Raw genomic sequence first — 57,671 nt, 5'->3', positions numbered from 1 at the left:
GGATCGCCAATAAATTAACGATTACATTAATAATTATGTTAATAACTATAAATATTGGTTGCTTCATCGCTAAAAAAAGGTTTCTGCATGATATAATTTTTAGAACAAGAATGGTACGAAGGTAAAGATAGATGACCAAGAAGCCAGTTATAGCCATCACTCTTGATTCAGCTACTCATTCTGATAAATATATATATTCTGCTTTTCCTTGGTATGCTCTGCGACAAAATTATGCCGAAAGCGTATTAAAAGCTGGAGGAATCCCCTTAATGCTACCCTATCAATATGATACAATTGATAGTGTGCTATCAATTATTGATGGGTTAATTATACCAGGGGGCGATGAAGATATTCACCCTAAATATTATGGGCAAGAGTTTACATCTAGCAGAACCGACACTAATACCGAGCGCGATAATTTTGAAATTTTGTTGGCTCGCAAGGCATTAGAAATAAATATACCATTCCTAGGAATATGCCGTGGAATGCAGCTTCTTAATGTTATATGTGGTGGGACTTTAATACAACATATACCAGATTATATCAAGGATTCTACTATAAATCATGAACAACCCCACCCTAAGGATATTGTATCGCATCCAATCATAATCTACCCACAAACATGGCTAGCTAAATTAGCAGATCCTCTAGACTCCTATATGGTAAATTCAACCCACCACCAAGCAGTAGACCAATTAGGTAAAGGATTACAGGTCTCTGCAACAGCGCCCGATGGCATTATTGAAGCGATTGAATCTACTGGCCATAAATTTGTGCTGGGAATCGAGTGGCACCCTGAATATTTAAACCCCAACGGCCTGGATCTTAATATATTTAAAGGTTTAATTGCCGCATCAAGGGAATATCAACAGTTAAAATTGGTAGTAAAATAAAGCAATTTATTCTAAATATCTTATATTAGACTTCTATTAGAGCTCGCTTCTGTAGGGAATTTGAAGAAGGCTCGGAGCGTAGGGCCGCAGTTAAATGTACGCCAGGATTTGCGCCTAGATTCATTGTCCAAATTACCATCTCACAAGTAGAGTTGCGAAAGAAGTCTATTGTCTTATAACATATCCCTAAGATATAAGAACCCACTAGTTAGAAAATTGCCAATATTTTTTCTTCTCTATAAAGCTGGAGCGTTACCTTTCCTTGGGGTCACTTTAGTAAGCACAGGAGCCGCGCTCTGCGATTCTGAAGACCTACGCAACAATTTCTTAATCTGACCCTTTAACTTCCCTTGATGCTGGAATAGTTCTCCTGCGTCTTTATTAGGGCCTTTTTGTATCAGTTGAGGATTTGGCGGTGTACTGAGTATTGTGCCCGAATCCTTATCTATTACACTAGCTTCTATTTTCTTTTCTTCTGTGTTCTTGGCCATATCTTGGATTTGGTTTGGTTGCAACTGCTCTATCTTCGTTACTATATTTACTATACTCTTGATAAAATCGTTAGTTAAATTGGGTTTCCAAAGGTGTCGTTTGCTAAATTCGTCCATATTCAGTTCATCTTTAACACGCTTACGAAAATTTGCCTGAAATAATGCTCCTGTGGTTGGATCTTCGCTGGCTTCCTTAATTTTCTGTATATCAGGGTTTTTTAAAAGTTCTCCTACTTCGGGAGATAGCACTAATATTTTTTGAATGTCAGAAGGAATCTTACTACTAACCCCTTGGTCAGCAATTACTCGCTCTAAACCTTCCTGGCCATTGCCTCCATACTGAATATGCAACTTTATTACCTCAATCATGTCTTCTAGGTTAGAATCACGGCTTAAACCAATACTTGAATCAGGGCGCAAATTTATAATTAACTTCTCATCATAAATTCCTAATTCAACAAACAGTTCATTGATTTTCGATCTGAAAGGTGAGACGGACCTATTGCTAGAGCCCATATTAGGATCTGCACCTTTTGCAAGCAATATCTCTACCATATGAGGATCATTTGCATAGTGCAAAGCAGCATACCCCTTAGCATTCCTTGTGTCTACGTCAGCTTTGTTCTTAATTAATTCCTGTACTGCATCTGGTTTATTATTGTACACAGCCCATGTTAAAGGTGAAAAGCCAGATCCATTGTCGTGACTATGGCTAATATTGTTATCTTGTGTAAGCAAGTCATGTAGTAATTTAATATCATTCTCAGAAATTGCCTCATACATCTTGTTTACGAACTCACGATGCTTTGTCATTATTCCTCCAGATCTTTAGCATTTTTACATCCCGTAATAAATCTCACTTAACTTAAAGTGTACTACGCTATAAATCGCTATATGATAAATTTTGATAATATACACCTCAAAAAAACAAACAATATAAGTATAAATTGTGACACAAAAACTAATAAAACAATATGGTAATAAACCTCTTGCGTAATTCTACTTCTACGAGAGGTCTATTTTTATCGCGCCTATTTACTCCTCTTTTGAGCAAATTGCTTCTTATTTTTAGTAGAGGGAGAAATAGTAGATGCATTTGGGTTCAAAATTATTTTAGTTGTATAAATAAACTCTTTAAATTTTTCCTTAAGCTTTTTAAGTTTCCCTTGGGATTTTACCCCCATTTTGTTGATAGTGTCATCTATTTGATGTTTTCTCTCTCCTTCCCTTATTTCATATTTTTTACCTCCTTCACTTATTACTTTTCCCTCCCTAATAGCTTTTTTAACATCTTTAAGGGTAAGTGGTGCAGAGGACAATTCATCTACGGTAGGGTGGGGATTGTTATCTTTAACTTCTTGGTTTTGATTAGTTTTCCCAATATGCTGAGCAGGTTTCTTTATTTTAGTATCCAATGAATAATTTTTCTCATCTTCCTCCTCTATACAGCGATAGTGTTGCTCATATTGCTCGGTACTCAGTTTACCCACTCGCTGTTTATATGCCTCAGTTCTTAAGGACATGATGTCTAAGTTAAAATGTAAGTCGTGCATTTGATTCTGTGTAGCAAAAAATTTTAACAGCTGACCATCAGGCTTACCATCAGACCGACTATCAGGCATAATAATTTGTTGTAATATTGCTATTCTCTCATGCGCTCTTTCTAATTTTGGATTAGGGTCCTGGAGGGGGGAAATCTTCTCGATCACTTTTAACATTGCTGCTAATAATAATGAGGGATCTTCTTGATATTTTTTTATTATTAAGTCGTCTATCAGCTGTGCCTCGTTGGGGGATCTCTTCTCATCAAAATTCTCATTAATTTGATTGACAAAGATTTGGTGTGCTACATCTATTTCTGGAATGGCTTCTCTCTCTTTTGCACTTAATAAATTGCTCATATCAACATGATAGAGGGCCATTACTATATCATCAAAAGCTTCTTTCTTCAATCGCTCAAGTGGTTCCTTAAGAAAAGGAAAATTTTTACTTATATTGTTCTGATACTCTACAAGTGAGTCAGCCCATACTCCTCCTTTATTGCTAATATCCTCAATGACATGCTGTACTATCTTTTGTTGGTGTTCTTGCGGAATTGCTACACCTTGACTAGGATGTAGTCGTATAAATTCTGCAAACTGTTCGGGTGAAATGAATTTTGCCTCTAGAGCCAATATAAAGTTATTTGACGTTTTAGAATCAAGGCGACATGCTTGCAGTAATTTGTTGCTATCCAACCCATCTTGCTCATCTTGAGCACGCTTAAGAAAATTTGCTTGAAATAATGCCCCTGTGTTAGGATCTTCACTGGCTTCCTTAATTTCCTTGATATCAAGATTGGTATCAAGTTTTTTTAAACAGTTGTTTACTTTTAAAGGGATCTCCAATATTTTTTTAAACTCATTAAAACCAGTCCCAGTCTCATCTAAGTACGTGGGCATCCCAAAGCTCTTGAGCATATCACTATACTGTGATCCATGCTCAATCAAAAATTTTATTACCTCAATCATAGTACCCCACACTTATTGTTGAAGTTGAAAGGCATGCATAATGTGTTTTCGTAGTAATGAAAACAACATAGCAGGGGTATCACTTAACGAGTTATAAAAATAATCTTTTATCCAATCAAATCCGTAAGTAAATAATGAGTATAATTTACGACCATGTTTTTTGATCTTTATAGGATAAATTTTGTTCTTAATGTCACCAGCAAGCACGCAAATAGCTAAGGATAAAGATACTATTGCAAATAGTTTTTCCAGCTTTTTTTGATCTGTAATGTGGGTATCTTCAATATTAAATCCAGATGACTTGAGAGACAGAAAAGGTCGCTCAATGCTCCACCTCTGCTTATATGCTAGCAAAGCACATTCACCAATAAGCACATTACTAGCAATAAATAGTTGCTCTCTTTCTAATTGCAAACAAGTTATTTTAATTGCCATACCATTGTAAATTTTGCTTTCTATAGTTTTAGTGTCACCCATTTGCATATCGGCAAAACATTTATTCAACTTCATCTTGCCACCGTTGAAATGCTTGACCTTCTCACTTTTTCTTAGCCTGATAGCAAAAGGTAATTTTTGGATTCCACCCATATATTGCAACCATTCCTCACCAACAAATTCCCGATCGGCAAGGATAAGCTCTATCATTTCCTTAGGTATAATTGTTAAAATTTGCTCAATCAATTTCTTTCTTTCATTAGTAGAAGAGTTGCCTTTTTTATCAAGTAACAACCATGCTATAGGAATTGAAATATTACCATAAACGATAGTTGCAACAAAAAAATTCAAATTTTTAATACCAAATTGCCAGCTGGTTCTATCTATGGCAAGGCTAATTTTACCTGTTAGACAGAGCAATTTAACAATAATTTTCCCTAAACTTATAAAGCACATATTTTGTTCTAAAAGCAAACGCTCAACTTTAACAATCTTGGCATGCAAATTGCCTTTAGAAGCGACATACAGTGCTAATTCTTTGATTCTCACAGTTTTAGCTTTTACTACTGCACAAATTAATTCTGCAAATGTTTTAATTCGTGCTGGGTGCCAATCTAAAAATATGTATAATATTTGGTATAGTGATTGAGAGTCCATTAATACCTCCTGTTGCTTGTTTCTCAGCGGAGATTAGTGACTCTCAGTCACTTATTCAATTTATTATTTTAACCCTCCTGTAAAATCTGTGGGGTACTATGACCTCAATTGCTTTCACAACTTGTGGCGCTTCCTTCACACGGCTCACCCCCCCTGCTCGGCCTGATCTATTGCACTCGCCAATCGTATATATGCCGAATCTATAGGGAGACCAGCCTGTGCATTCTTAAAACGCTGGTTAATTTTCGCACCAGCCTCTAACAAAATGCTTGCAACTTCAACACTCTTTACATGATGCAAAGCAGTACGTTTCCCCGGATCATAGTCATTTACCTTAAAGCCTCTACCAATTAATTCTTTGACTATAATAGGATTATCTCTGTCGACCGCCAGCGTCAGAGGGCTAAATTGAGTGTTAGTGGGCAAAGAGTTAGCACCTTGGTTCAACAATGTGCTTACTACTTCAGCCTTTCCATTGCTAATTGCATCAAATAACTCTTGATTTAAATTTGGCATCACACACTCCCTATACTTTGATAATTAATATAAATTGTACCAGTATAGAAGTTGCTGTGTAGTAATTTCTATGATTTAAGGAATGTAATAGCAAAAATATAGATTATATTGTGACAAAAAAATTAATAAAAATAAACCTTTCTCTAGTCTTGCCTTACAATATGTACTTGAATTCTGGACGCCCGATTATCCAGAATTCACCTAAATTATTATACTACTCCCTCCTCAGCTTCTCCAATAATTGCTAATTGATCGTTTGCCTTTGGCAGGAACAATATTATATTATTTAAGTCACTGGCAATACTATGATTTGCAGTATCACTGCGCGAGGAATTAGCATTTGCTTTCTCTATATATTTATTTATCAAGTATGCAATACTTGTCATTCCCACTGCTAATGTTAAGAACCCCAATACGAATGCAGGCACAGGTATATTCGTTGGAGCTTGCTGATGCAAAGGCAAATGAGAGGGTAAATTATTAGTAATGCCAGTAATGTTATTAGAAATGATACAGCTATCATTCTTTACTTTTTCATTATCGATAAATACCATATGCATCTCTGTACCATGCGGGAATAAGTCTGAGTGTATTTCAGCTGCTGGACAATCTTCAAATACAGAGATATTTTTAATGATACTATTATTTACAAAGGTTAGTAAAAAGCTCACTGCATCTTCTCTATTGATTTCTAAAGCTTTTTTTGCAAAATCACAGGCAAAGTTACATAACGACTTGACAAGATATTTGATTCCTGTCACTCCCATCGCCTCATTTTTAAATATTTGAATGTGCGATATATATTCTTCTGGTTGTGGCTGAGCAAGAATTTGAGGAACGCATTGCCAAAAATATTGTTTAATACTATTGACTATAGAGATAAACGGTTGCGATGCCACCTCACAACTACGAAACGAAAAATCAGAATTTAAAATATTAGTCATATTACAATCATTGCTTTCTATGCTATCTTTAATATTAGTAATATTTGTTGAGTTATTACATATTATATTAAATACAACTTCTTTAAGATAATTACTCATTCGTACCTCCATAATATTATTTTAAGACTTAAATAATCATATGCAAAAGTAGTAATTTACTTAAACAATAAAATTATTTTACTAATTTAAATAAACTAATAAGTATAAAAGTAGTGATATTTTTGTTTAATAATTCTTATGAAAGATTCAATCATTAATCTCTAATACCAATGCTCAAAACTAAATTAGCACTACAAGTACGAGCGCCCTCTACCTGCGCGTACAGACGTATCACACTACTGGACAAAAATAGAAAATGGTTGAAAAAACATATTATTTTAAGTACAAAATGTTATTTTTGAGATAATAATTGCTAAAAACGAGCTTTAGCAGATAACAATTTTTGTACTTTTTCAACCATTTTCTATTTTTGTCCAGTAGTGTGATACGTCCGTACGCGCAGGTAGCGGGCACTCGTACTCCTAGTACTAATTTAGTTTTGGGAAATGATATAAGTATATTATGGTTCTGTAAACATTTCTACTTATTCATCACTGCAAGAAACGTCACATAACTTTTAAAGGAAAATAAATATACCGATAATTGCAAAGCAGCTATCATTATATACTCTTCACCTTTCAAGAGTTATTTTGTCATTTTATCAAAAGTTTCACGTACTCACGTACTGGTTATACCCTCCGCAAGTCCACTACTTAAAATAAAATCCAACTCTTGAAATCCATTATGTACTACGATCTAGTTGTCGCCCCTTTCACCTTTTGCATTAATATCATTTAATATATTTCAATAAATAATTACATATATCATCCTCCAATTTATATCCAATAGTTATCTCCTTGTCAACCTGTATTAGTGAAAATACCTGGGTATATTTAGTACTTATAATTTGTAAGTGCACTAGTGTCACTATTTTACTATCACCTAAAACTAGAAGTTAGATGTTTCTTTTCTACTATTTGCAATCGAAGTAAAATTGCTATACAATGATAACCTGGCGTTTATTTGCATAACTTCTTATTTAACCAAAATTTGATAATAACAATAGATAGGAATTGCTACTTCATTATATATTGTATCAAGTTACCTTATTACCCCTTTAATTACATTTTAAAATAAAATAAATATAGAGCGATGCCAATAATCGATATATTAGGAGAAATAGACGAAATTTCTGCTTTAGAGGATAATTTAAAAAAACATAAGCTAATGGGAGAGGCTCAAGAACTAGCTCCAGCTCTTCTACACTTACCTGAAAAATTGCAAAACGCAGTGCGACCTGATGAAAAAATTAAGATAGTGAAAACACAAATAATGAGCCTCGCAGAAATTATCGAACAAAATATCGATATGCGGTATAAATGTACTGATGCCTTATACAAATTGGACCAAGAAAGAGAAAAAATTAATGTGGAATTCGAAGAGAAAAGACCTACTACATGGGCTACGCCGGAATCTTTAAATAGCAAATTAGCAAATTATGATAGTGAGATTAGCGAAATTAACACTAAGATAGATTTATGCCAAAATTCAGTTACCACCTGTGAAGAGATACTGCTAAAGAGTCAAAAAGCAAAACACTTATTAGAAAATCAACTTAAAATTAAAAAACATCATCTGGCAGCAAAGGAAAAAAATTTAGTAGAGTTAGATCAGGAAAATTTAGATGCATTAGAAGCCTTAAGAGCTAAGAAGAAGAAAATTTTATCTTCTATGCAGGAGCAAGAAAAAAGTCAGTTTGCTGCAGCGTTAGAAACCCAACAATTAGAGATCCAAGAGGAGTTAAGCAAAATAGTAGAAGAGAAAAACAGTCTTGAACAATTATTGGCAGAAAACCGTCAAGAGTGTGAATTATTGGAAAAGATACAAAATGGAGAAATCACTCTTGAAGAAGAACAGCAGCGAGAACTAGATAAAGTTGGTGTAGTGCAAGACATGTTAAATATCTATCGTGAGCGATTTAATGATTTACAAAGCAGGATAGAAACATTAGATGACACAATTGAGAAGACAAGATTACAAGAATTAGAAATTACTAAAAATTTAAATGATAATGGTTATATAGAGAATAATTATTTAATTAATCAAGATACAGAAGAGCAGTTTAAGATAAAAAGCAAGTCTTTAGAGAACGAAATAGACCTTGAGATAACTCAGATAGAAGCAAATACCAAAAAATATGAGAATAATATAGCTACCTGTCAAGCAGAGATCACAATGATGCAGCAGAAAATTAATGATTATGATATAGAGATTAAGGAACATTCATTAAATTTAGCAGATTTAGAGCAAGAATTAATAAGATTGAAGGCAAAAAAGCAAGAAATTTTGGATGATAAAAAATTATTAAAAGAGCAAATCAAAGAGGAAGAAGAGTTAAATAGTATATTGGATACATCTGAGGAGAATAATCTTTCTCTTATAAAGTTAAACCGAGAAATGCTTAAGTTGCGCAACAATATTAATAATATTGAAAAAATGGTATCTAAGCAGTTTGATTTGCTGCATCAATTTGAGATGCTATTAGCTGAAATTAAGCAATTAAGCTTGTCTCAAAGAGAAACAGCAACTGAAAAACAGACTGAAGATATTGCTAGCGCGATAGCCAAGAGCACCATAACATTAGAGGAACCGGAGCTATCAGAACTAGTAAAAACACAAGCTACCATATTCAGTGCAGAAAATAATAGACAACCTGAAATTGTCAGTGATATTATCGCAGCTGATGAAGGCTTTGAAAGTGATATAGGAGAGCAAGACAGGGTACGAAAGCAGGACCCATTATTAATACTCGAAAACTTTAGCAATAGTGGTGAGCCAGAACCTAATATTGAAGACACAAATATCAAGGATAGTAAAGACTTAAGCAATACTGCTTTAATTTCCGAAGAAGAAGTAGATCCCAACCTAATAGATAGGAGCACAATCCTGCAAGATATCCCTACTTCTATAGAGGATACAACAAATCATGAAGAAGCTGCACCTCATATTGAATTATTAGCAGGTAGTAATGAACTATCCGGCCCTCAACCTGAAGCAATACTCGATGAAGGCTTTGAAAGTGATATAGGAGAGCAAGATAGGATACGAAAGCAGAACCCATTATCACTACTTGAAAACTTTAACAATAGTGGTGAGCCAGAACCTAATATTGAAGATATAAATATCAAGGATAGTGAAGATTTAAGCAATACTGCTTTCGTTACGCAGGAAAAGGACGAAGAGTTCAATAAGGAGCCGGTAGCAGCACAAAGTCCAAGTAACCCTGTAAAAGATTCAAATATTTTACATGAAGAGGTGATAGAACTCAACGACGATTCTACTCAAATAATTAATTCTATAGAAGTAGAAGCTGTACCACCAGAACAATTTGCGGTAGTAAGTAAAGTAGAGGACCATATAATAGCAGTTGAAACACCCCCTCCTAATGTGGTAGTCGACACAAATATTGCAAGAAACATGAGAACAGCTACCACGGATGAATCTTCAAATATTTTCAGTGAAGTAAGAGAGCGCGCAGATCGAGTCCTAATACCTCAGACTGTTACTTCTAGTGAGCCAGCCGCATTACATACTCTCTCAACCTCGCAAATCGCCTCACCTCCTCCTATATCTAAACAGACCCAAACAATTCAGCAGCCTAGAAAAGCGGAAACTGTATATTATGCTGTTGCTAAAATTAGTGATACCGATAAAAATCAGCGAGAAAATACCAATAATTTAGGGGTAATTAATGGTTTACTGAAAATAATCTCTCCTAGTCAAGATCATGAAGTAACCGATAATTTTACTAAAGCAGCTTTCTCAATCCACGAAGAAAAAACTCCGTTATCTAAAATTGACCAAGCAATTTTTGCCAACAACCATCTTAATGAAAATGACACTTTTACTAATCCCCCATTCTCTGGTAGTCAAATTATTCAAAATAATATGCCCTCAATATTAATTCATAATACTTTTCCATTAGGAGGGCAAATAGATCCCCTGCTGCCAATGTTACCTTTTATTTTTATGCAAACTAATAAAGATAAATGGATTAATAGAATGAATAGAAGGAAGCACAAAAATATAATTTTAGCCAGCCGCTACACACTTTCTACTGCTGGGTAATTAGGCACTAGCTTGTGTTAGCCTTAGGGTTATTCAAGAGACTAATTAAAAACCCGCCTGCGATGATTATGATTGATAACCAAATGAAACTCATTAGAGGTTTATAATATATTTTGGCATGAATTGTTTCCTCATCAATTTTATTCAATACTGCATACAGATCATAAAGCAAATACGAATATATATTGCTTTCTTGAGATAATTGCTGCTCTATGGTATAGAATCTATTTTCAGGAGTTAATATAGTCAGATTATTGTTTTTATCTTGCAGCCAGAATTCTACAATTTGATGATAATAGTTTTTGGTTGCTGAGTATCTGATGCTTTTCAGAGTAATTTTAAAATCTTCTGTCGTTATTTTATCCCCCACCTTCCCTATAAAATCAAATTCACTTTGTAATAATGAGTTCAGTGTAATCGACAAAGCAAGTAGCCCAAAGCCAAAATGCCCTAAGATCATAGAGAGATTTACTGTTCTCTTCCTATTAATCATTTTTTCTAGGTAAGAGCTCACCGACTCTAACATTAAAAAAAGAGATAATAGGGTAATAGTCATTGAAATCAAACCATAGGAAATCTTGCAAGAAGTCAGGATAGTAATGATTAATGAGCTGGCGAATAATAAAAGACTTTTTCGATTTATTCTAGCGTTGTAAGAGACAGCTGCTAGTAAAATTGTGGGAATGATAAAGATTATAAAATTATTAATAAAAAAGCTTTCCCCTATACTAATAGATTGATTATATAATATAGAATAAGCGACTGGATAAATAGTAGCATATAATAAAACAATAAGAGCTATTAAAAAACAGCTACCTCCTACTACCATAAATTTTTCTGAAACTGGGGTTAGTAGGAGGGAAGGCATAAAAGAATCTTTCTTATTTTTCATGATAAGTAATATTAAGCTTGATACAGCAATAATAGTAAAAATAGCTAGCATATATATTGCTCGCTCTTGCGATAATGCAAAAGAATGGATCGAGTTAATTAAACCGGAACGTACCAAAAAAGTGCTAAATATTGCAATGAGAAAGGTGAGTATTGCTAAGCAGATAGTCCAATTTGCCATTCGTCCAGTCTGCATTGTCAAATTAACTGAATGATATAACACAATTCCTGATAACCAAGGTAGTAGAGAAATATTTTCTACCGGATCAAAAAACCAAAAACCTCCCCATCCTAATTCACGGTAAGCCCACCATGATCCTAAAGCAATCCCTAAAGTCAAAAATAATATCCCTAAATTTGCAAATATTTTAATTATCTGTAAATGGGTGATAGTAGGGTTCCCAAGCAATAAAATCATGCACGCCGAGGTAAAAGGGGCGATATAACTCACATACCCTAAATATAATATAGGAGGATGGATAAGTAGTGCCACATCCTGAAGCATCGGGTTTAAACCTAGACCTTGGGCAGGATGAAAAGATAGGCTGGTAAATGGATTGGAGGTAAAATAAATAAAACTGCCAAACATTATCTGAATTAATGCAAGAATAATTATGGATATATTACTTTCATTCCCCCGCACCCAGCAAGAAGCTTCCTCCGGTATTCTCTTACTGCGACATTGCAGGTTTAAATTTGTTTTACTTAAATAATAGTTGAGCAAGCAGATATAGATCAAACTAATAATTTGTAACAGACATAACCATAATAGGATAGAGCCTTCATGGCTTGCCCAACTGGCAGCAATTTTAAATATTAAAGGCTTTAAAGTACTAGAATTGAGAAAAACATTTTGAATAGAAAAATCAGAGATAATAAATCCGTAGACTAATGCTGAAAAACCCAATAGGCTAGATAAAACACTACCATAAAAAAAAGTAATAGTTAGTTTGGTATACTGCTGCACTTTCAAGAATTGTTTTTGGCAGTAAACTCGCGATAACGCCGTAATAACAGCTAGGATATTAAATATTATTGCCGCTATTTGGAAGAAATGGCCAATATTACTGATCATTTGCCGCTTCTATAATAGGCATCACATTTACCTTAACACTATTAATTCTATTCCCTACTTTTTTACTCACTACAATATCCAAATTCAATATTTTAAGCGACTCGCCTTGATTCGGGATACGCTTAAGGGTATGAATGATTAAACCAGCGATAGTAGTAGCATTGTCATCAGATATATTCCAATTTAATTCTCTATTAACATCTCGTATAGTAGCAGAGCCATCAATAATAAACTCTGTTTCTGATAATTTGACAATGGTATTAATAGGATAATCATGTTCATCAATAATTGGCCCAACGATTTCTTCTAGAATATCTTCTAAAGTGATAATACCTTGTAAATCTCCATATTCATCCACGACGCAAGCAAAATGATTCTTCCTTTCTCTGAAAGCATTAAGCTGATGTGTTACTAAAGCGTTATCAGGAATAAACCATGGCATATTTATTAAGTTAGTAATATTTATTTTGCTAGTATCATTATTATGTTCATACAGCACTCTAAAAAGATCACGAGTATGTAATAAACCAATTATATTATCTTGACTATCTTGCCATACAGGTATCCTCGTATGAGGGCAAGATAGGGCTCGCTTAACTATTTCATCTTTAGGTAAGTCTATATTAATCGCCACTATATTACTTCTATGAATCATAATTTCGGAGACAGTCATTTGCCGAATATCTAATATGCCCCCTAACATATCCCGATCAGCTTTATATACATTTCCTTCCTGATGATAATGCTCGATTACTCCTCTTACTTCTTCAGCTCCCGAGATCTTTTGTTGTAAATTAATACGAAAAATAAAACAGAATATTTTAATTATAGTAGTAAAAGCCGAATTAATTGGTTTAAAGATTTTCAGCGTATATAGGATAAAGGGGGAAGCAAGTAGGGCTAATTGTTCGGCTTTTGCTACAGCGATAGCTTTGGGAATCACTTCCCCAAAAACTATGATCACGAATGCCATAACTGCGGTGGCAACTACGGTTCCACTATCGCCCAGCCACCCTATAAACATACTGGTAGAAATTGTCGTACAAATAGTATTACTAAGAGTATTGACTATTAATAAAGTACCTATTACTTTTTCCTTATTTTTTAGTACTTCTAGGGTTCCTATAGAATGTTTAGTATTTTTTAGCTTAAGTTTTTGTATTTTGCCAGGAGAAGATGCAGTAATGGCTGTTTCGGTAGCAGACAGAATAGCAGACCATCCTATCATTATAGTGACAATGATTATTAAAAAAATCGCCATTTATCCTTTGATCTAATTGTTTTATATAATGATTATATGGGCGACTACCAAATTTCTCTACTATTTTTTTTTGGAAATGATAGTATATTTTTTGATTATGTTAGAGCTGCTTTTTATATTGAATTTGTGGCGGCTACCTAGCTGGGTATTAGACGCATTGATGAGATGACAAGTTTGGGATTAGGTGTTTAATCCCAAACTTTGGTAGGCATTTGTTCTCTAGTCTCTGTATAGGTATGATACCAAACTTTGAGAAGCTAATGTGCCGATGTACAATACCCCTAAATGTGTATGTTTTTATCAATAATTATATTTTAAATCAGGAGTTAGTAGGGTGTAGAAAGTAAAATGCTTATTCTATTCCGTTACCCCTCCGAGTTACCCTCTTCCCCTACTAGATCTGTATTTACACTCTCGTAATTGGTACTCTCTATACTTATTGAGTGGGGTTCTGTAGTATAGAGAGAGGTGTTTAGTAAATCCTCACTCATTTGAGAGATTTGATCCGCTGTAGGGAATTTGTGGACTAGCTTGCTGATATTAGTGTATATTATATCTAATACTTTGGCTGTTATCTCGTCTATTATTTTTTTGCTCTGGGAAATCATGACTTCTCTTTCCGACTTACTTCCCTGTGTACTGACAGGAGATCCAAACAATAGTGTGGCTGAGCTTAATGGAGATGAGCTTTGGATTATTTTAGCTCCTTCTACATCATTATCTTGAATATAGGCTTCATCTAAGCCTTGGCCATTACTATAAGATTCCGTTTTCTCACTTTCACTGTTATTGCTACTATCTACTTGATTGGAAATAGAATTATGTAGATGCTCGTGGGTTTCGTTAGCATGTTGAGACCCTGAAAAACTAGAATGGAAACACCGCTCTTGCCTCAACAAAGCATTTTGACCACAATTAATATGATTTACCATATTCTACCTATTTTTTTGTTAATTAATGTATTAACTTTCCGCTAACAAAAACCATTTCTTCACTATCATTTGTATTAATGAGATGAAAATATGGTTTTCATTGCTTAACTATAAGTTAAAATATTAATTATTAATTAATATTTTAACCAGGCTTAATATAATAGGATAATTGAAAAGGTCAACTGATTTATAAAAAAAAATTAATATAGTGGATTATAATGGTTAACTTTTATTTTTTAGTGCTTGCGTACTCCACACGGTTAAACCATTAAAGTGGTAATAGAGTAATAGTAAAAAAGCTGAATTATACCATTGCCCAAAACTAAATTAGCACTAGGAGTACGAGTGCCCGCTACCTGCGCGTACAGACGTATCACACTACTGGACAAAAATAGAAAATGGTTAAAAAAACATATTATTTTAAGTACAAAATGTTATTTTTGAGATAATAATTGCTAAAAACGAGCTTTAGCAGATAACAATTTTTGTACTTTTTCAACCATCTTCTATTTTTGTCCAGTAGTGTGACAGACGTATACATGAGCACCTTCGAACTGTAGAGACACGATAGAGCTCAATTCTTGAAGTTCCTAGAGTATATATTCTACCACCTTAATGATATATGCCATCTAATCTATTATATCCCAGCCTTCTGGTGCGCCTGATGATTGCCCCCCTCCCATCTCTGAACTAACTATCTCATAAAAGCAGGTAGTAGTCGCCTCTGATAAGTCACTTGAACATGACACGACAATATAGTCATCTAATGCATTAGCGAGGCTTTGTTCGGAGTGAATAGATTGGCACTGTTCAGGCGGTAGTTCCCAAAACCCCTCTAAAACCTTTTCGTCGCTTACATTTGCCTCTCTAGCTTTAATAGCTAGCATTGGAGGTTTAGAGCTAACGCTATTTGTAACAGTATTTGTAGAAAGTGATTCAGTTATCTCCTCTCCTCTCTCTGTAATAGCTAGTAGACTTTGAGAGACAGAGTGAGAGCTAACGCTGTTTGAAACAAACAATTTTGTTCTATCCTCTTCAGATATACTTATGGTTAGTGGTATCTGCACTAGATAAAGATTAGTTGATTCGTGTAGGAGCCATACAGGAGGGCTAGTATTTGCTATTCCCTCGTCTTGGTATTGTATCATATGACCGCTCTGCGCTGCCCTCTCGTGACCCACATCAGGAGTTGGTAATGCAACAGCATTGTTGTTATTCTCTGCTCCCCTACTATTATATGTCTGACAGAGATAATTACTAACATAAAATACACCCTGAACCATTACTACTACTACACTAGCGTTATGTAGCCATTCCAGATAATTCCCTATTGAATTATCTGCGGATAGATCATCGAAATTTGCATAAGGCATGGAAGGCATAGCATATTGTTGGGGGGTACGGAATATATGGGCAGACTCGGAGTGTATGTAGTCTAATAATTGATTACCCCCCTGACACGTTATTTCACACACTACTTTGCACACTTGTTGGGGTATAGGTGTTGTCACTTGTGTTTCTAGTTTGTCATCTCCTTGATAGTCTGTGGCAGATTCTAAATGAGTATCAAAGTTATACTTATATATATTGCCAACTTTTTCAATTGGTAGCATTATTTGGGTTATAGCGTATCCTATAGCGTCCATTAGATTTTTTGCTGTTAACCACTGCATTAATTTTGTTCCCCACGAAACGAACGTATTTATCATATATTTTCTCTTTGTTAATTAATGTGTTAATTTGTTGCTAATAACAATATACACTTTTCCTTTGTACTTCTCTTCATTAAGAAAATCTCACCGATATTAGCAGTATTGATTAAAATTATTAAATATATAGTTAAAATATTAAGTTATTTTAACTCGCTATAGTTATATAGATTATTAATAAAAATAAATCAACTGATTTAAAAAATGTTTATAACTCATCAGCCATTAGAAAAAATACTTGATTTCTCTGTATTTCTCTCTATACATTACACTCGGTTAAAAAGTATTAATATTTTAATATTTGTCAATATTTTAATCGCTATTCAACTAACAAGGGCTGTAACGCTGTAAGGGCAAAACACGCCCTCAGATATAGCTTTTTTAACAGAAAGGAATTATTAATTAAAAATTGGAGAATTCAGATGGGACAAAGCAATAGGATAACAGATGATCTACCGGCAGTAGTAAAGATTACTATCGGTAATGTGAACCAAGCAGAAAAGGATATCAAGTCTTTGCAAAACATTTCACGGGCAGTGCAAGCAGGATGTAACCAAACATCAGGAAAGAACGCAGCTAGTTCAGGATTTATAAAGGATACTTTACGCAAATTCTCCGAAGTCGACCCACAGAATGGGTGGTCAGCAAGGGAAGACTTTTGGGAAGAAGCTTATCAGGGTAGCCCTGTCGAAACATTTTGTGCAGCAGTACAAGAGAACATTAACAAAAACATAAAAATAACCATACAAAACCAGCATTCTAACAAGCTCTGCCTTGAGGGATGGGGGTACAGGGTTAAAAATGTTGGGGGGAAATTTGTAGTGGACTCAGGTATTCCGGAACCCAAGCAAACAATTTCCGCTACTACTACTGTTACAGATACAGAAACAAAGCCTATTCATCCAGAAGCACCAAATTACGGTAAGATAAACTTCACCCCCGAGCTTATCGATTTTAATGATTTAGGGCTTAACATTCTGACACCTCCTGCAAAAAGTACAACTGTTTCACATAAATGGTTTACTGACCCGCCTACTACTGCTGCAAGCTCATCCAATGATTCAAGTAGTCCTAGCCCTACTTTGCCTAATATTACCAATGTATCAACGACACAGGAGAGTGCTACTACTTCTACTAGCACTTCCAGCTCACCCCATGAGGTTACTAAACAATTAACCTCTACAGAGCCTAGTACTAGTAGTACTCCTCATGAACATACTACAAAGATGACAGAAAAACATAGCGATACAAAGCGCTTTCCCTATCCAAAGACTGATTTTACGAAAAGTTCCCACCATTTTAGTGCAGATGGGTCGACTGATGGAGGAGAGTCAATCCCGGGTTTACATTTGACCGGATCTTCCGCTTCTGAACAAAGGAATAACCCGACTCCATCTCACTTTCAACCCATGAGAAACGATCTCCTAGACCCTAATCCTAACTCACTAAATACTCCTATCATACAGGGAGCCCTAGGTGCTGGCAGCGTGCTGCAAACTGCTGCAACTGCTATTATAGGTTTGTGGAGGAACAATAGCAAGCAACCCCTTCTAACATCCACACAGTCTCCCCTGCTAGAAAATGATTGGGTGAATGAAACAGCTCGTGCATTTCCAGTAGGAACTGCGACAGAGAGCGATATACGATTGCATGAAGAATCTGTAAGACATAAACTAGTAATTATTGCCAAACAGACCGTCGAAGTAATAAGAGAAATGTTTAATGAGACAATCCAACCTAACGTACAAGACATCAGAGAAAACGATAGTAATAATCAGTTGAGTGCTGGTGCGTGGGCAGGTATAATAGCAGCAACCTTGACAGGAGTTACTTTACTTGGCGGCATTGGCCTAAGCATATATTGCTATCATAAACACAAATAAATGTGTCGAAAGCGGGGAAGCGTCATGCCAATAACGACAACGAAGCAGCAGAGCGCCTAGACTACCCTACCTTATTAGCAACTGATTCTTCCACAGTCATGGAGCAGCCAAGAGAGCGTGAATTACCACCAGAGCACCAGCCGTTACTAGACGAAGCTGGGACGAATAATGCCCATTCTAATCAACCCACCGACAACGTTGAATACGCTATAATAATGCTTAAGCCGCCGAAGCAGCCGCTAAAGACCCGCTTCACAGAGCAGAACAAAACTGAGACTTCCACCAGCAAGGTGGGGAGTGCAGCAAAGTGGCAAGATAACTACGCAGAATTACCAGAGCCCAACGAGAAACTTTCAAACCAGAGTATAACAGAAGGACCGGAAATACAGCCTTTACTACCAAAACTTAATTCTCAGCATACTGGAGATCCTGAGTTCAGGACACGACAGCAAACAGTAATAAACCAACTAACCAACTACGTCAAACAGCCCAACCTCAAAGCCTCATTTTCCAAGACGCCGCCTAAGCCAGCTCAACTTTCCCCTGCAGAAGCAAGTGATGTTTCACCTGATAAACTCTCACGCGAACAGCCAATGCCAGCACCCGCACTCCCCCCTAAACCTACTCACCTTCAAACTAAAGCTAACGAGAACACGCCTAAAGTGAAATGGAGAGACGACCACGGCGGTCCATTATCCGATACAATAGAACTAGAAGAACACTCTACTCTCTCACAGGAGGCTACAATAAAAGCAAACCCCTATGCCGCTGCTTTTAGCACGGATACTGCTTTCAACGAGGCTATCTCGCCACCTCCAACTAAAACCAATGGAACGGGAGATAGATCTACAATCTCACTACTTATTACAGAGCTAAATGCACTACAACACCTATTAAAGCATAACCACACTGCCAGTCAGGCAATTGATCCATCTTCAGAACTAGAACAATCATCCTACCTCCCTACAACAGTAGCTAATACCCAAACTCTCCCTGAGGATCCCACACCGTTAGTAGGAGAAGAGTCCCCCATAACACAATAGATTGAAACTGCATTATAATTAGCCCCACACTCATTCCTACTAGCCCTCAAGTTCGGTATAAAATATTGATTTTATACCGAACTGTCAGCTGTAAGCCGTACCTTATAAGGAGCTGCTGATTAAAGATGCGTTATCTCCCCCTATCACCGCTACTGCAGCACAATTTTCTGGCTCCAGCTCATTAATATCAGTTAATTCTGTTAAGCTGATATTATTGTCAAAGGCGGCTGGGGTTGTTTTAGGCTTACTAGCGAACATACGTGCCACTACTTTCCCTAACAACCCTGCCATAGTAAGGCATGATGCTACCCCTGCTATTGCTACTAGCATTTGGAGAGGTAAGTTGGAGGGCTCATGATATGGTAGCCTACTTTCTCCTTCTTGCATCATACAGCTGTGATTCCTGACTAATGCATTATTAGTATATAAACCATGAAAATCCTCATAGCCTTCATGTATTTCATGTATTATTATAGCGGGTGAATCTTTGAGTAATTCTATTGCTTCATGAGTATAAGTGGCATTATCGCTTAAGTTTATTATTACACTCAACAATTTACCACCTGTATCACTAAAATTACTCATCACATTACAAAGAAATTTTGCCGCATCCTTAATCTGTTCTGGCGCTACTTTTTGTGCTTCGTTACTAAAGTCAAGATAAGCACAGAATGGCTTGAACTGAGCCCATGCTACTATCGTATCTCTACACTTAACTACTAAATGTTGATATATATTATTTAGTATCAGTTTAAAGTCTTGAGATGAAAAATTACAATTTGCAATCCAATAATTTAAGTTAAAATGCCAGCCCTCAATATTACAGGAATGATTATCTATTTTCGAGATTATGTCGGTAATATTTGGCTTTATATTACAAGTTATATTTAATATGCCTTTTGGCCAAATGTTAGAAAATATCATATTATGTCTCGTTAGTTATTAATAAATTAACCATTAGTTAGGAAGTTAATGCTATAGACATTTTTAAGAAAGTACAATATTTAATTGAATAATGCAGCGTAATATCTAACTTATGTAGGTAGGCAACTTAAATGTAGTATAATAGGCGATTATACCAAATTGCTTTCTTCACATTAGGTCGTCATATTTCGGGATTCGTCGTGCTCACCTAGATCTACTAGGTTCCGCGCGCCTCACCACTCATACTCCTACTACTGTCTTGAAAGCAACTTGGTATTAGATTAGCTTTAGTAAATAAAGAAGCAAAATTGCCAGTAGTAATGCTAGCCACTTCTTGCAGGCTAATCCCTTTTAGTTCAGCTATTTTCTCTGCCACATACTTAACAAAAGCCGGTTCATTTGGTTGCCCTCGCATAGGGCTGGGCGCTAAATAAGGTGAATCGGTCTCGATTAATAAGCGATCTAGGGGAATATAGCGCACTATCTCTTGCAAATCTTGAGCATTTTTAAAAGTCACAATCCCAGCAATTGATATATACATACCAAGGTCGAGCATTTTCTTAGCAAAATATTTAGAGGCAGTAAAACAATGAATAAGACCAGGAAAAGGAGCATTTTTCATCTCGCAACTTAAAATATCCTCACTATCTCCTTCCGCCTCTCTAGTATGAATTATAATTGGTAACTGGGCACAGCTTGCTGCTTTAATATGTTCTACCAACGAACTAATTTGTTTAGTTTTATCAACCGTGTGATAATAATAATCAAGGCCTGTTTCCCCTATACCAATAATCTTGGGGTGATTTGAGTAATTGATAATAGTGTCATAAGGAGTAATTTCTTTTACTTCATTAGGATGCACCCCACATGAGGCAAATATATTGCCATATTTTTCAACTATACTAATAATGTCTGGTAATTCTTCTATAGTAGTACAAATAGTCTGCATATATTTAACACCACTATTTTGAGCATTACTTAAAATTGTGGATAAATTATTTTTCAACATATTAAGATGACAATGAGAATCCACTAATATAAGCTGCTCCCTATCTATGTCCTGAAGTTGCTGGTTAACTGTCTTGATCATAATTTACCTAATTTTCGATATTACTATATTAGAAATTCTCTCTACTTCATTAAGAGGAACATATTGATAAGGTGCAAGATTAGCTGTAGATTTATTTAATATTCTAGCTATTCCTAATTTCAGCAGCTGTTCTAGGAAAGATAAATGCTTTGGGGATCTAAAGTTTTTAGGACATAATATATAAAGTGGCTTACCCGTAGAAGCAGCCTCACTACACATAGAAATTGAATCAGCAGTAGCAATAATATAATCTGCCTCTGCCAGCATTCCCATATATGGATTTGGTACACTGCTTGTGATCGTAGGGTCATAGATAATAGCACCAGGAAGCAAATTTTTGGTAATAATTTGTTTAGCAGCCAGAGGCGTACGTCTGCTGAAACTGATAAAAAGGCGACGATGCTGATTTGTGGCAATGTGAGATAATATTTCGGCAAATTCTATAGCATTTTCAATAGTAAAATTATAATTTTTACTGTTGCCTCCTATAATTACTGAGATAAACTCCCCAAGCTGTGGATAATTTTGACGCAGCTCTCTACCAGCAATTGCAAGCTTAGCTTGAACATTATTAAGAGCCCCAGTAATTCTAATGGTATTTAGCTCATATCTACTTACTTTATCATGATCTGGTAAAATCACTAACTCAAATTGCTTAAATGGTAGATTAGGATGCATGATTTGAATTATCTTTATTTTATTACCAGATTTACGTCTTAAATAACTTGCTAAGCTTGCCGTTCTTCTGCCTGAAGAGATTATTACATCAGGTAATTTACTTACTTCCTTGACGCCAGGAAAGTTTGAGGTAACATGAATGGGCAGCAAAGCTAGTAAGAAATTTGGTAACTTAACCCAGAAATTATACTCAACCGGTTTCAACTCGTAGTTCAATCCTAATTGCTGCGCTAGCGCGATAGCTTGGTTTAAGTTACCCACTCGACTATCAGCCAAGATCCATACCACGAGGTCCTTTAGGGGTTCATTATACGACATGTCTATTAATATTTACTTAAGCTTTGTTAATTGTTAAACCTTCATTGTCTTTGGCTATATTCACTATATCGTTGCTCTGAATGTTACCAGCAAGAATCAATTTAGCAAAATTATTTTGTAATTCTCGCTGGATTACTCTTTTTAAAGGCCGTGCTCCAAACATAGGATCGTATCCTTTATCCGCTAGGTAATTTATTGCAGATTCATTAAATTGTAAGTTAATATTTTGCTGAGCTAAAATAGATTGTAAATTATTAAGCTGGATTTTAACAATATCATGGATATTAGCGTGCGTTAGTTTATGAAACATAATGATCTCATCAAGCCTATTTAAAAATTCTGGCTTAAATACCGCTCGTACATATTCCATGATTTGCTCTTTAATCTTATGCTGGTCATCTCCTACTTGCTGGTTAATCAGTATCTCAGCTCCAATATTAGAAGTAAGCACAATAATAGTATTCTTAAAATCGACAGTAACCCCCTGACTGTCAGTTAAATGTCCTTCATCAAGAATCTGTAGCATTATATTAAAAATATCAGAATGAGCTTTTTCTACCTCATCAAATAAAATGACTTGATAAGGCCGTCTCCTTACTGCTTCGGTTAATACGCCTCCTTGTTCGTAACCCACATATCCCGGAGGAGCACCAATCAAACGAGATATAGAATGTTTCTCCATATATTCAGACATGTCAATTCGTAGCAAAGCATTGCGATCATCGAATAAAAAATGTGCTAGTGCTTTAGTAAGCTCAGTCTTCCCTACTCCTGTAGGACCAAGGAATAAAAATGACCCTAAAGGTCTATTAACATCTTGCAAGCCAGCACGGGAACGGCGTACCGCATCACTAACGCTTTGTATAGCCTCGTCTTGCCCTATTACCGTTTCACGAATTTTTGATTCCATGTTAAGCAATTTTTCGCGTTCACTAGATAGCATTGTCTCAATTGGAATACCCGTCATCTTAGAAATAATTATTGCTATATCATTTTCAGAGACAATTTCCTTACAGCTTGTGGAATGTTCAATAGCCATTGCTTGTTGTAACTTGTTAGTGAGATCAGGAATAACACCATATTTTAGCTCACTAGCCCGCGCCAGATCGCTAGCTCTTTCTGCTCTTTCTAATTCTAGCTTAGCTTTTTCCAATTCTTCTTTTAGTTTTTGTTCAATTTGCAGCTTGTCTTTCTCTGCTTGCCAACTAATAGTTAAGTCATAAGACAAAGTTTCAAGATTTTGTAGTTCTTCGGTTAAAGTAATGATTTTCTTGCGGGACATATCATCACTTTCCTTTTTGAGAGCTGCTAATTCAATTTTTATTTGAATTATCCGGCGATCTAGTTCATCTAATTCTTCTGGCTTGCTGGATAATTCGATTTTTAACCTACTACACGCTTCATCAATTAAATCAATAGCTTTATCTGGTAAATAACGATCAGTAATATATCGATTAGATAAAGTGCTAGCAGCAATAATAGCACTGTCAGAAATTCTGACACCATGATGCAATTCATATTTATCTTTAATACCTCGTAAGATAGAGATAGTATCCTCTACCGTTGGTTCACTAACATACACTGCTTGAAATCGTCTTGCCAATGCCGCATCTTTTTCAATATATTTACGATATTCATCTAAAGTAGTAGCACCAATACAATGCAATTCTCCTCGTGCAAGCATTGGTTTAAGTAAATTTGACGCATCCATTGCTCCTTCTGTTTTGCCGGTTCCTACTAACAAATGTAACTCATCGATAAATAAAATAATTTCACCGCTGGAATTTTTAATCTCGGCAAGTACTGCTTTAAGCCTTTCTTCAAACTCGCCGCGATATTTAGCTCCAGCAATTAAAGCGCCCATATCAAGTTCGATAATTCGGCAATTGGCAAGAGTTTCCGGAATATCCTGGGAAAATATCCTTTGAGCTAAACCTTCGATTATGGCGGTTTTGCCAACTCCTGGCTCTCCTATCAACACTGGATTATTTTTCATTCTTCTTGATAAAACCTGGATAGTTCTCCTAATTTCTTCATCTCGACCAATTATGGGGTCTAATTTGCCCAATTCTGCTAATTCAGTTACATCTCTGCCATATTTTTTTAAAGCATTATAACTTCCTTCTGAAGATTCACTATCTGCCTTTTTACCTTTTCTTAACGCAACAATAGCAGCATTGATTTTTTTATCCGTGACACCACTATCGGTTAGAATTGTCCCGGCTACCGTCTTATCATATGCTAAAGCTTCAAAAATTCTTTCAACAGTTATAAAATTATCATTATGTTTTTTGGCAAGCTCTCGAGCCTTATCAAATAACTTTATTGTTTCGGAAGATAAATATAATTGACCACCTCCTTGAACTTGCACTTTAGGAATTTTAGTAAGTTCAGCGGTAATCACTCTATCGAGATTATCTCGGCTAATCCCTAAAATATTGATCAGGTTGTTAATAACGCCGCTTTCCTCTTGTAATAAAGCCGCAACGACATGTAGAGGTAATATTTGTTGATGATCGTTTTTGGCCGCTAGATTTTGAGCATTAGAAATCACAGATTTGGCATGAGTGGTAAATTTCTCTATATTCATTTTATAACCTCATAAGCTTTGAACTAAAAACTAATTAATGATTATATAATAAGAGTAATTAATAATACAAGAGCCGAAGGTTAGAAGAGAGTGCTTTATTTAATAATTGGTTTGCTTAAGGTTAAGGCATGTGTTGACTGCTGCAATTTAATCAATATAATCTCATATATTCATAATTTTGGAATTTTCTATATCAATGCGTCGTGATCCTTCCACTAATACCAACATGTCAAACAAAAGAACATAATTATTTTATCACAAATGAATCATAACATATTCAATCTAGTAGCGGCTGTGCTGTTATCTCTTGGCATTATTGTTAGCTGGCAATATTTTTATGATAAACCAAGATTAAAAAAAATTGCACAACAGACTCAGCTATACCAACAAGAACAGTTAAAACAACAAGCAATAGTGCAAAATAAAAACTTATCTCTAGATACTCAAAAAGCACAAATTCCTATTATATCACCACGCGTTAAGATAAATTCTAAGGTACTTTCTGGCTCTATTTCCTTAAAAGGATTAAGGTTTGATGATCTAATTTTACTAAATTATAAGCAAGATTTATCGGCAGATAGTAAGAACGTCATATTGTTTGCTCCTTCTACTTCGCAAGACGCATATTTTGCTGAAATAGGTTGGTTTAGTAATAACTCAACTCTAGATTTGCCAAGTAGTGAAACATTGTGGGAAGCAAATAGCGATGAAATAACCCCTACAAAACCTCTCAAGCTTTCCTGGATTAATCAAGCAGGTATTAAGTTTCTAGTGACGATACGTATGGATAATAATTATCTATTTACGATAGACCAAACTATAGTCAATAATAGCAAAAATTCTATAACAGTTCAATATTATGGCTTGATCAATAGAGAGTACAATGCTAAGGAAAAGGCAGTCAATATTCTACATCAGGGCCCCATAAGTTCGGTTGATGGCCGACTTAAAGAATGTTCTTTTGATGATATTAAGGATAAGAAGACCATGAAATTTCCGCAAGGTCAACTTGAGTGGATTGGTATAACGGATAAATATTGGCTGGCTGCTATAATACCCGATAAAGCTAGCACTTATAGCTCTAATTTTAATTATGCAATAAAAAATGGCGTCCCAAGATATCAAACTGATTTTCTATCTCCTATTAAGGAGATAGAAGCGGGCGTGGAATTTACTGTGTCTCAAAAATTATTTGCCGGTGCTAAGAAAGTTGATTTATTAGATTACTATGAAAAACAATATAATATTAAATTATTTGACCGTGCTATTGATTTTGGTTGGTTTTATATAATCACTAAACCGGTTTTTAATACACTAAACTTTTTCTATAATTATGTCGGTAATTTTGGTATTAGCATATTAATTGTTACCGTTATTATTAAACTTTTAATGTTTACTTTAGCAAGTAAATCATATCGTTCTATGAAAAAAATGAAAAACCTACAACCTGAAATAGAACGCATTCGAGCCTTATATGCTGATGACAAAATGCGGCTTAATCAAGAAATTATGGCGTTATATAAAAAAGAGAAAGTCAATCCTATTGCTGGCTGTCTCCCATTAATCATTCAAATTCCAGTATTCTTTTCTATTTATAAGGTATTATATGTCACTATTGAAATGCGACATGCGCCATTTTTTGGGTGGATAAAAGATTTATCTGCCGCAGATCCTACATCAATTTTTAATTTATTTGGACTGTTACCGTTTAATCCTCCGAGTTTTTTGATGATTGGTATCTGGCCTATTATTATGGCCATCACTATGTTTTTGCAACAAAAAATGAGTCCTGAACCTGCCGATCCTATCCAAGCGCAAGTAATGAAATTTATGCCTTTAATCTTTCTCATTATGTTCGGCAGTTTTCCAGCAGGATTGTTAATTTATTGGTCTTGGAACAATATTTTATCTATAATCCAGCAATACTACATTAATAAATTAGAAAAAAATGTCACTTGATAAAGTTACGAAACTTTTTCGTCAAGAAGCAAAATTTATTACTGGCGCCGCCACAATAAAGCAGTTTCCAAAGAGCTATTTGCCTGAAATGGCCTTTATTGGTAAATCAAATGTTGGCAAGTCTAGTTTAATTAATAGTATATGTAATAACTCTAGCCTCGCTAAAGTATCTCGCACGCCAGGACGCACCAGACAAATAAATTTTTTTTTATTTCCTAATAAAATGGTTTTGGTAGACCTACCTGGCTATGGTTTTGCTGAAGTACCAGTAAGTATAAAACAACACTGGCAAGACTTAATATCTTATTACCTAAAACATAGTTTAAATCTCAAAATAGTAAATTTATTAATTGATGCGCGCAGGGGAATTAAACAACATGATATGGATATTATTAAATTGTTAATTTCCTATAAGAGAGATTTTCAAATTGTTTTTACTAAAACAGATAAGGTAACAAATAGAGAAAACCTAGCTTTTAATATACAGAATTTTCTTGCAACTTTGGACTGCTCATGTAATGTAATCTATACAAGTAGTAGGAGTAAGGAAGGTGCAAAAGAACTGCAATTTAGTTTGGCAAAATGCATCAAATTATAAAGACAAAAAAGATAAAGATTTTTCTTACACCAAAAATATAACTCTAATTAAAGAAATCATAAGAAATAGTAGTGAAATTAAAGACCAGCTCCTAGTAGTTAAGCTACCTTCACTAATTATTGAAAATGATGAATTGTTAACTAGTTTTGCAGAAATAATACATTTGCTTGATAGTTGTGGAGTAAAAATCTTTATAGTACATGATCATACTAATTTGGTGAATGATACGTTAAAATTATTCGGTTTTGACGAAAAAGTGATAAATAGTATTAAAGTCGCTGACTATAAAAGCTCTCAAATTATAGAGATGGTCTTATCAGGGTATATTAATAAACGTATAGTTTCAAAGCTGTGTAGCGTAGGGTGCTATGCTATTGGTATTTCTTGTAAAGATACGAACCTTATTCAAGCAAAAAAATCAAAACTATCCCATCGGCGGGCTACTAATCAGGATATTATAGATATTGGCTTTATCAGTGAGCCAATCATAGTAAATCCTGAAATTCTAATAAATTTTGAGGATAATAATATTATTCCTGTAATTTCACCAGTAGCAAGTGATGAAAATGGTAATACTCACTTATTAGATGTAAATTTAACGGTTTCATTAATTTCTTCTTCCTTAGATGCAGATCAGTTGATATTATTTTATGAAGAATCGGAATTTGCTGAAATGCAAGGTTTTAAGGTGCGTGATATTAATACACTTAAAGATATGCTTAACCTGGCTACTGAGCCTAAAAAAATTTCTTTAATTGAAGCAGCTCTAAATGCAATCCAAAGCAATACTCATTGTGTACATTTTGTGAATGCCACCTTTCCCGACTCTATGTTATTAAGTATGTTTATCAATAAAGAGAATGAGTTATGGCAGGAAGATTAACATCTGACCCCTTATTTGTAGGTTTAACAAGACCAGCAATGATATTTGGAGTAAGTATAAAGTTTTTTGCTCTTAATTTGATCATTGCAATGACCCTATTTATTCAGAGCAATAGTATAATGAATTTATTTGTTGCCTTTGTAATTCATCTAATTGGGTATATAATATGCTTTAAAGAACCTAGATTTGTGGAGATATTTTTAAATAAATCTTCTAAATGTAGTCAATGTCCTAATAAGTCCTTTTATGGCGCCAATTCCTACGGTATCTAGGAGCCAACTACACAAGATTTATTGGTCTATTTTAGAAATATCTTTTTTGTTAAACTTGGCTTTGTATTACGAATTGATGCATCTGACCAGAAGTTTTGATCCTCCTATATTATATGCTGTGGTACTAAAAGGCTGTTTCCTCTAGGCCCTTTAGTATTAAAGGCTAATTGATTAAATATAGATATTCTATCAAATAGGAATGAATGATAAAATTATTACTCACAAAAACGGCTAAAGAAGCAAAAGCAAGAAAAGAAAAATCTACTTCTCATTTTATTCCATATAAATGTCATTGGAATAGTAATACTATTTTAACTAAAAATAATGAATTATTACAGGTAATAAAAATAGGTGGGTTTTCCTTTGAAACAGCAGACGATGAAGATTTAGATATTAAAAAAAATATTAGAAATTCATTGCTTAAAAATATGACTTCGGGCAACATAGTGTTGTATTTTCACACTATTAGAAGACGTAAGCCAGTATTTTTTGAAGGTCAAGAATATACTATCGATCCTACTATCAAAGTACCTAATGACTTCATATCTTATTTAACCACAGAATGGCGTAAGAAGCATACTGCCGGCTCTCGATCATTTTTCAATGAATTATATATTAGTATACTTTACCGGCCTGATAAAGCGGGAGCTGCGGCTGTAGAATATTTTCTTAAGTTACTAAGGCAAAAGTCAGATAAGTCAGCTTGGGAAAATGATATGCGGGAAATGTATGAAAACCTCCAAGAAATGACTTCAAGAATCATTAATACTTTTCACAGCTACGGGGCAAGGTTACTGAGTATCCAAAAATCTAGAAGCGGTTATTATTGTGAGATACTAGAGTTTTTAGGATCATTAGTAAATTGTGGGTCGACCATGCCAATGGCTGTTTCACGAAATGCAATTGATCAATATTTACCCACTCATAGATTGTTTTTTGGCAATCGATCTATAGAAGCTAGGGGACCAGCAGGTAGAAGATATGCTGGTATTATTAGTATTCTAGAATATACACCTCATACCTCCGTAGGCATTTTTGACGGTTTTTTACAAATGCCCTTTGAGTTTATAATGACTCAAAGCTTTATTTTTGCTAATAGATCGGTGGCAATTCATGGTATGCAGTTACAACAAAATCGAATGATTCAAGCAGAGGATAAAGCTGTATCACAAATTGCTGAAATATCGCAAGCATTAGACATGGCTACTAGTGGTGATATTGGTTTTGGTAATCATCATTTCTCTCTTTTATGTTGTGATAACAATTTAAAATCTCTAGAAGATACCCTCTCCATGGCTTCAGTTGAGCTTTCAAATGTTGGGATTCAGCCAGTGCGTGAAAAGATGAATATGGAGCCAAGCTATTGGGGACAACTGCCAGGCAATATGAGCTATATAGTTAGAGATGCTACTATCAATACCTTAAATATGGCTAGCTTTGCTTCTATGCATAATTATCCCCTAGGAAAAATATTTAACAATCATTGGGGGGAATACGTTACTGTCCTTGATACTACCTCTGGTACTCCTTTTTATTTCAATTTTCATGTTAGAGATGTAGGGCATACCTTAATAATAGGACCTACTGGTGCTGGTAAAACAGTGTTGATGAATTTTTTATGTGCCCAAGCACAAAAATTCAAACCTAGAATGTTTTTCTTTGATAAAGACCGCGGAGCTGAGATATTTATTAGAGCTATAGGCGGCGTCTATACCCAAATTGACCCAGGAGTCAATTGTGGCCTTAATCCATTACAACTTCAGGATACAGGAGACAATAGAACATTTATATTAGAATGGCTTAAAGTCTTGGTATCCTCTAATGGAGAAGCAGTCACCGCAGAAGATAATAAGATTTTATCCCAAGCAGTAAGTGGCAATTTTATGTTAGCGCCAAAAGATAGAAAATTAAAAAATGTTGTGGCATTTTTAGGGATAGATGGACCTGGTAGTTTAGTAGGAAGAATTGCTATGTGGATTGGGAAAGGTTCACATGCGCGAGTATTTGATAATGATGAAGATAATATTGATTTAATGAAAGCTAGGGTATTTGGTTTCGATATGACCGATTTATTAAAAGATCCGATCAGCTTGGCGCCTGTACTATTATATATTTTTCACCGAATTAACATTTCGTTAGATGGCCAAAAAACTATGATAGTACTTGACGAAGCTTGGGCTCTAATCGATAATCCAATATTTGGTCCTAAAATTAAAGATTGGTTAAAAGTACTACGTAAGCTGAATACTTTTGTAATCTTTGCTACACAAAGTGTTGAGGATGCAGCTAAAAGTAGAATTAGCGATACACTCATTCAACAAACTGCTACGCAAATATTTTTACCCAATCTAAAAGCTACTGAGCTTTACCGATCCGCTTTCATGTTAAGCCAGCGAGAATATTTATTGATCAAAACTACCGACCCAACAACGCGTTACTTCTTAATCAAGCAAGGAGTAGATGCGGTAGTAGCTAAAATAAGTTTAGATGGGATGAACAATATTGTCAATGTTCTTTCTGGCAGAGTTGACACCATATTGTTATTAGACCGAATTAGAGAGCGTTATGGAGATGATCCTGAAAGATGGTTACCCGTATTTTATGAGGAGGTTAAAGCACTTGATTAACATTAAAACGATAGAAGATGTCAAAAAGCAAAATTCAATATAAGCATTAAGGATAAGTAATTATTATCTTATATTAAGTTTATTATACTGTTTGTTTATAAAAGTAAGCCTAAAATAATGATTTATGTAAGAAATATATTGCTACAGTTTGTTACTATTATTAAAGTTAGGATAAATGTTATCTTTTGCCAAGCAGCTATTTCATATAAGCAATTAAAAATGATTCAAACATCAGTAAAACTTTTATTTTGTCCTATCAGGGGATTTATTAAGTTGTTAATTTTATGTAGTATATTAAATATAATCCCTACTTATAATATTTACGCTGATAATACTCCGGCAGCAAACCCAACAGAGGATCAAGGCCCTAAAGATACTGCTATCAAGACCCTAGTAGACACTCTTCAACGTTTAAATTGCCAGACGCAAGGTCTGGGCAAGATGTTAGTACGTACAGAATTTTCTCATACTTGTATTCAAGTGCCATTGTTGACGCTTGCTGTTGCTAATATACTATCTCCAGGTCTGTATCTCGATACTATGCTGCGTCTTAAAATTAATGATCCTGAATTATTTGACAGTACTAATCCGAAGTGGAAAGGCGGCGAGACACAACGACCTGATGGCAAGTGGCAGAATGATTTTCCGGGCGGTCAATGTGCTAGGAATAATAAAATTCCATTTAATGATAATAACCCTACATTGACATTTGCTATATGTAATAATAAGAGGTTACTAGACTTTAATGGTAGGGCAATCGCCAAATCTGTTTTAGCACTAATCAAAGCCGCAGTAACCAATACTGAGCCATGGGAGGATATTTTGCATACCTGGCGTGATTCAAAGATAGAATATCACGATATCCGGGATATAAAAGATGGGGAAACATTCTTTATGGTAGATATACCCCCTGGGCTCCCTGTTGTTTGGCTTAAAGGGCGGCACTTTAAAGATACTATGTGTATTACAGTTAAGGGAATAACTTGGGATGATCTACCAGTCGGCTGTAAGTACATTAGTGAACCCGATCCTAACTCTATTTATCAAAGTTTTTTAAACCCTGGTGGCAGTACTCCTAAAGGCGACAGGAAAGATCCGAAAGATCCAATGGCAATAGTTGAGTGTGGGTTAACGTCTTCTAGTTGTTATCAAAGAGCGTATAATAATTCTAAGACCGCTATAGTCATTACAGCCCCATTAATAGAATGTTTCAAGGAAATGACCGCTAGGCTATTATTAAGTAGGGAAGTATGTACCTTTGACGATGTTAATAATATCGTTAATTCGAGCACAAGAGACTCTAGTATGTTTTTCCAATTTCAACGTAAAATGTATAGAACAGTTACTGCCTTATTAACAATATATGTAATGTTCTTTGGCTTTAAACTAATAATTTCCGGGGATATCCCTCCTAAAAAAGATATAATTAATTTTATACTAAAAATGCTATTTGTAACCTATTTCTCAGTAGGGATAAATATCAATCCCGCGGGTAGCAATAACGATTACGGTAGGTTAGATGGCATGATCCAATGGGCTTTTCCGTTGTTATTAGGAGGAATAGATACATTAGCGGGATGGGTGATGAATGCTTCCCCCTCCAAGCTATGTCAATTTAACGGTCCAGATCTTATCTATGATGCAAAGCTGGCTTATATGCCTTTATGGGATGCTTTGGATTGCCGAGTAAGCCACTATTTAGGGTTGGATATGTTGTCAACTTTATTAGTAGAGAGTTCAGCTCACGGATTTGACCCGTTTAGTTTCCCAGCTCCACCATATGTATATTTATTGATCCCGGCAATTATCTCTGGCAATATGACGCTTATCTCTCTTGCTCTAGCTTATCCTTTATTAGTAATCTCAGTAGGAGCATTTATGATTAATGCAACAGTTATGTGCATGATCAGTATAGTAATACTGGGAATTCTAGCGCCTATTTTTGTGCCTATGTTTTTGTTTAATTATACGCGTAGTTATTTTGAAGCGTGGGTAAAATTACTAATATCATTTTTACTGCAACCTATGGTGGTCACAACTTTTATGATTGTCATGTTTTCAGTTTATGATTTTGGTTTTTACGGCCATTGTAAATATACAAATAAAATTATAGAAAATAGTATAGAAGATGCATTAACAGGTAGTAGTTCTCCAAGAAAAGTAAAAATATTTTTTATTGATAATGATTGGAGTAAGTATCACGATGATGAAATAAAAAGTTGTAAAAATAGTTTAGGCTATATCCTGAATAATCCATTGACGACTATTCTTGATTTGGGCAAAAGTACGGTTGAGCAAGGGATGCAAGACAGGAAGACTGTTAAGGAAATGGTCAAAGAGAAGCCTGGGACTATTAGTACCGAGCAATATATGAATAAGTTTTCATTTTTAAAAGGCATTCAGATGGATCCTGGAATGTTTTTTAACGCTCCTAAAATAATTTTTGAAAAAATTAAAGATATAGTTTTAGCTTTGATTACGGCATGTTTTACTCTTTACCTAATGTATCACTTCAGTGCTCAATTGGCTAATTTTGCAGCAGATATGACAGAAGGGGTGGCACTGAATAATGTAACTATCAATCCACAAGCAATTTTTAAAGCTGGTATGGCAGCCGCCGCCGCGGCTAAAGGCATGATGCCAGGCGATCAAGTAGCAGGTGGCAGGCAAGGCCCTAAAGATACGCAGGCAAGCAGCGGTGGCAGTGGGCCACGAGATTCTGCCGCTAGTGCTGCTAAACCTACAGGCGGGAAGCCAGACGATCGCAGTAGTGTCAGCCCGACTGAGACAGGTGGTGGAGGAGTTAGAAGCAGCATTAAGTCTATGCTAAGCTCTTTGCCTAAAGATCAACTAGCTAGCCCTCAAGAAAAAGAACAAGCTAGAAAAGAAGCGTCAGCCGGGAAAGAAGAGCCAGCCAAAACAGAAGAGCAGATCAAGGAAGAAGAGCGGGTCCGGAAAGAGAAAGAAGAGCAAGCTCGGAAAGAAAAAGAAGAACAAATCCGGAAAGAGAAAGAAGAACAAGCCCGGAAAGAAGAGCAAATCCAAAAAGAAGAACAAGCCAAGAAGGAAGAGCCTGGACAAAGTCCAACTCCCGACAAGATACAGGCGGAAATATCGCAACAAACCTCGGGGACAATAGAAGAAATAGTCAGAAAAGTGAAAGAGGCGCAAACCAAGAAAGAAGCACGTGATGCACAAAAAGCTCGGCTAAAAAGGGAGAACACTAACAGCAAAAAAGATGGCAACAATGAAAACTCATAAAGTCATAAAATTTTTGATTCCGCTTTATCTTATATTATGTGCTGTAGAGGGTCTTGCCGACTATGGGGATTCATGCCCAACTACCCCTATATCTTTATCTGGGACAGATGATTATTTAAAGAAAGGTACTGCTTATGGTCATATCATATATAATATTGATATGAGACAGATTAGTGACGGCTGTGATCATACAGATCCAAAGTTTAAATTCTGTATCAAGCAATCACAAAAGATTCCAGGGCAAAAAGATCTTAGCATATCGTGTAAACCCGTAACTCTGAATGCAGGAGAGACGAAAACCCTTGGAGTGCTAAGTGATGACCCGCAACTTGGAGGTAATTATTTGTTACAAAATATTCCTTTGACAATCAAAATCCTAACGGGCAAAATGTGCTTAACTATGCCCACCTCTCGAGGAGAACAGCAAGTAGCGTGTAAACCTACCTCCATCTCCCCTCCCCCTCCCCCGGTAGATGACCAATGTAAGTCGATAGCGAAGAGCTGCTATAGCGGCCCTAGTAAAAGTCAATCATTATTTAATTTTTCTGGAGTAGCGGTGGAATGCGTAAAAGATACATTGGATAAAGTATTTTTTCAGTATAATAAATGTAATAATAAAGAGATGAATTTGATGTCTCTGAATCCTTTTGCAAATTTTCAAGAATCCTTAAAAACCGTAGTGAGGATGGCATTAATATTGTATGTAATGTTTTTTGCTATTAACATGATTTTAACCAAAGAATACGGGAACCTTGATAAGATCGCTACTTTTATTATCAAATTAGTATTAGTGAGTTATTTTGCAGTAGGAATAGGACCAATATATTTTGCGCAGGGCAAAGAAACACAGGCAAATGGCATGCTCGAATATGGCTTGCCTTTACTTACCAAAATCGCCCCCCAATTTGCGCAGATTATTTTTAATGCTAGTGGCTCTAAAGGATTATGTGAATTTAATATTAACAAATATCAACCTGGTTATAGTCATTATGGGCTTTGGGATGCAATTGACTGTCGGATAGGCTATTATCTTGGTTTAGAAGCGCTCTACAATACTGCCTCTTTCCTTAAAGATCTCCCGAGTCCTACTGCTGCTGGCCCCATATCAGGTGCCCCTATAAATTTTGCTTCTCCTGGTGGTGATAAGGCAGTAAAATCATTGAATACTCCTGGTACATTTAGGTTTTTCCCAATAATGTTTGGTTTTTTTATGGCCGGTAATATTATATTAGTAGCATCAGGTATAGCCTTTTGTGTAATATTTACCTCAATAGTGCTATATTTTTTAACAAATTATTTAGTATGTTTAATTACTATTTATGTAATGACTTATATTTCTCCTATATTTATTCCTATGGCATTATTCACCAGAACTAAGGCATATTTTGATGCCTGGCTAAAAATCTGTATGTCCTGTGCTTTACAACCGGCGGTAATTGCAGGATTTATTGCCTTACTAGTTACGATGTATGATTCAGCTATATATGATAATTGTCAATTTGTAAGGTATGATTATACTGATAGTAATCCTACTGGATTTAGTACTTTTGAAATTAGATTGCCTGAATTTGATGAGCAACGATGTAAGGATAGCGCTGGCTATAAGCTATTAAAATATTATTCAGGATATGGCTGGGAGAAACATTATTTCCTATTATTTGAAATTAAACAGATAGCGAAAGATGAACTATCCTTAATAGTAAGCTTGCTGTATGTATTAGTCTTTTCAGTAATTTTTTATTACTTTTCGCAATCAATTGGACAATTTGCGTCGGAGGTTACTGGTGGCCCAAACATGGACGCGGTAGTAGCACAACCTACTAAGGTAGTAGACATGGTCAAACAAGGAATAGCATACGCTAAAGCGGCAGCAGAAGCATCATCAGGGAAAATGCCGAGCTCAGCACCACGGCAAGGAGGAGCGAAATCTACAGGTTCCTCAGGTGGTAATGCACCCAAGGACCAAAGTAGTTCTGGCAAGTCATGAGCTTAAGGTGGCATACTCAAATGATCCTCCAAATTGGCATGTAACACAAGGAGCGAGTGTGCAAATAATAGTATACGTAAATAAGCACGCAAGTTCCCTGCAATGTTTCGAAACCAGTTCTTTAACTCAGAAGAGTAAACAGGGTAATTCAGATATTATAGTATGAAAAGCGAGTTAATTAAAATTTTAGGCATATTAGCGATAATTGCTATATTAGTTAGCATGATTCTAGCGGTTCTAGCAATGATAGGTTCTGTCAAGCTAGCTGATGGTTGTTTCCGTCGGTATGACCCTGATGCTAAGGGAGGACAATCTGATAGTATTACCAATACTGTAATGCTTAATGCTACTGCCAACTATACTACTAAAGCTACCCCAAGCACCAGTAGTGCGCAAGGAGTTTCACTTGAATACGATCCCACTAGTTATGGGAAATGGTTGAATATAGGGCTTAGTGTGATCAAAGGTCAAAAAGTTAAGTTCAAAATAGAGGGAGATATAAGCTTATGTAAGGCATATGTACCCCAAAATAATATTGTCCAACCATCAGATCTAGATACTCAGAATAACCGGATTCCTATCCCTCGAGTAGAAGATGAATATGCCGACCCGCTGCCTTTAATTTTTAACGCCAAAACTGACGGGTGGCGCAATATCGCAGAGTTATATTATAATGACAGGGTAGTAGTAGCTACTCTTCCCAATCAAAAGGCTGATCAAGCTTCCGCTATTAGCATTCAAGTGCAAAATATCTTTGACTCGTATAAAGATGGCGCGACCTATAAAAATCGTATGACCCAAGCAGATTGTCGAGAAGGAAAACCAGAATATTCTCCATTATGTGGTAGATATTCGATGTATTCTGGGAAATATGTAAGTGGTTGTAGCTGGGATGAGAAATGTTCTAAGCCAGAAAATTGTGTAAATAAGACGCAGGACCATGGTACTATATGTTGTGTTAGAGCTATACCGTATCCTCATGAGATTTATTGTCATACAGACGAGAGCAAATGTAATGCAGGTGATGTAGGGAAGGCTGTTGGTATTGATACTGATGATTATTGGACCTGGTGGCAGGATACCTGTAGCAGGACCCAGCCTTATTGGAAGAATGAGATGAGAGATGCACCAGAACCTTACCAAGATAATGGATATTTTACTTTGCCGCTAGATCAAGATATTAATAATGTTAATAAAAAATTGGGCACTGCTGATTACCAATGTTCTATTGTTACCCCTCCGACTGACACTAAACACCACTGTGCAGACACGGTAACCCTTCAAAATAAAGATATTATACAAAGTGATGACTATCAAAAGAAAAGATATTTTTGGTTTGCTGCTCCTACCGGGCTTTTATATAGAGTAAGTAATAATCAAAATCCTACGGGTGAGCCTTTAGGATCGAACTATTATATTGCTCAACTGAAGGCTGATCAATTTTATCAAGCTCTAAATAATAGCCGTTCTGACAATCAAAAATACCAGGTGATTTATAATGAAATAGCTACAAATCCCACTGCAGCAAGCAGCTATTTACAATATCGTTTCTGGTCCAAATTTCAGGATTATAGCAAACATACTGGCGGTTACGTCTTAGGTATAAAACATACTAAATGCCGCAGAATTAATGGCAATAGCTTTGACGATCCTGTCGTACAGGCGCGTGGTAAGATTGAATATAAGATAGTGCCAGGGGGAGAGGATCCTAATACCACTGGTTCATATGCTACTTATGAACTAAAACCTAGTGATGATAAAGGTAATGCTGAAGCGATTATGAGCCAAGCTGGCAACGTTTGGATGAAAATTTATAATAAAGAGGAAGAGTATAAAGAAAGTTATGGCAAATATAAAGTACAGATGTTTACTTCAGAACCGGTAGGAAGTTTCACTCGGCAGATTCTTACTCCATTATTTAAATTATTACAACAGAAAGTGCAAGATGCATCAACAACAGTTTTTAAGAATATGACTTGTTATGGCGGCAAGTCTAACTGTACTAACTTTTTCACCTATATAAAAGCTGTGTTAATTCTCTATGTTATGACTTTTGGCGCCATGTTTCTCTTAGGTATGGTACAGATTAGTCACCAGGATTTACTAATCAGAATAGTAAAAATTGCAATAGTTAGCGGTTTAATGAATGATAGTACTTTTGAGTTCTTCAATACTTACATATTTGATATTGTTCGGCAGTTTTCTGATGGTGTAATGTCTAATATGGCCGGCTATAGCATGTTCACAAGTACTAGTACTGACGCTAAGCTGATTATTACTAATCCGTTCATGTTTTTAGATGCAGTAATGAGTAAAATATTATTTAGTAAAACTTTTTCTGCGCAACTATTCTCTTTTCTTTCCATGGGGATGAGTGGGTTAATATATTTTGTGATCACTTTTATAGCTGTTGCAATAGTGGTGATCACCGCCCTAAGAGCTATAGCAGTATATATTATGGCATTTATGGCAACTGCAGTCTTAATCGGGCTAGCCCCATTATTTCTTACCTTCATGCTTTTTGATTTTACTAGATATTTATTTGAGAATTGGGTGCGATTTACTATTAGATATATGGTAGAACCTCTAATTCTAATGGCGGGTATTATTATAATGACGCAGCTATTTACAATTTATTTAGATTTTGCCCTTGGATTTAGTGTATGCTGGAAATGTGCTTTACCTTTCAAATTTCCTATACCTAATATAGGAGGTCTTAACCCAGCCTGGTTGGATATGCCAATTTTCTGTATTAGCTGGTTTGCACCTTGGGGAATGGATTATCGCTCAGGGCTGATGGGAGTAAATATGCAACATTTTATTGCTTTAATTATTATTGCTTATGGTATGTATGGTTATGTAGAATTTTCCGGTAAAATGGTAGCAAAGTTAACGGAAGGGGGAGGACCTCTTGCAACTTATATGGGCGCTACAATGTCCTCATCTATGGGACAAAGCGCTTTAGGGAAAGTGGGATTAGACCAGAAAACTAGAGGGGAGATTACCGGGGCAGCGAAGGAGCGACTAAAAGCAAGAAATAAAGCAATTGACCAAGCAAAGAAAGATAGAAACAAGCTTAATACTAATAAGAGAAGGTAAGACTCAAAAATTGACAGTGAAGAAGGGTCTAGTGAATAATTTTCTCTACAAAAAAATAATTTACAGGTAAGATGAAAGGTTTGAGTTATAAAATTTTGTGTATAGGCTTAATAGTAAAGCGTCAGCTATTGCTTATGGGTAATCTATTCTTGACCTCTGGATTGGTACAGGGCAATATCAAAGCTTCCAGCGTTTATATCTTTTTATTACACAAGTTAACTTGTTCAACGTCTAAGATTTGGGACAAGCTGCGGGGCAATTTATCTTGTAAATTGACTTCTCCATACTCTCAATGGTTTTTATATTCTTGTATTATAATTGTAACTTTATTACACCCCTATTCTACTAAAGCGGTTGATAAGGATAAAATGGAATGGATGCAAAATGATATCAATGAACTCAATGAGAGATATAAAAATGCTTTACCAGTTCCTGACACACTAGATAGTGGAATGAAGGAAGGTAATGCTCTATTAGATCTAACACAATCAAATTGGATTGCTACTAACCAACAAGTAGAAGCAAATAAAGCTATTAAATTTGATTGGGATACTAGTGGGGCCACTACAGTAAACAGCAACAAATATAAAGTACTTTATCGCATTGATCCCAGATTTAAGGAACCCCAAATATTCATTAAACGCTTTAATCCGCAAACTAACAAATATGAAGCCACCGATTATCCAGCTCTTACTACTACGGGGCCTGATAAAGATTATCCGTACTTGGCATTAGCACTAATGCCACAATATGTAGAGTATTTTACTTCTAAGTCACCAAAAATTCTAATCAAGCCAGGAGATGTAATCAATATTACTCTGACAGACGCGGATGATTTTTTTGTAGTAGATGCTGATCCAAATATATTAGCTTCAGAACTTGATTCCTCCCCTATTGCTCTATCAATGCTTTATACTAATAGCAATCTTATAAATAAAATAATATATTCTTCTGCCAAAGAAGTATGTGATTTTCTTGATCCTCGTAGAACTTCTCTATGCCAAACTACTACTGACGGCAAGGCATTAATAAAAGATAATGATAGGATGGGGCTTGTTGGTAAACCATTAGGTGATACCTTAACCAATAGCTTGCTATCTCTTATAAGTAGTTGCCCTGAAGGAAGAAATGATAAAGATAATAGCCCAGCATGTTATTATGATCAAGGAAGAGGAATGAATATAAGGGTGAATGACACCATTATCAAGAGCCAGGCAGAGAGTTTTGCATATTCTACTAAGCTGAATAAATATTTTTTATATTATAAATCTAATACTACAGGAAATTTAAATTTTACAACTGACTGGCACATTGCTCAAGGTATGTTTGACACAACAACCAGCACTTTTATGCAAGACTGGGGTGCTCCAGCTAGTATTGCTAAGCTACATGGTAGGTTTAAAAGTAAAGATTTAGGGGCTCACTATCTACATTTTGGCCGTTATATTATGAAGGTAGAAGTGGGTAATGGGGAAAAAGGCGAGCTTACCGCAAAACAACAACAAAATATTCACGTTAAATATGTGATAGTAGGTGCCGGTGAAGCAACTCCTACTGCTTCAACTCCTGGCATAACAATTGACCAAAATGCCTCTATTGATGCTCAAAATTCTGGTTATTTATGGCTCAAGGTAGAGAATCCTAATCCTGAAGTGAGCGGGGTAGTTAATGTAAAATATGCAGCTTATACTGGTAGCACCTGGTTTTCAGATATTGTATTTACCAAAATAGTGTCGCCAATCATTACAAAATTCCATCAAATTACTAAAGATTTCTATACAAAATTAGCTCGCAATCCATCATTAGTGCGAATTAGCAAACTGGCCTTAATACTATATGTCTCTATTTATGCCTTATCATTTCTAGCAGGGGTGGTCAAAATCACGGCTAAGGATTTGCTAATAAGGCTCTTTAAAATAACTTTAATCGTTACTTTAGTACAAGAAAATAGTTGGGAATTTTTTAATACTTATTTATTTAGTATATTTACGGATGGTACGTACTATATAGCAAAAAATGTCGTTGGCATTACTAGCAATAATGCCAATATTTTTGGTTTTATTGACCCAATATTTGCCAGATATACAAATGGGCAATTCTGGCTGCTGCTATTTATAGAACTACTACAAATCAATAATGGCTTTACTATTATAGCTCTGATGGTGATATATTCTTTAACCCTGTATTTCAGAGCAATTTTAGAAGTAATAGTTAGTTATGTTGTAGCATATGTAGGAATATCAGTGATGATATCGTTAGCACCTTTTTTCTTCATATTACTATTATTTGAGAAAACAAAAACTATTTTTGATAACTGGATCTCAACGTTATTTAGTTATGTAGTACAACCCAGTATATTATTAATATTTTTTTTATTAATAGATCAAATTATATCGGAACAACTCTTAAAAACTGTGGTTAGTGCTGATTGGGGAATCTTAATTCCTATAAGGATAGGATTAGATTTACATTATTTAGGCATACCATTTGAAACTCCTTCTTTTGAAATACCATTTTTCCCTGGCATACCTTTCTTTATTCCTAATCCTATCCCACTTACTACTCTCGAAAATTTTAGAAGTAATACAGGGACCTTTTTAGTAATATTTAGCAGCGCTTTACTATTTTATTCTTTTTGCTTAATGTCTAAAGGTTTAGTACATTATATTACGATAGTTGCTGCACAATTAACAAATGTCATTCCTGCCAAGCGAGAAGGCAAGCGTCAAGAGCCTGATACTCCTGCGTCTTCTATAGTCGACGATATCACAGGTGGTGTCACAAAAGTCAAGAATGTGGCCTTGGCACCTGCTAGAATATTGAAAGAGAAGTTTATAGACCAGAATTATACGGCAAAACGCCCTCAGGGCAGTACGAAAAAAAACTATCTAGACAAAATATTTGCTTCACGGAATGATAGAGATACATAGGATCCAGGATGAGCTAATAAAGATTAGTGAACCATTAATCTTGTGTTTAATCATTTTTTGATCATATTAAATATTTTTTATAAAGCCCAGTATAACGTGATTTAAACCTAGGTGTTTGATACATGAAAAAATTTTTTACCACTTTATTAATTTCTATATTTTTCCTTTCAGGCTGTACTGGCGATAGGTGTATTGATGCTGATGACTTTGGCTTCATCAAATTCATTATTTCTTCAAGATATCCGAAAGAACAACTATCTATTAAGCAGCAAGATAATCAAACAGCTCCTTGGGTTGATAGCGAGTATAAAGTTAACGGTCAACCCCTAACGATATTAGTAAAAACTTGGGACTACCGGAAGGGTGATCAAAATAATGAGAGTGAATTATCAGCGTGGGGCCCTTGGTATGGGACTGAAAAGAATTTCCATACTTTATCTGATTTTTGCCTTAGACTGCCTGAATGTCATTTTAGAGATGGGATAATGTGTCCTACCAAAAAGAAGAAAGATGCAGATATTGATAACGCTCCGTGCTTATTGAAGAATGGGGTAGGATTATATTTCTTAATTGCTGATAGGGGTACTGATCCAAATATCTCAGAATCAACTCAACGTACCCCTAAAGGCATTACTAGGCATTTAGGAGAGCCCCGGAAGGATTATAATTTGTATGATCTAACTAAACGAGGGGAATTAGTACCAGCAGGAGGAATAAATTATCAATATGAGCACGATCAGACGAAAAGCGCTAACTATTCTCAATGTCCACTATATTTTAAGATTTTAGATAAATTTTATGATGATAATAATGGGCAATATCGCATAGTGATTAAGTCAGGGGTTAGTGATACAAGGCCCGATCCTCTTGAGTTTCTTACCAATCTTATAACAGCAGAACTATTTGGCACGAAAAAAAAATATGCCCGATTATTTGGTAATAATCAAAAGCAATCATTATCTGACACGGATCAAAAACAACTAGCATCATCAAATCCGTACACGCCGGAAGACGGAATAGTGAAATCTGTATATGAAAAGATTATTAAAACCCCAGGATATAGACTTACAGTTTCAGCTTTATTGACCTTATATGTCATGTTTACAGGATTTTCTTTTCTCATAGGCAATGTTAACATGAGCCATACTGAATTAATAGTAAGAGTACTAAAAATCACTATAGTATCTATTTTACTAAGTTCTAGTCAGAGCTGGCAATTTTTTAACGATTATTTATTTGTGTATTTTGTCGATGGAGTGCAGGAAATATTGCGGATAATAAAAGAGACAAGTACCACTGGGCCAGGTTCTTCAAGCCTTATCGGTCTAATGATCGCTCCCCAAACGATGGCAAAGCTCTTTTCGCTGTTATTTGTAGATCCGCTAGGGTTTATCTATATATTTTTCTATTTGATAGCTCTATATTTTATCTTCACCTTGATATTTAAGGCTACTATTATATACCTTACCGCGTTGATAACTATTGGGATGATTATCACAATGGCCCCGATATTTATTTGTTTTATGCTCTTTGGTATTACTCGTTCTTTATTTGAGAATTGGTTAAGGCAATTAATCAGTTATGCAATTCAGCCTATCATATTATTTACCGGGCTTGCTTTTATTGCGATTCTTATTAGAACCGAAATATATTCTACCTTAGGTTTTGCAGTGTGTAAGCATGATTTTCCACGTTTAGGAACTATAACGGAGCTTTTTAAGGGAAATGAAGGTTTAGATAGTAGTATTGAAGGCTCATTCTTTTATTGGTGGTTTCCATCACCTCTAAAAAGGGAACACCCACCTCTCAAAACTAATATACTAGTACCTGTAGACCATACTATACCTGATGGGACGCCTGCAGGTAAACTATGTCTAGCTTATGAATGTATTGAAAATAGATATGTTGAATGGCCATTTTTAGATCCCAATGATCCTAAGGATCAGGCACGGATTGACAGTTTTGCTAACGGTAGATTTGTTCAGCTAGATGGATTATTTTTAATTTTTGCATGTATTTATCTACTGACAAAATTTAATGACATAGCTGTGGCAGTTGCTCGTTTCTTATCAAATACAAGTGGTAATCTTACTAGATTAGAACCAGTAGGCCAGCTAGCTTATGCCCCAATAGAGAAGCAGATAGATAGGCCGATGAATTATGTTGTTAACAGTACTAAGAAACGAGTTAGTAGCTTTGTAGACCCCTGGATCTATAAGCATATTTCTCTACCGTTTGAAGAGCGCATGCAAGAAAAAGTAGCCCTAGATGCCTTAAATCCTAATGCCGTGCAATCTAGTGTTCTAGCTGAAGTTAAAAGAAATTACGGCATAGATTATAGTGACGTGAATGTTAATGCAGGGGAAGATTATACGAAAGCTATTGAATCTATTTTAAATAAAGGCAAAATTGCTAATGCTAGTCAAAAGGCTACGAAACTAGCAAACCAAAGTTACACTGATTTACGGGATAGTATAGCCCATCTTAAATATGAAAAATCTTATAATGCTTTGAATGAGAGTCAGAAGCAGGAGATGGATGCTTTAATAAAACTTGATACTAAGAGCACCTTAAGAGAATTAGCAAGTGATGCAAAATTTACTAGAGATTTCCAAGAGGCTTATGTAGCATCTCACGCTGCAATGTCACAAAGAGGCACTGGTTACTTTGGCAAAAAATTCTATGCCTTACGTCTCTTACAAGAAATACAATATAATAAAAAGACTAAAGAAAACTTACGTCAAGCGAAGCGTAAGGATAGAGGAGAACAAATTTATGAAACTTGGACCGGTATAAAACGTAATCTACTTACGGCTATAGTTGGCAAGAAGGTACGAGACGCTATTGAGGGCAATCTGACTAGTGCTGAATATCATGATTTTAATTATAATGACTCTAGGCTAAGAACTCATCGTGAAATTCGTCAAGATGAGGCCAGGGCACTAAAAGCGCAGGAGTTAAACAATCAAATTAATAGAGAAACTAGGAAGGTTCAAGAAGACATATTATCCCCAGAATATTTAGCAAGACTTGCCCAGCAGCAAAGATATTCTGAGATTGAATCTTATGAAAAGCTAGCTAAGGCCCAACTTGCTGAAGAAATATATAATAAGTTGAGTTCTGATTATGAGGATGGTCATGAAATAGAACCGGCCTTAATGGGAGAAAGGTTTATCCGGGAGAAAGCAACAGATCAACAAACGCGGGATATGATAGATCAAATTTATAAGAAGCAGGAACAATTAATTAAGCAGGACAGATATATAAGAAGAGAAGAGCGTTATAAAAGTATATATGAAAACGCTGCCCGTAATATTAATCAGGAGCTGGATGTAGACGCAGCGACTATGGATAAATTGCATTATAGCACTAAAGTATTAGAAAACATTGAAAAAAGAAAACAATTTATTAGAGAAAAAACTCTAGATTACATTCGGGAAATTAATATATATCGTATGGACGCCAAAATGTCTGAATATGTTAAACCAGATTCAACTAAATAACCGCTTGACAATTAGAATACCCCTTCTTCTATTGTGAGGCGCTGCAATATTTAAGATTTGGGAGAACTATATTTTTTGTAACTTATACTTTATCATTTTATTAAAGTATGTTATAATAAGTATAAGCAAACCATCTGGCCTAATCTATACTTTAATTATATGCTCGCATTCCTTACGATTTTGGTAGTCAATTTGCAAAAGTAAAGAGCATAATCTTCATAATTTTAGAGATACTAAACCTCTCTTATAGTAATGGAGGTGGATTTGATGAGTACAAAAGAGTCAACGCGGCTTTCATCTTTTGCACCAATCTAATATTTAGTGCTGGTTTATAATACACAAAAGCTATAGTTAATGTGATTTAGTTCAGGATATTGGAATTTTAAAGTCAGGTTGCAAGGTGCCGTATAGATAATATATGAGCACAACAAAAATTCTGTAAAATTTTATAGGGTTACTAGGTTCTGTGAGCATTTCGATGTAATATAGGTATTTTCGCTTACAGAACCGTAGCGCACTAGGGTGTATGCGAGGATTCGAAAATGAAAATAACAACAAAAATCGATCATTAGATAAAAATGTTCACAGAACTCAGCAAAACTACCGTAGGCTATAGACAAATTGATCCTAGTGAGAACTAAAGTCAATTTAGCTAGAAGCAATATTTTAGCCAGACTTTTTGGCATATCTTGACTCAAAACATAGAAAACGGGCAGAAGGGTCTACTTATTGTAAGAAATTAATTGACATTTGCCGCATAAAATACCACAGCAAGGACCTAGAATTTTACTTATAGAATTTTAGGACTTTTAATATTTAAAGAGTCTATTCTAGTTTTATAATGGAAAGGAGTAAGCATGCCAACATCATCTGAATTTAACATAGGCGAAAGAATTGTGTATCCATCTCACGGAGTTGGAGAAATAATGAATATAGAGCATCAAGTTATAGCTGGAACTACCATCAAGGTATACGTAATATTGTTCCCTCAAGATAAAATGACTTTAAAAGTACCGGTCAATAGAGCTGCGGTAGCAGGACTCAGGAAGCTAGTGAGTAAAAATGATTTACTCTTGATATATTCTACTCTTCAAAGCAAGCCTAAGCAAGGTAATAGGATGTGGAGTAGAAGAGCCCAAGAATATGAAAGTAAAATAAATTCTGGCAATGTGGTCGCGGTCGCCGAAGTAGTAAGAGATCTATATAAAAATGTTGATAGTGATAGATCGTATAGCGAAAGAACAATATACGAGTCAGCCTTAAATAGATTAGCAGGAGAATTAGCTATACTAGAAAATATCAAATCTGAAGAAGCAGTTAGTAAATTAGTAGAAGTATTAAGAGACAAAATTGCCGCGTAAACAAATGATACCATTTCCGAAAACTAATTATCTACGTTCGTCGTACTTCATGATTTTCTGCTCCTCACGTATACGTCTGTACGCGTAGGTAGCGGGCACTCGTACTCCTAGTGCTAATTCGGTTTTGGGAAATGGTATGAGCTAATGCAATAGTAAGATAATTATTCTTCTATTGCATTGAGGCAGCATAATTAAAACTAGTTTATTTTATTTTCCTATCATCTTTATTGTATCTAACACTTTGGTAGCTACCTGCCAATCACTAAACGATATTTTATTATCTTTAATTATTTGATACTCCTCATGACCTTTGCCGGCAATCAATAAAATATCATATTTATTAAGGTGTGTTATAGCGTGAGTAATAGCCTCTTGTCTGTCTGCTATTTCCTGATAATGAGAATTATTATCACCTATACCTTTAATAATTTGTTGTCTTATTAAGGCAGGGATCTCATGCCTAGGATTATCATCTGTAATAATAATTTGATCTGCTATTTTGCTAGCTACCTGTCCCATCTGCCATCTTTTTGTCATATCTCTTCCTCCTCCACAACCAAATATAACTTTTAATAAACCAGTAGTTTCTTTGATAGATTTAAGCTCTAGCAAAGTCTTTTCTAATGCCTCTGGAGTATGAGCGTAATCAATTACTACATGGTAAGGGCTATTATCCTTACTAACTCTTTGCAATCTCCCTTTCACAGCTTTAATTTTCGGTAATTTTGAGAGTATTTCTATGAACGGAAAACCAGTCAGCTGTACCATCATTGCTGCAATTAGTAAATTAGCAGCTTGAAAACTTCCGATTATACTAGTATCAAAATTATAGCTTTGCTCTTTATAAGTAAAGCGAATATTTTGGCCATAAATTGATTGCTTGGTACTGGTAATGTTTACATCGCCCCCTCTGCCAACAGTTAAAAATTTTATATTATGTGCTTGTAAATAATTTTGAACAAACCTTAATTGTTTGATTTCCGAATTGATAACAGCCACACCTGATGGTAAGAGATTGTTAGTAAATAACCTTAATTTTGCCAAAAGATAAGAATCCATATTTTTGTGGTAGTCAAGATGATCTTGGCTAAAACTAGTAAAGCATGCAGCTTGTACTTTTATACCATCTAATCTTTGCTGATGCAACCCGTGACTAGAAGCTTCAAAAGCAATATAATGAATATTACTCGTTGCAAGGATATGAAAAATTCGCCTAATCGTTAGAGGATCGGGAGTAGTAAGAATAGGGGCTTGATCTAAAATTTCTTGAATAAGGGGGAGATGAACGGGAGGGGAATATTCAACCCCCATAGTGCCAATTGAACTACTACTATGGCCTAGTAATGAATATAATTGCCGACAATATGATACTACAGAAGTTTTTCCATTGGTACCGGTAGCTGCTACCCTATATTGAGGTAATAACGGATAAAAAATATTAATTGCATCTAACAAAGCTAATCTAGCATCTTCTACTAGCACTATATTCACTTTATTAGTAGCAATATTTGGATTATTTAGAGAGGCAGGATTGTCGGTGACAATGAATTTTATCCCCTTTTTTATTACGGCATCAATAAAATTATTACCATCAATAGTGAGGCCTTTGATAGCAAAAAATATATCCCCTGCCTGGGCTAGCCGAGAATCCGAAGCTAAGCCAGTAATTTCTTGAGAGTTTATTGCAGAATAAAAGTGGTTCAAGGGTTTATGCAATTTGATCCTAGTGATTAGGAATATATTCTTATTAAAAAATTATAATGTAAAATAAAAGTCTGCTAAGAGCAAGCAGTATTTTCCTCCAAATGCTGCCAGGGTAATTTCAAACTCATACCCTGAAGCTGGAAAAGTCTTAAACAATTCTTAGACAAGTGTAACTTATGTCCTTACAAACGTCATTGCGAGCACAGCTAACAATCCAGAAAATAATCTATAAACAACCCCTGTTATATTTTGTCAACAGACCTTAGATATACCAATAAATCACCCTATTTTAGCTAAAAAATTTTGTCAACCGCACCTGCCTCCCTAAATTTATTTCTCACTTTTATTATTTATCTATTGTAATTCAATTATAAGATAAATATAATGAACTATTTTAAATTACAGATTCATCATGATTCCTTAATTAAGTTTTTATAATATCTTTATGAACATAGAAAAGCTAATGATACAACTATACTTACACAACCCCAAAATTGTAGCGCCAGAAGTACAAGCAGCCTTTATTAGACTACAGCAAAAATTTATTAGTTCAAGAAGAATCTCTTCTTCTCGGGGCTGAAATATTAGACTTCTTTTAGAGCTCGCTTCTGGTAGGGAATTTGAATAGGGCTCTTCGCTTCAAACCGCAGCGTACGTAAGTGTAGGTGAGGATTTGAGCCTAGATTCATTGTCCAAATTACCATCTCAAGTAGAATTTCGACAGAAGTCTATTGTAACTTAGCCATAATTAACTAACCAGAATGTATTATAGTAATTTTATGTCAAACTCTTCACTCACAAGACAAGATTTATCAATTATAATAGGGAATGGTTTAGACCATTTTGACACAGCTATATATGGTTTTATTGCCCCGCTCCTATCAAAAATTTTTTTTCCTCACCATGACCCGATCGTCAGTTTAATTTTAGCTTATAGCGTTCTTGCAAGTTCAATAGTTACTAGACCGGCTGGTGCAATAATTTTTAGTATAGTGGCAAAAAAATGGGGGGCCCCTTTAGCTTTATCTTATTCATTAATAGGGGTTGCTATTGCTACTATATTAATGAGTGTTATTCCCTCTTATGAGACGATAGGATGGATCGCACCTCTTATGTTAACTATTGCACGAATGTTACAAGGAATATTTGCAGAAGGCGAAACTTCTATTGCAAAATTATATATTTTAGAAAATAAACCTTATACTCAAGCTTTAAGAGCGTCGACATTATACCAATTGTCTACCATGTTAGGCATTATTATTGCATCATTCATGAGCACACTCTTGATTATTTTCAATGCTACTGAATATTGGAGATTATGTTTCATCTTTGGTGGTAGTACAGCTATTATAGGATATTACTTAAGAAAGAACTTAACGAAAATCCCAATATCAATTAAGCCCAAAGTGCAAATACATACTATTATCAGCAATACTATAAGTTTAATTATTAATAATAAGATGAATATTCTTTATGTGGCGGTGGTGAATGGTTTCTCGTATATGACTTATGCCATACCTTTTATAGTGATGAATAGTCTTATCCCTTTGATTACTTCAATAACATTCGAAGAAATGATGACATATAACACGTTATTATTAGTTGTGGATGCCGCTCTATTTGCTGCAATATTCCCCTTGATAGGTTGGGGGGTGGCCAAATCCACTCCTCGTAGAGTAATGTATATATGCGCTCTTCTTTTATCGATTACTATTATTCCCTTATGGTGGTTTGTGGATAATGCTTCTTTTTGGTATGTGACTTTCATTCGTGTATGGATTATTGTGTTAGGAGTAATTTTTGCCTGTCCTCTTAATATATGGGTTAATAATTTATTACCAGCATCCGATAAATATTTGCTCTCTAGTATTAGCAATGCGATAGGAAGCTCGATATTAGGGCGTTTTACCCCTGCCCTTTGTATTGCTCTTTGGCATTTTACCGGCACTTCTATATCGGTAGCTATATATATTGCCATCACTGCGATAGTGACTATATGGGCCTTAAAAAAAGGTAGCACACAGGCATAAATACATTAGACCTCTTGCATAACCTAAAGATAACTGAGGAATTTTTAGGAAAAACGAAGTCGAGCCGAGCTGCGTACTTAAATTGTACGTGAGGAACGGAGACGAGTTTTGACAACAAAATTACCAATTAGATTAGGTTATGCAAGAGGTCTATTAAGATAAAATAAACTTATACCAAGTTGCTTTCTTCACATTAGGTCGTCGTATTTCGAGATTCGTCGTGCTTAGCTAGATCTACTAGGTTCCGTGCGCCTCACCACTCATACTCCTATTACTGTCTTGAAAGCAACCTGGTATTAAAAACATCAAACGCATATATTAACAATTAATGATATATTCACTTTATTTATATAAAAATAAATTGCTAACTATACAGAAATCAATATATTTTTTGTATTATCACATGTTATAGAAACAGAATGATTTGGTCAGCACAAAACTTAAGTAATTGCTTAAACATAGCAATACACCCTAATATTTGGGGACGGCAAATACAATTTAATTCTAATGATGTATTAGAAGGAGATATCTTTATTGCTCTTAAAGGTAATGGCGATGGCCATGATTATGTGTTAGATGCTATTGCTAAGGGGGCAAATGCCGTAATTATCAGCCGGGAAATACCAGGGTTAGATACAAATAAAGTTATTATGGTTGCAGACACCTTATTGGCTTTAACTAAAATGGCTGAATATAAGCGGCAAAAATCACAAGCAACCTTTATTGCGGTTACTGGCAGTAGCGGTAAAACGGGCACTAAGGAAGCAATTAACACTATCTTAAGTTGCTTTAGCCCAGTTTTTGCCAGTCGAGGTAATTTTAATAACTATTTAGGAGTACTGATTAACCTTGCTTCTATGCCTGATAATATAGAATATGCTATATTTGAGCTAGGTATGAATCATGTAGGAGAAATTAGAAAACTAACCAAAATGGTCAAACCTAGTATCGCTGTAATTACCACTATATCAGAAGCACATATTGAGTTTTTTAACTCTAGCGCTGAGATTGCAGATGCTAAGTGTGAGATTTTTGAGGGAATGGAGAAAAGTGGGATAGCTGTTATAAATATAGACAATAAATACTATCATCGAGTTTTAGATAATCTGCAAAAACTAGCAATAAAGAATATATTTACTTTTGGCAAATCCTTGAGTGCAAAATCCCGGTTAGTACTATATCAAAATCAAGGTCAAAACGTACATTTACAATATGAGGTCTCTAATAACATACTGGCTCAGAACCTAGATATTGTAATGCCGCTTATACCAGAACACTATGCAGTAAATTACGCTGCTGTTCTGCAAGTAGCATCACTACTCAATAAAGATCTAGAAGTAGCAGTGAAGCAGCTGACAAAAATATCCCCTATTGAGGGGCGTGGTAAAATGGTTAAAGCTGAATATAATAATTTAAATTTTGATATTATTTGTGATTATTATAATGCTAACCCAGAATCCCTTAAAGCCTCTTTATTATATTTCAAACAACTGAGCCATAAACAAAAAATAGCTATAGTGGGAGATATGCTAGAATTAGGAACAAATTCTGTAAAGTTACATCAAGAGATAGCGCCTTTAATTATTGATTCCGGGGCTAAACTAGTCTTGTTAGTTGGTAATTATGTAAGATATATATATGATTTACTTCCTCATCATATAGAAAAACATCATTTTGATAATGTAGATACATTGATAAACAACATACAGGAGGTGCTTAGTGGTAATGAATTAATTTTAATAAAAGGCTCCAAGAGTATTAAACTGTATAAAATTCTACAGATTTTTAAGGTATTGTAATGATCTATAACCTACTAGCCCCTTATATCCACACCTCACATATTGCCAATCTATTTCATTATATTACTTTTCGTATGGGCCTTGCTATGCTATTTAGTTTGTTTATCTCGTTTTTAATAGGACCACGTATAATTAAATTTTTGCACAATCTTCAGAAACATGGTCAACCGATTCGTGATGATGGCCCCGAAGCACATAAATTAAAAATAGGCACCCCTACCATGGGGGGAATCATGGTGATTCTTTCTGTTTGTATTTCCACTTTATTATTTACTGATCTCACTAACAAATATATATGGATAGCATTATTTATATTTATTAGCTTTGGAATAGTAGGATTTATTGATGACTATTCCAAGATCACCAGAAATAATCATCGAGGAGTTAGCGGAAAAAAGAAATTATTATTTCAAGCACTTATTTGCTTCACCGCGTGTTTGTTATTAAATAGCGTTAATAATCCAAATAACAATATACTTAGTATACCTTTTTTCAAGAATTTGGTTCTTGATTTAGGACTATTTTATATACCATTTTCTATGTTTGTTATAGTTGGTGCTTCCAATGCCGTGAATTTAACTGATGGACTTGACGGACTTGCAATAGTCCCGATCGCTATTACGGCTGCATCTTTTGCTCTAATTATCTATTTGGCTGGTAATAATTTTTATGCAAATTACTTACAAATTATTTATGTCCCCTATATTTCTGAATTAGCAATTTTTTGCACTGCAATTGTTGGAGCTAGCCTAGGATTTTTATGGTTTAATGCACAGCCGGCAGAAATATTTATGGGAGACACGGGTAGCTTAAGTTTAGGGGGAGCACTTGGAGCAATCAGCGTGATTTCTAAACATGAAATTGTCTTAGCAATTATCGGCGGGTTATTTGTCATTGAAACTTTATCTGTAATCATTCAAGTATATTACTTCCGAATATCTGGGGGGAAAAGAATTTTCAAAATGGCTCCATTACATCATCACTTTGAACAAGAAGGATGGCCAGAATCAAAGGTAGTAATACGTTTTTGGATTATAGCGATAATATTTGCATTAATTGGTTTATCGTCACTCAAATTAAGATAAGCTATATATTCCACAGTACACAACGTTAACACAAATTTAAATTATTAAAATTTAGGTAATAGATTCTTATATTACTGGACAAACCTTAAAACTGGTTGTAAATTAGTAGCAATGCACAACTGATTGTACGGTCTGTTGATTCTATGCACTAACATTTAATATAACCACGAGCCTAGTGCAACCCTAGGCACTAATATATTACCGCTTTTAGAACCTCAATTCAAGCACGCAAGAGAAGAATCTCTTAATTGCGTTAATCTCACTGGCTTTAGTTATGATAGTCCAATTTATTACAGAAACACTTAAAAAATTTGACCCTAACTTTGATGAAGCGAGGCTTAAACTAGCTATTCACTGTAACTTTAAATCTCATAAAAGTAATGATAACTATGCCTTAAAAATAGCCAAAATAATTACCTCAATATATCCTGATAGTAATGCTGTTATTACTGCTTTATTGTTTTTTAGTGCCAATAAACATAATTCAGAACTAATAGACGCTCAATATGATAATACTGAAATAATTGCCCTATTTAAAGCAACAAGCAAACTGTTTAAAATTTATAATAGATATTATTCTAATAAACAGCAGGACACTTTTCAACTATTATTATCCTTAGATCAAGATATAGCTATCAGAATCTTACTCATAAGATTTAGTTATTTATTGCATAAAATAATATATTCAACAAAAATAATATATATGGAATATTATTTTATTGCATTAGAAATAAGCGATATTTACGTCCCTTTATTAAAAGCAGTAAGGTTAGAAGATATCCAGACTATTTTACAAGATCTTTGTTTTCAAATATTACAACCGGAAATCAGTAAATTTATATATTCTACTTTAGAAACGCAATATCTCAACAGAGACCTATTGAATAATGAAGTAATTAATAATTTACATAATATTCTATCTCGTATAGATATCTGCTATAAAATATATGGACGCATTAAATCCCCATACTCAATATGGAAGAAAACAGTTTATAAGTCTAGTGAGGTAGAGAAATTATTCGATATTATTGGAGTGAGAATAATAGCCAATAAGGAAACTGAATGTTACAAAATATTACAAACTATTCATAATGATTATAAAATTATCCTAGGCAGGTTCAAGAATTTTATTACTTTCCCTAAAAGCAATGGGTATCAATCACTACACACTGTAATAGTAAACCCAGCGCTACAGAAGATAGAAGTGCAAATATGCACCCAAAAGATGTATGACATTACTAGCCTTGGCTTTGCATCCCATTTGCACTATAAAATGCGAGCCATAATAAACCAAAACCTCAATATTACGTATAAGATATTAAACAATCTAATATCAACTAGACTAAGTAAATTTATTCTCTCTATCCAACAAAAAACTTTTCACACCGGTAATAGAGGGAGATTCCTCAGCCCATATATATTAGATGGAAAACAAGACAGTACTCCTTTACTCTCTATGCTTAAATCACAACAGAATTTGGAATCGCCGCTAGAAATGTCCCGTTCTGTTTCAGCAGATTTAACTCTACTTAAACAACAACATACTATTGCCACTGCAATAGCGCCAGTTAGGCTGCCTTACGTCGAGCGGCTAGTAAGTGAGGTAGGCAATATAAAGCAAAATAAAACTTCTACATTACCCAACCAATTCAACGCTTTGACAGTTCCGGTTTTAAAAACAGATATAGACAATACGATGCTAGAAACTGCCAACACATTAGCGCATAGAAGCAAGAGACAACTAGCAAATATAGCAAACAAAGGTGCTGGCATCCAAGAAATCCTGCCGTCTCCTATATCTCATATGCTCAATGGATTTCAAGAATTGAATTTCATTTGCCAGGCGCAAGAGAGAGCAGCTCCGACACTGCAGTACGTAAGCACGGGAAACTTTTATAAAATGAAAAAACCACCCTTGAAAGCCAAGGAACATACTCCAACAACCAATAATACGATACCACAAGAAACTCCAGCCACATTAGTATTGAGAAATAACAGCAGTATAGAAAATATAGAGCAAAGTACAGGCGCTCAGGAAATCTTACCGCTACCTCTATATTATACCACAACCAATATATGCGAAATACCCACTGAATCTCCTGCCCCAGCCCCAATCGTGCGAAGAGCGAAGCGTGAGGTAATAAATATAGAAAGGGATGAAACCCCAGAACCTAATAATACAATAGCAGATAACCACGTTCCAGGCCACAACGTTAGTGAAATAACAGCACCTATTGTACTAGATCCTAATATTAATACAGAATTCAAGAGCCCCCTTGACGCACTCCAGAACACTGTAAATAGTATTCCATGCGATAGCATCATACATCATATGAACACATTATGTGCCGATGAGACAGGTGAGGTAGTGATAGAGCTTATAGAGTCTTTTATATACTATCGTGCATTTGATAATATGAAAATGTTATGTGATAATGACCTTAACGAATCTTTGATATTACCGGTACGGGAGAAAACATTTGAGGATATAAAAAAATTGTGTGATAGGAATTTTCTTGCCACGCCTAATATCCCTATAGACCCTCTGACATACGCGGATATACTGAATAATATAAATATGATTTATGGGTATGCGGTACTTAACCACTCTAAAGATTTTATCATAACTTATCTCTACGAGAATATACGCGATAATATAACAATATTATATGACTATCAGACACTTGAACGATTTAAAGAATGTATAGGATTGCTCCTATTCGAGTGTATGATTCACAACATCCAAAAATTGTATAATTGTCATTCCCTTGAACAACTTACAACATTTATGATGGATGATCTATCCCAATCCTATAATGGTTGCTCACTTGCCCAACTTAAAGAAGGGATTGTATGTTCCATATACAACACCGCACTTCATAATATAAAAACACTGTATGACTGTTATTCCCTTGAACAGCTTACAGTATTTGGAGAATTTGTGATATCTACTAATCCACCGAACACATATTACAGGCCCCTAGCAACTATAAGTGAAATCAACCCAGAAGTATTCATAGAGAACGAACATGAAGAGCTAGATAGGATTTCAACGTCACAGCTGCAAACGCCAAAGAACCATTTTACTACCCTAATAGACCCTCCTTTATTACCTACAAATAACAAGTTCCTCTTGTCGCTTAACGCACTTCACGACTTTATTACTCAACACAAGGCTACACTTTATAATATATCAATGTCCGATCCCCGTACCAAAAATAATAAATTACTAGAGCTAGAATATAATACACGGGATCATTTGAAAAAGTTGTGTAAAAACGGTACTCTTGATGGACTAAAAGAGACTTCTTGGCTAAACACCAGCCCAGTGAATCACCCTAAGTCACCATCTCATAACATCGGGCCAGAAGGGTTAACGCGCGGTGATTTATATAAAAGTATATTATTCCATCTACCCTATTTACGTAAATGTGAATCACTTCCTCAACTTGAACAGGCTGTAAAATTTATTTTACATGATCAAACCCTTGAGAAAGCAGCCCAGGAGTCAATATCTGAATGTGAGAGCACACATCTGATACATGTGGCACCGACCTTGTATGATT

34 protein-coding genes (2 of these 34 cut by a window edge) are annotated in these 57,671 nt (G+C 35.2%); 20 read left to right on the top strand and 14 right to left on the bottom strand.

The features are described 5' to 3' along the window. Together ACFELV_RS05490 and ACFELV_RS05485 are read left to right on the top strand one after the other, a co-directional pair. Window positions 1-125: the 3' end of an RDD family protein gene (locus ACFELV_RS05490; protein WP_375327096.1), read on the top strand. 484 nt of this gene lie to the left of the window's left edge; only the last 125 of its 609 coding nucleotides appear in the window; its start codon lies off the left edge, out of view; its stop codon occupies window positions 123-125. 6 nt (window positions 126-131) lie between these two features. Beyond that, a complete protein-coding gene (locus ACFELV_RS05485; protein WP_375327095.1) occupies window positions 132-893 on the top strand; it encodes a gamma-glutamyl-gamma-aminobutyrate hydrolase family protein in 762 nt (253 codons plus the stop codon). Between the two features lie 236 nt (window positions 894-1,129). Here the strand turns inward: ACFELV_RS05485 and ACFELV_RS05480 are convergent, their stop codons facing one another. The 5 genes from ACFELV_RS05480 to ACFELV_RS05460 all read right to left on the bottom strand — a co-directional run bounded on the left by ACFELV_RS05480 (window position 1,130) and on the right by ACFELV_RS05460 (window position 6,545). After that, window positions 1,130-2,197, bottom strand: coding sequence for an ankyrin repeat domain-containing protein (locus tag ACFELV_RS05480; protein ID WP_375327094.1), 1,068 nt, complete (start codon window positions 2,195-2,197; stop codon window positions 1,130-1,132). A gap of 218 nt (window positions 2,198-2,415) precedes the next feature. Then, window positions 2,416-3,894: a hypothetical protein gene (locus ACFELV_RS05475; RefSeq protein WP_375327093.1), complete on the bottom strand. Its 1,479-nt coding sequence runs from the start codon at window positions 3,892-3,894 to the stop codon at window positions 2,416-2,418. Window positions 3,895-3,906: 12 nt separating this feature from the next. After that, window positions 3,907-4,986: an IS4 family transposase gene (locus tag ACFELV_RS05470; protein ID WP_375326208.1), complete on the bottom strand. Its 1,080-nt coding sequence runs from the start codon at window positions 4,984-4,986 to the stop codon at window positions 3,907-3,909. Between the two features lie 144 nt (window positions 4,987-5,130). Further along, window positions 5,131-5,502, bottom strand: a complete 372-nt coding sequence (locus ACFELV_RS05465) for an ankyrin repeat domain-containing protein (RefSeq protein ID WP_375327532.1) — start codon at window positions 5,500-5,502, stop codon at window positions 5,131-5,133. Window positions 5,503-5,711: 209 nt separating this feature from the next. Next, window positions 5,712-6,545 carry a hypothetical protein gene (locus tag ACFELV_RS05460; RefSeq protein WP_375327092.1) on the bottom strand — a complete coding sequence of 278 codons (834 nt, stop codon included), beginning with the start codon at window positions 6,543-6,545 and terminating at the stop codon, window positions 5,712-5,714. 1,092 nt (window positions 6,546-7,637) lie between these two features. Between ACFELV_RS05460 and ACFELV_RS05455 the strand changes: the two genes are divergently transcribed. Next, window positions 7,638-10,613, top strand: a complete 2,976-nt coding sequence (locus tag ACFELV_RS05455; protein ID WP_375327091.1) for a hypothetical protein — start codon at window positions 7,638-7,640, stop codon at window positions 10,611-10,613. A 7-nt stretch (window positions 10,614-10,620) separates the two neighbouring features. Here ACFELV_RS05455 and ACFELV_RS05450 read toward each other — a convergent pair whose 3' ends face one another. The 4 genes from ACFELV_RS05450 to ACFELV_RS05435 form a co-directional block, all read right to left on the bottom strand. Next, entirely contained in the window at window positions 10,621-12,576 is a 1,956-nt protein-coding gene (locus ACFELV_RS05450) for a heme lyase CcmF/NrfE family subunit (RefSeq protein ID WP_375327531.1), read from the bottom strand. Further along, window positions 12,569-13,840: an HlyC/CorC family transporter gene (locus ACFELV_RS05445; protein WP_375327090.1), complete on the bottom strand. Its 1,272-nt coding sequence runs from the start codon at window positions 13,838-13,840 to the stop codon at window positions 12,569-12,571. Before ACFELV_RS05445 ends, ACFELV_RS05450 begins: the two co-directional genes overlap by 8 nt. Window positions 13,841-14,205: 365 nt before the next feature. Further along, complete coding sequence (locus tag ACFELV_RS05440; protein ID WP_375327089.1) at window positions 14,206-14,772, bottom strand: hypothetical protein; 567 nt, start codon at window positions 14,770-14,772, stop codon at window positions 14,206-14,208. 629 nt (window positions 14,773-15,401) lie between these two features. Then, a complete protein-coding gene (locus ACFELV_RS05435; protein WP_375327088.1) occupies window positions 15,402-16,481 on the bottom strand; it encodes a hypothetical protein in 1,080 nt (359 codons plus the stop codon). 422 nt (window positions 16,482-16,903) lie between these two features. Between ACFELV_RS05435 and ACFELV_RS05430 the strand changes: the two genes are divergently transcribed. Both ACFELV_RS05430 and ACFELV_RS05425 read left to right on the top strand, forming a co-directional pair. Further along, complete coding sequence (locus tag ACFELV_RS05430) at window positions 16,904-18,364, top strand: hypothetical protein (protein ID WP_375327087.1); 1,461 nt, start codon at window positions 16,904-16,906, stop codon at window positions 18,362-18,364. Between the two features lie 215 nt (window positions 18,365-18,579). Continuing rightward, a complete protein-coding gene (locus tag ACFELV_RS05425; RefSeq protein ID WP_375327086.1) occupies window positions 18,580-19,407 on the top strand; it encodes a hypothetical protein in 828 nt (275 codons plus the stop codon). 102 nt (window positions 19,408-19,509) lie between these two features. On the opposite strand, the gene ACFELV_RS05420 is transcribed toward ACFELV_RS05425, so the two are convergent. The 4 genes from ACFELV_RS05420 to clpB form a co-directional block, all read right to left on the bottom strand. Next, on the bottom strand, window positions 19,510-20,331 hold the full coding sequence (locus ACFELV_RS05420) for a hypothetical protein (RefSeq protein ID WP_375327085.1): 822 nt from the start codon (window positions 20,329-20,331) through the stop codon (window positions 19,510-19,512). A gap of 217 nt (window positions 20,332-20,548) precedes the next feature. After that, window positions 20,549-21,370, bottom strand: a complete 822-nt coding sequence (locus ACFELV_RS05415) for a TatD family hydrolase (protein WP_375327530.1) — start codon at window positions 21,368-21,370, stop codon at window positions 20,549-20,551. Between the two features lie 54 nt (window positions 21,371-21,424). Further along, entirely contained in the window at window positions 21,425-22,417 is a 993-nt protein-coding gene (locus ACFELV_RS05410) for a mitochondrial fission ELM1 family protein (protein ID WP_375327084.1), read from the bottom strand. Between the two features lie 16 nt (window positions 22,418-22,433). Continuing rightward, on the bottom strand, window positions 22,434-25,007 hold the full coding sequence (gene clpB / locus ACFELV_RS05405) for an ATP-dependent chaperone ClpB (protein ID WP_375327083.1): 2,574 nt from the start codon (window positions 25,005-25,007) through the stop codon (window positions 22,434-22,436). Window positions 25,008-25,268: 261 nt separating this feature from the next. On the opposite strand from clpB, the gene yidC reads away from it, so the two are divergent. The 11 genes from yidC to ACFELV_RS05350 all read left to right on the top strand — a co-directional run bounded on the left by yidC (window position 25,269) and on the right by ACFELV_RS05350 (window position 47,487). Then, window positions 25,269-26,966 (top strand): membrane protein insertase YidC, encoded by a 1,698-nt coding sequence (gene yidC, locus ACFELV_RS05400; protein WP_375327082.1) that lies wholly within the window; start codon window positions 25,269-25,271, stop codon window positions 26,964-26,966. Further along, window positions 26,956-27,564 carry a ribosome biogenesis GTP-binding protein YihA/YsxC gene (yihA, locus tag ACFELV_RS05395; protein ID WP_375327081.1) on the top strand — a complete coding sequence of 203 codons (609 nt, stop codon included), beginning with the start codon at window positions 26,956-26,958 and terminating at the stop codon, window positions 27,562-27,564. The genes yidC and yihA overlap by 11 nt, the downstream gene beginning before the upstream one ends. After that, window positions 27,518-28,447, top strand: coding sequence for an acetylglutamate kinase (locus tag ACFELV_RS05390; protein WP_375327080.1), 930 nt, complete (start codon window positions 27,518-27,520; stop codon window positions 28,445-28,447). Before yihA ends, ACFELV_RS05390 begins: the two co-directional genes overlap by 47 nt. After that, window positions 28,432-28,719 carry a VirB3 family type IV secretion system protein gene (locus ACFELV_RS05385; RefSeq protein WP_375327079.1) on the top strand — a complete coding sequence of 96 codons (288 nt, stop codon included), beginning with the start codon at window positions 28,432-28,434 and terminating at the stop codon, window positions 28,717-28,719. Before ACFELV_RS05390 ends, ACFELV_RS05385 begins: the two co-directional genes overlap by 16 nt. Window positions 28,720-28,925: 206 nt before the next feature. Then, a complete protein-coding gene (locus ACFELV_RS05380) occupies window positions 28,926-31,346 on the top strand; it encodes a VirB4 family type IV secretion/conjugal transfer ATPase (protein WP_375327529.1) in 2,421 nt (806 codons plus the stop codon). Window positions 31,347-31,565: 219 nt separating this feature from the next. Further along, on the top strand, window positions 31,566-34,607 hold the full coding sequence (locus ACFELV_RS05375; RefSeq protein WP_375327078.1) for a type IV secretion system protein: 3,042 nt from the start codon (window positions 31,566-31,568) through the stop codon (window positions 34,605-34,607). After that, the gene (locus tag ACFELV_RS05370) at window positions 34,594-36,594 is read left to right on the top strand and encodes a type IV secretion system protein (RefSeq protein WP_375327077.1); all 2,001 of its coding nucleotides are present in this window, start codon (window positions 34,594-34,596) and stop codon (window positions 36,592-36,594) included. Before ACFELV_RS05375 ends, ACFELV_RS05370 begins: the two co-directional genes overlap by 14 nt. A gap of 162 nt (window positions 36,595-36,756) precedes the next feature. Next, window positions 36,757-39,693 carry a type IV secretion system protein gene (locus ACFELV_RS05365; protein WP_375327076.1) on the top strand — a complete coding sequence of 979 codons (2,937 nt, stop codon included), beginning with the start codon at window positions 36,757-36,759 and terminating at the stop codon, window positions 39,691-39,693. Window positions 39,694-39,764: 71 nt separating this feature from the next. Continuing rightward, the gene (locus ACFELV_RS05360) at window positions 39,765-42,623 is read left to right on the top strand and encodes a type IV secretion system protein (protein ID WP_375327075.1); all 2,859 of its coding nucleotides are present in this window, start codon (window positions 39,765-39,767) and stop codon (window positions 42,621-42,623) included. Window positions 42,624-42,745: 122 nt separating this feature from the next. Beyond that, window positions 42,746-46,126 carry a type IV secretion system protein gene (locus ACFELV_RS05355; protein ID WP_375327074.1) on the top strand — a complete coding sequence of 1,127 codons (3,381 nt, stop codon included), beginning with the start codon at window positions 42,746-42,748 and terminating at the stop codon, window positions 46,124-46,126. 857 nt (window positions 46,127-46,983) lie between these two features. Then, on the top strand, window positions 46,984-47,487 hold the full coding sequence (locus tag ACFELV_RS05350; protein ID WP_375327073.1) for a CarD family transcriptional regulator: 504 nt from the start codon (window positions 46,984-46,986) through the stop codon (window positions 47,485-47,487). A 207-nt stretch (window positions 47,488-47,694) separates the two neighbouring features. Here ACFELV_RS05350 and ACFELV_RS05345 read toward each other — a convergent pair whose 3' ends face one another. Continuing rightward, complete coding sequence (locus ACFELV_RS05345; protein WP_375327528.1) at window positions 47,695-49,191, bottom strand: UDP-N-acetylmuramoyl-L-alanyl-D-glutamate--2,6-diaminopimelate ligase; 1,497 nt, start codon at window positions 49,189-49,191, stop codon at window positions 47,695-47,697. A gap of 779 nt (window positions 49,192-49,970) precedes the next feature. Here ACFELV_RS05345 and ACFELV_RS05340 point away from each other — a divergent pair. The 4 genes from ACFELV_RS05340 to ACFELV_RS05325 all read left to right on the top strand — a co-directional run. Continuing rightward, window positions 49,971-51,221, top strand: coding sequence for an MFS transporter (locus ACFELV_RS05340; protein WP_375327072.1), 1,251 nt, complete (start codon window positions 49,971-49,973; stop codon window positions 51,219-51,221). Between the two features lie 419 nt (window positions 51,222-51,640). After that, window positions 51,641-53,020: a UDP-N-acetylmuramoyl-tripeptide--D-alanyl-D-alanine ligase gene (locus tag ACFELV_RS05335; protein WP_375327071.1), complete on the top strand. Its 1,380-nt coding sequence runs from the start codon at window positions 51,641-51,643 to the stop codon at window positions 53,018-53,020. Continuing rightward, on the top strand, window positions 53,020-54,105 hold the full coding sequence (mraY, locus tag ACFELV_RS05330) for a phospho-N-acetylmuramoyl-pentapeptide-transferase (RefSeq protein WP_375327070.1): 1,086 nt from the start codon (window positions 53,020-53,022) through the stop codon (window positions 54,103-54,105). Before ACFELV_RS05335 ends, mraY begins: the two co-directional genes overlap by 1 nt. Window positions 54,106-54,379: 274 nt before the next feature. Then, on the top strand, window positions 54,380-57,671 hold the 5' portion of the coding sequence (locus ACFELV_RS05325) for a hypothetical protein (RefSeq protein WP_375327069.1). 11 nt of this gene lie beyond the right edge of the window; 3,292 of the gene's 3,303 nt are visible here — the first part of the coding sequence; its start codon is at window positions 54,380-54,382; its stop codon lies beyond the right edge, outside the window.

Origin of the sequence: Candidatus Tisiphia endosymbiont of Nemotelus uliginosus, assembly GCF_964264835.1 — a bacterium.
In the GTDB taxonomy this organism is placed as follows: domain Bacteria; phylum Pseudomonadota; class Alphaproteobacteria; order Rickettsiales; family Rickettsiaceae; genus Tisiphia.
Note: the sequence above shows the minus strand (reverse complement) of the source record. Positions and strands in the feature narration are given on the sequence as shown.

Excerpts from the sequence above, each read along its gene's own strand:
- ACFELV_RS05365 (WP_375327076.1), top strand. The coding sequence starts at position 36,757 with ATGAAAAGCGAGTTAATTAAAATTTTAGGCATATTAGCGATAATTGCT.
- ACFELV_RS05360 (WP_375327075.1), top strand. The coding sequence starts at position 39,765 with ATGAAAGGTTTGAGTTATAAAATTTTGTGTATAGGCTTAATAGTAAAG.
- ACFELV_RS05335 (WP_375327071.1), top strand. The coding sequence starts at position 51,641 with ATGATTTGGTCAGCACAAAACTTAAGTAATTGCTTAAACATAGCAATA.
- ACFELV_RS05375 (WP_375327078.1), top strand. The coding sequence starts at position 31,566 with ATGATTCAAACATCAGTAAAACTTTTATTTTGTCCTATCAGGGGATTT.
- ACFELV_RS05460 (WP_375327092.1), bottom strand. The coding sequence starts at position 6,545 with ATGAGTAATTATCTTAAAGAAGTTGTATTTAATATAATATGTAATAAC.
- ACFELV_RS05355 (WP_375327074.1), top strand. The coding sequence starts at position 42,746 with ATGAAAAAATTTTTTACCACTTTATTAATTTCTATATTTTTCCTTTCA.
- ACFELV_RS05455 (WP_375327091.1), top strand. The coding sequence starts at position 7,638 with ATGCCAATAATCGATATATTAGGAGAAATAGACGAAATTTCTGCTTTA.
- ACFELV_RS05480 (WP_375327094.1), bottom strand. The coding sequence starts at position 2,197 with ATGACAAAGCATCGTGAGTTCGTAAACAAGATGTATGAGGCAATTTCT.
- ACFELV_RS05485 (WP_375327095.1), top strand. The coding sequence starts at position 132 with ATGACCAAGAAGCCAGTTATAGCCATCACTCTTGATTCAGCTACTCAT.
- mraY (WP_375327070.1), top strand. The coding sequence starts at position 53,020 with ATGATCTATAACCTACTAGCCCCTTATATCCACACCTCACATATTGCC.
- ACFELV_RS05465 (WP_375327532.1), bottom strand. The coding sequence starts at position 5,502 with ATGCCAAATTTAAATCAAGAGTTATTTGATGCAATTAGCAATGGAAAG.
- ACFELV_RS05370 (WP_375327077.1), top strand. The coding sequence starts at position 34,594 with ATGAAAACTCATAAAGTCATAAAATTTTTGATTCCGCTTTATCTTATA.
- clpB (WP_375327083.1), bottom strand. The coding sequence starts at position 25,007 with ATGAATATAGAGAAATTTACCACTCATGCCAAATCTGTGATTTCTAAT.
- ACFELV_RS05445 (WP_375327090.1), bottom strand. The coding sequence starts at position 13,840 with ATGGCGATTTTTTTAATAATCATTGTCACTATAATGATAGGATGGTCT.
- ACFELV_RS05440 (WP_375327089.1), bottom strand. The coding sequence starts at position 14,772 with ATGGTAAATCATATTAATTGTGGTCAAAATGCTTTGTTGAGGCAAGAG.
- ACFELV_RS05435 (WP_375327088.1), bottom strand. The coding sequence starts at position 16,481 with ATGATAAATACGTTCGTTTCGTGGGGAACAAAATTAATGCAGTGGTTA.
- ACFELV_RS05350 (WP_375327073.1), top strand. The coding sequence starts at position 46,984 with ATGCCAACATCATCTGAATTTAACATAGGCGAAAGAATTGTGTATCCA.
- yidC (WP_375327082.1), top strand. The coding sequence starts at position 25,269 with ATGAATCATAACATATTCAATCTAGTAGCGGCTGTGCTGTTATCTCTT.
- ACFELV_RS05340 (WP_375327072.1), top strand. The coding sequence starts at position 49,971 with ATGTCAAACTCTTCACTCACAAGACAAGATTTATCAATTATAATAGGG.
- ACFELV_RS05410 (WP_375327084.1), bottom strand. The coding sequence starts at position 22,417 with ATGTCGTATAATGAACCCCTAAAGGACCTCGTGGTATGGATCTTGGCT.
- ACFELV_RS05470 (WP_375326208.1), bottom strand. The coding sequence starts at position 4,986 with ATGGACTCTCAATCACTATACCAAATATTATACATATTTTTAGATTGG.
- ACFELV_RS05425 (WP_375327086.1), top strand. The coding sequence starts at position 18,580 with ATGCTTAAGCCGCCGAAGCAGCCGCTAAAGACCCGCTTCACAGAGCAG.
- ACFELV_RS05430 (WP_375327087.1), top strand. The coding sequence starts at position 16,904 with ATGGGACAAAGCAATAGGATAACAGATGATCTACCGGCAGTAGTAAAG.
- yihA (WP_375327081.1), top strand. The coding sequence starts at position 26,956 with ATGTCACTTGATAAAGTTACGAAACTTTTTCGTCAAGAAGCAAAATTT.
- ACFELV_RS05420 (WP_375327085.1), bottom strand. The coding sequence starts at position 20,331 with ATGATATTTTCTAACATTTGGCCAAAAGGCATATTAAATATAACTTGT.
- ACFELV_RS05475 (WP_375327093.1), bottom strand. The coding sequence starts at position 3,894 with ATGATTGAGGTAATAAAATTTTTGATTGAGCATGGATCACAGTATAGT.
- ACFELV_RS05385 (WP_375327079.1), top strand. The coding sequence starts at position 28,432 with ATGGCAGGAAGATTAACATCTGACCCCTTATTTGTAGGTTTAACAAGA.